Annotated in this window: 57 protein-coding genes, 2 tRNA genes and 2 pseudogenes (2 of these 61 only partly in view); 24 read left to right on the top strand and 37 right to left on the bottom strand. The window is 44.4% G+C overall.

The genetic code is table 11. The features are described 5' to 3' along the window. The 4 genes from PTW35_RS08605 to PTW35_RS08590 form a co-directional block, all read right to left on the bottom strand. Window positions 1-2,277: the 5' portion of an EAL domain-containing protein gene (locus tag PTW35_RS08605; RefSeq protein ID WP_281027329.1), read on the bottom strand. It extends 27 nt beyond the left edge of the window; only the first 2,277 of its 2,304 coding nucleotides appear in the window; it begins with the start codon at window positions 2,275-2,277; its stop codon lies off the left edge, out of view. After that, window positions 2,274-3,212: a transporter substrate-binding domain-containing protein gene (locus PTW35_RS08600; protein WP_281027328.1), complete on the bottom strand. Its 939-nt coding sequence runs from the start codon at window positions 3,210-3,212 to the stop codon at window positions 2,274-2,276. Before PTW35_RS08600 ends, PTW35_RS08605 begins: the two co-directional genes overlap by 4 nt. Before the next feature lie 61 nt (window positions 3,213-3,273). Next, on the bottom strand, window positions 3,274-4,689 hold the full coding sequence (locus PTW35_RS08595; RefSeq protein ID WP_281027327.1) for an aminotransferase class V-fold PLP-dependent enzyme: 1,416 nt from the start codon (window positions 4,687-4,689) through the stop codon (window positions 3,274-3,276). A 345-nt stretch (window positions 4,690-5,034) separates the two neighbouring features. After that, the gene (locus tag PTW35_RS08590; RefSeq protein WP_281027326.1) at window positions 5,035-5,295 is read right to left on the bottom strand and encodes a serine protease; all 261 of its coding nucleotides are present in this window, start codon (window positions 5,293-5,295) and stop codon (window positions 5,035-5,037) included. 339 nt (window positions 5,296-5,634) lie between these two features. On the opposite strand from PTW35_RS08590, the gene PTW35_RS08585 reads away from it, so the two are divergent. The 5 genes from PTW35_RS08585 to PTW35_RS08565 all read left to right on the top strand — a co-directional run bounded on the left by PTW35_RS08585 (window position 5,635) and on the right by PTW35_RS08565 (window position 10,604). After that, a tRNA-Gly gene (locus PTW35_RS08585) sits at window positions 5,635-5,708 on the top strand. Window positions 5,709-5,740: 32 nt separating this feature from the next. Continuing rightward, window positions 5,741-5,827: transfer RNA gene (locus tag PTW35_RS08580), tRNA-Leu, on the top strand. Between the two features lie 178 nt (window positions 5,828-6,005). Beyond that, a complete protein-coding gene (locus tag PTW35_RS08575; protein WP_281027325.1) occupies window positions 6,006-7,523 on the top strand; it encodes a DUF2235 domain-containing protein in 1,518 nt (505 codons plus the stop codon). A 517-nt stretch (window positions 7,524-8,040) separates the two neighbouring features. Further along, window positions 8,041-9,294: a magnesium transporter gene (locus PTW35_RS08570; RefSeq protein ID WP_281027324.1), complete on the top strand. Its 1,254-nt coding sequence runs from the start codon at window positions 8,041-8,043 to the stop codon at window positions 9,292-9,294. A 23-nt stretch (window positions 9,295-9,317) separates the two neighbouring features. Then, window positions 9,318-10,604, top strand: coding sequence for a hypothetical protein (locus PTW35_RS08565; protein ID WP_281027323.1), 1,287 nt, complete (start codon window positions 9,318-9,320; stop codon window positions 10,602-10,604). Between the two features lie 88 nt (window positions 10,605-10,692). Here the strand turns inward: PTW35_RS08565 and PTW35_RS08560 are convergent, their stop codons facing one another. Both PTW35_RS08560 and PTW35_RS08555 read right to left on the bottom strand, forming a co-directional pair. After that, entirely contained in the window at window positions 10,693-11,322 is a 630-nt protein-coding gene (locus PTW35_RS08560; RefSeq protein WP_281027322.1) for a LysE family translocator, read from the bottom strand. Between the two features lie 62 nt (window positions 11,323-11,384). Continuing rightward, a pseudogene (locus PTW35_RS08555) lies at window positions 11,385-11,799 on the bottom strand (GNAT family N-acetyltransferase). Window positions 11,800-12,027: 228 nt separating this feature from the next. Between PTW35_RS08555 and PTW35_RS08550 the strand changes: the two are divergent. The 6 genes from PTW35_RS08550 to PTW35_RS08525 all read left to right on the top strand — a co-directional run bounded on the left by PTW35_RS08550 (window position 12,028) and on the right by PTW35_RS08525 (window position 18,184). Further along, entirely contained in the window at window positions 12,028-12,984 is a 957-nt protein-coding gene (locus PTW35_RS08550; RefSeq protein ID WP_281027321.1) for a DUF2860 family protein, read from the top strand. A 118-nt stretch (window positions 12,985-13,102) separates the two neighbouring features. Further along, a complete protein-coding gene (locus tag PTW35_RS08545) occupies window positions 13,103-14,194 on the top strand; it encodes a calcium:proton antiporter (protein WP_281027320.1) in 1,092 nt (363 codons plus the stop codon). A 37-nt stretch (window positions 14,195-14,231) separates the two neighbouring features. Further along, on the top strand, window positions 14,232-14,906 hold the full coding sequence (locus PTW35_RS08540; RefSeq protein WP_281027319.1) for a VTT domain-containing protein: 675 nt from the start codon (window positions 14,232-14,234) through the stop codon (window positions 14,904-14,906). 3 nt (window positions 14,907-14,909) lie between these two features. Next, on the top strand, window positions 14,910-16,301 hold the full coding sequence (locus PTW35_RS08535) for a magnesium transporter (protein ID WP_281027318.1): 1,392 nt from the start codon (window positions 14,910-14,912) through the stop codon (window positions 16,299-16,301). Window positions 16,302-16,325: 24 nt separating this feature from the next. Further along, window positions 16,326-16,976 carry a MarC family NAAT transporter gene (locus tag PTW35_RS08530; protein WP_281027317.1) on the top strand — a complete coding sequence of 217 codons (651 nt, stop codon included), beginning with the start codon at window positions 16,326-16,328 and terminating at the stop codon, window positions 16,974-16,976. Window positions 16,977-17,239: 263 nt separating this feature from the next. Further along, complete coding sequence (locus tag PTW35_RS08525) at window positions 17,240-18,184, top strand: LysR family transcriptional regulator (RefSeq protein ID WP_281027316.1); 945 nt, start codon at window positions 17,240-17,242, stop codon at window positions 18,182-18,184. An 84-nt stretch (window positions 18,185-18,268) separates the two neighbouring features. On the opposite strand, the gene PTW35_RS08520 is transcribed toward PTW35_RS08525, so the two are convergent. The 9 genes from PTW35_RS08520 to PTW35_RS08480 form a co-directional block, all read right to left on the bottom strand. Next, the gene (locus PTW35_RS08520) at window positions 18,269-20,065 is read right to left on the bottom strand and encodes a mechanosensitive ion channel domain-containing protein (protein WP_281027315.1); all 1,797 of its coding nucleotides are present in this window, start codon (window positions 20,063-20,065) and stop codon (window positions 18,269-18,271) included. A 66-nt stretch (window positions 20,066-20,131) separates the two neighbouring features. Then, complete coding sequence (locus tag PTW35_RS08515; protein WP_281027314.1) at window positions 20,132-21,172, bottom strand: alpha/beta hydrolase fold domain-containing protein; 1,041 nt, start codon at window positions 21,170-21,172, stop codon at window positions 20,132-20,134. 112 nt (window positions 21,173-21,284) lie between these two features. Beyond that, entirely contained in the window at window positions 21,285-21,620 is a 336-nt protein-coding gene (locus PTW35_RS08510; RefSeq protein ID WP_281027313.1) for a zinc ribbon domain-containing protein YjdM, read from the bottom strand. Between the two features lie 120 nt (window positions 21,621-21,740). Beyond that, window positions 21,741-22,550: an aminoglycoside phosphotransferase family protein gene (locus PTW35_RS08505; RefSeq protein ID WP_281027312.1), complete on the bottom strand. Its 810-nt coding sequence runs from the start codon at window positions 22,548-22,550 to the stop codon at window positions 21,741-21,743. 90 nt (window positions 22,551-22,640) lie between these two features. Next, entirely contained in the window at window positions 22,641-23,108 is a 468-nt protein-coding gene (locus tag PTW35_RS08500; protein ID WP_281027311.1) for a GNAT family N-acetyltransferase, read from the bottom strand. Between the two features lie 131 nt (window positions 23,109-23,239). Then, a complete protein-coding gene (locus tag PTW35_RS08495) occupies window positions 23,240-23,716 on the bottom strand; it encodes a pyridoxamine 5'-phosphate oxidase family protein (RefSeq protein WP_281027310.1) in 477 nt (158 codons plus the stop codon). 47 nt (window positions 23,717-23,763) lie between these two features. Then, entirely contained in the window at window positions 23,764-24,198 is a 435-nt protein-coding gene (locus tag PTW35_RS08490; RefSeq protein WP_281027309.1) for a GNAT family N-acetyltransferase, read from the bottom strand. Between the two features lie 70 nt (window positions 24,199-24,268). Next, a complete protein-coding gene (locus PTW35_RS08485; protein ID WP_281027308.1) occupies window positions 24,269-24,514 on the bottom strand; it encodes a hypothetical protein in 246 nt (81 codons plus the stop codon). A gap of 141 nt (window positions 24,515-24,655) precedes the next feature. Next, window positions 24,656-25,333 (bottom strand): M23 family metallopeptidase, encoded by a 678-nt coding sequence (locus PTW35_RS08480; protein WP_281027307.1) that lies wholly within the window; start codon window positions 25,331-25,333, stop codon window positions 24,656-24,658. Window positions 25,334-25,508: 175 nt separating this feature from the next. On the opposite strand from PTW35_RS08480, the gene PTW35_RS08475 reads away from it, so the two are divergent. Further along, window positions 25,509-25,850: a thiamine-binding protein gene (locus PTW35_RS08475; RefSeq protein WP_281027306.1), complete on the top strand. Its 342-nt coding sequence runs from the start codon at window positions 25,509-25,511 to the stop codon at window positions 25,848-25,850. A 128-nt stretch (window positions 25,851-25,978) separates the two neighbouring features. On the opposite strand, the gene PTW35_RS08470 is transcribed toward PTW35_RS08475, so the two are convergent. From PTW35_RS08470 to PTW35_RS08425, 10 genes are all read right to left on the bottom strand, one after another. After that, a complete protein-coding gene (locus PTW35_RS08470) occupies window positions 25,979-26,557 on the bottom strand; it encodes a DJ-1/PfpI family protein (protein WP_281027305.1) in 579 nt (192 codons plus the stop codon). A 218-nt stretch (window positions 26,558-26,775) separates the two neighbouring features. After that, window positions 26,776-27,123 (bottom strand): SH3 domain-containing protein, encoded by a 348-nt coding sequence (locus PTW35_RS08465; RefSeq protein WP_281027304.1) that lies wholly within the window; start codon window positions 27,121-27,123, stop codon window positions 26,776-26,778. A 206-nt stretch (window positions 27,124-27,329) separates the two neighbouring features. Next, window positions 27,330-27,620: a hypothetical protein gene (locus PTW35_RS08460; protein ID WP_281027303.1), complete on the bottom strand. Its 291-nt coding sequence runs from the start codon at window positions 27,618-27,620 to the stop codon at window positions 27,330-27,332. Between the two features lie 181 nt (window positions 27,621-27,801). Next, the gene (locus PTW35_RS08455; RefSeq protein ID WP_281027302.1) at window positions 27,802-28,311 is read right to left on the bottom strand and encodes an AAA family ATPase; all 510 of its coding nucleotides are present in this window, start codon (window positions 28,309-28,311) and stop codon (window positions 27,802-27,804) included. Between the two features lie 26 nt (window positions 28,312-28,337). Next, the gene (locus tag PTW35_RS08450) at window positions 28,338-28,661 is read right to left on the bottom strand and encodes a GNAT family N-acetyltransferase (protein ID WP_281027469.1); all 324 of its coding nucleotides are present in this window, start codon (window positions 28,659-28,661) and stop codon (window positions 28,338-28,340) included. Window positions 28,662-29,196: 535 nt separating this feature from the next. Continuing rightward, the gene (locus PTW35_RS08445) at window positions 29,197-29,739 is read right to left on the bottom strand and encodes a hypothetical protein (RefSeq protein WP_281027301.1); all 543 of its coding nucleotides are present in this window, start codon (window positions 29,737-29,739) and stop codon (window positions 29,197-29,199) included. A gap of 125 nt (window positions 29,740-29,864) precedes the next feature. Further along, complete coding sequence (locus PTW35_RS08440; protein ID WP_281027300.1) at window positions 29,865-30,260, bottom strand: VOC family protein; 396 nt, start codon at window positions 30,258-30,260, stop codon at window positions 29,865-29,867. Window positions 30,261-30,426: 166 nt separating this feature from the next. After that, a complete protein-coding gene (locus PTW35_RS08435; protein ID WP_281027299.1) occupies window positions 30,427-30,819 on the bottom strand; it encodes a hypothetical protein in 393 nt (130 codons plus the stop codon). A 156-nt stretch (window positions 30,820-30,975) separates the two neighbouring features. Next, window positions 30,976-31,236: a hypothetical protein gene (locus PTW35_RS08430; RefSeq protein WP_281027298.1), complete on the bottom strand. Its 261-nt coding sequence runs from the start codon at window positions 31,234-31,236 to the stop codon at window positions 30,976-30,978. A 123-nt stretch (window positions 31,237-31,359) separates the two neighbouring features. Further along, window positions 31,360-31,860 carry a GNAT family N-acetyltransferase gene (locus PTW35_RS08425; RefSeq protein ID WP_281027297.1) on the bottom strand — a complete coding sequence of 167 codons (501 nt, stop codon included), beginning with the start codon at window positions 31,858-31,860 and terminating at the stop codon, window positions 31,360-31,362. Window positions 31,861-31,963: 103 nt separating this feature from the next. Between PTW35_RS08425 and PTW35_RS08420 the strand changes: the two are divergent. Beyond that, window positions 31,964-32,976: pseudogene (locus tag PTW35_RS08420) on the top strand (IS110 family transposase). Between the two features lie 386 nt (window positions 32,977-33,362). Here PTW35_RS08420 and PTW35_RS08415 read toward each other — a convergent pair. The 4 genes from PTW35_RS08415 to PTW35_RS08400 all read right to left on the bottom strand — a co-directional run bounded on the left by PTW35_RS08415 (window position 33,363) and on the right by PTW35_RS08400 (window position 35,913). Next, on the bottom strand, window positions 33,363-34,058 hold the full coding sequence (locus PTW35_RS08415) for an SDR family NAD(P)-dependent oxidoreductase (RefSeq protein WP_281027296.1): 696 nt from the start codon (window positions 34,056-34,058) through the stop codon (window positions 33,363-33,365). Window positions 34,059-34,191: 133 nt separating this feature from the next. Continuing rightward, entirely contained in the window at window positions 34,192-34,533 is a 342-nt protein-coding gene (locus tag PTW35_RS08410; RefSeq protein WP_281027295.1) for a hypothetical protein, read from the bottom strand. A 148-nt stretch (window positions 34,534-34,681) separates the two neighbouring features. Further along, a complete protein-coding gene (locus PTW35_RS08405; RefSeq protein WP_281027294.1) occupies window positions 34,682-35,074 on the bottom strand; it encodes a hypothetical protein in 393 nt (130 codons plus the stop codon). A gap of 137 nt (window positions 35,075-35,211) precedes the next feature. Then, window positions 35,212-35,913: a hypothetical protein gene (locus PTW35_RS08400; RefSeq protein WP_281027293.1), complete on the bottom strand. Its 702-nt coding sequence runs from the start codon at window positions 35,911-35,913 to the stop codon at window positions 35,212-35,214. Between the two features lie 777 nt (window positions 35,914-36,690). On the opposite strand from PTW35_RS08400, the gene PTW35_RS08395 reads away from it, so the two are divergent. The 4 genes from PTW35_RS08395 (at window position 36,691) to PTW35_RS08380 (ending at window position 40,114) form a co-directional block, all read left to right on the top strand. Continuing rightward, window positions 36,691-37,332: a phage integrase N-terminal SAM-like domain-containing protein gene (locus tag PTW35_RS08395; RefSeq protein WP_281027292.1), complete on the top strand. Its 642-nt coding sequence runs from the start codon at window positions 36,691-36,693 to the stop codon at window positions 37,330-37,332. Beyond that, window positions 37,332-37,583, top strand: a complete 252-nt coding sequence (locus PTW35_RS08390; protein WP_281027291.1) for a tyrosine-type recombinase/integrase — start codon at window positions 37,332-37,334, stop codon at window positions 37,581-37,583. Before PTW35_RS08395 ends, PTW35_RS08390 begins: the two co-directional genes overlap by 1 nt. A 426-nt stretch (window positions 37,584-38,009) precedes the next feature. Next, window positions 38,010-38,480, top strand: a complete 471-nt coding sequence (locus PTW35_RS08385; protein ID WP_281027290.1) for a SulA-like leucine-rich domain-containing protein — start codon at window positions 38,010-38,012, stop codon at window positions 38,478-38,480. Between the two features lie 227 nt (window positions 38,481-38,707). Further along, complete coding sequence (locus PTW35_RS08380) at window positions 38,708-40,114, top strand: basic amino acid/polyamine antiporter (protein WP_281027289.1); 1,407 nt, start codon at window positions 38,708-38,710, stop codon at window positions 40,112-40,114. A gap of 53 nt (window positions 40,115-40,167) precedes the next feature. On the opposite strand, the gene PTW35_RS08375 is transcribed toward PTW35_RS08380, so the two are convergent. The 5 genes from PTW35_RS08375 to phnW form a co-directional block, all read right to left on the bottom strand. Further along, on the bottom strand, window positions 40,168-40,566 hold the full coding sequence (locus PTW35_RS08375; protein WP_044623249.1) for a hypothetical protein: 399 nt from the start codon (window positions 40,564-40,566) through the stop codon (window positions 40,168-40,170). Window positions 40,567-40,937: 371 nt separating this feature from the next. After that, the gene (glgC, locus tag PTW35_RS08370; RefSeq protein ID WP_044623248.1) at window positions 40,938-42,155 is read right to left on the bottom strand and encodes a glucose-1-phosphate adenylyltransferase; all 1,218 of its coding nucleotides are present in this window, start codon (window positions 42,153-42,155) and stop codon (window positions 40,938-40,940) included. Between the two features lie 294 nt (window positions 42,156-42,449). Continuing rightward, entirely contained in the window at window positions 42,450-43,262 is an 813-nt protein-coding gene (gene phnX, locus PTW35_RS08365) for a phosphonoacetaldehyde hydrolase (RefSeq protein ID WP_281027288.1), read from the bottom strand. A 95-nt stretch (window positions 43,263-43,357) separates the two neighbouring features. Continuing rightward, complete coding sequence (locus PTW35_RS08360; protein WP_281027287.1) at window positions 43,358-44,749, bottom strand: aspartate aminotransferase family protein; 1,392 nt, start codon at window positions 44,747-44,749, stop codon at window positions 43,358-43,360. 10 nt (window positions 44,750-44,759) lie between these two features. Beyond that, a complete protein-coding gene (gene phnW / locus PTW35_RS08355; RefSeq protein ID WP_281027468.1) occupies window positions 44,760-45,857 on the bottom strand; it encodes a 2-aminoethylphosphonate--pyruvate transaminase in 1,098 nt (365 codons plus the stop codon). A 320-nt stretch (window positions 45,858-46,177) separates the two neighbouring features. Between phnW and PTW35_RS08350 the strand changes: the two genes are divergently transcribed. Then, window positions 46,178-47,191: a putative 2-aminoethylphosphonate ABC transporter substrate-binding protein gene (locus PTW35_RS08350; RefSeq protein ID WP_281027286.1), complete on the top strand. Its 1,014-nt coding sequence runs from the start codon at window positions 46,178-46,180 to the stop codon at window positions 47,189-47,191. Window positions 47,192-47,316: 125 nt separating this feature from the next. Here the strand turns inward: PTW35_RS08350 and PTW35_RS08345 are convergent, their stop codons facing one another. Continuing rightward, entirely contained in the window at window positions 47,317-47,475 is a 159-nt protein-coding gene (locus PTW35_RS08345) for a hypothetical protein (protein ID WP_156149939.1), read from the bottom strand. A 529-nt stretch (window positions 47,476-48,004) separates the two neighbouring features. On the opposite strand from PTW35_RS08345, the gene PTW35_RS08340 reads away from it, so the two are divergent. The 3 genes from PTW35_RS08340 to phnR all read left to right on the top strand — a co-directional run bounded on the left by PTW35_RS08340 (window position 48,005) and on the right by phnR (window position 51,744). Continuing rightward, window positions 48,005-49,078, top strand: a complete 1,074-nt coding sequence (locus PTW35_RS08340) for a putative 2-aminoethylphosphonate ABC transporter ATP-binding protein (protein ID WP_281027285.1) — start codon at window positions 48,005-48,007, stop codon at window positions 49,076-49,078. 68 nt (window positions 49,079-49,146) lie between these two features. Further along, window positions 49,147-50,856 (top strand): putative 2-aminoethylphosphonate ABC transporter permease subunit, encoded by a 1,710-nt coding sequence (locus PTW35_RS08335; RefSeq protein ID WP_281027467.1) that lies wholly within the window; start codon window positions 49,147-49,149, stop codon window positions 50,854-50,856. Window positions 50,857-51,039: 183 nt separating this feature from the next. Continuing rightward, window positions 51,040-51,744 (top strand): phosphonate utilization transcriptional regulator PhnR, encoded by a 705-nt coding sequence (gene phnR / locus PTW35_RS08330; RefSeq protein WP_281027284.1) that lies wholly within the window; start codon window positions 51,040-51,042, stop codon window positions 51,742-51,744. A 66-nt stretch (window positions 51,745-51,810) separates the two neighbouring features. On the opposite strand, the gene PTW35_RS08325 is transcribed toward phnR, so the two are convergent. Beyond that, window positions 51,811-53,286, bottom strand: coding sequence for a Na+/H+ antiporter NhaC family protein (locus PTW35_RS08325; RefSeq protein WP_281027283.1), 1,476 nt, complete (start codon window positions 53,284-53,286; stop codon window positions 51,811-51,813). Window positions 53,287-53,303: 17 nt separating this feature from the next. Further along, entirely contained in the window at window positions 53,304-54,647 is a 1,344-nt protein-coding gene (locus tag PTW35_RS08320) for a glutamine synthetase family protein (protein ID WP_281027282.1), read from the bottom strand. A gap of 345 nt (window positions 54,648-54,992) precedes the next feature. Between PTW35_RS08320 and PTW35_RS08315 the strand changes: the two genes are divergently transcribed. The 3 genes in view from PTW35_RS08315 to PTW35_RS08305 are tightly spaced (at most 26 nt apart) and all read left to right on the top strand, a layout consistent with a single transcriptional unit that may run on beyond the window. Beyond that, window positions 54,993-55,757, top strand: a complete 765-nt coding sequence (locus PTW35_RS08315; protein WP_281027281.1) for a gamma-glutamyl-gamma-aminobutyrate hydrolase family protein — start codon at window positions 54,993-54,995, stop codon at window positions 55,755-55,757. Next, on the top strand, window positions 55,735-56,292 hold the full coding sequence (gene puuR / locus PTW35_RS08310) for an HTH-type transcriptional regulator PuuR (RefSeq protein ID WP_281027280.1): 558 nt from the start codon (window positions 55,735-55,737) through the stop codon (window positions 56,290-56,292). Before PTW35_RS08315 ends, puuR begins: the two co-directional genes overlap by 23 nt. Before the next feature lie 26 nt (window positions 56,293-56,318). Next, window positions 56,319-57,671, top strand: the 5' portion of a protein-coding gene (locus PTW35_RS08305) for an aldehyde dehydrogenase (protein WP_281027279.1). Its footprint extends 126 nt past the window's final position; 1,353 of the gene's 1,479 nt are visible here — the first part of the coding sequence; its start codon is at window positions 56,319-56,321; the stop codon falls past the right edge of the window.

The raw sequence follows: 57,671 nt of genomic DNA, 5'->3' as shown, positions 1-57,671 counted from the left end.
CTTATAAAGAAGACGTTCGAAGACGTCTGCAGGCAAAGGCTTGCTGTAGTAATAGCCCTGACCGTAGTCACACCCGTTCTGAATTAAAAAGTCGGTATGCCACTTTGTTTCAACCCCTTCCGCAACCACTTGAATATTTAACGCTTTGGCCATTGCAATGATGGCACTTACCAGTTCGCGGTTCGGCTCGTTCTGATCAATGTCGATCAAAAAAGATCGATCTATCTTGAGCTTGTCGAATGGAAACTTTTGCAAGTAACTCAATGCAGAATATCCTGTACCAAAGTCATCAATCGTTAGCTCGACCCCTTCTTCCCGTAACGCATTAAGCAAGGTGACAACCTCTTGGGTATGATTGAAGAGCAGGCTCTCCGTCACTTCGATATCCAACCGATTGGCAGGCAACCCCGAAGCAATTAACCCCTGCTTGAGTTGAGAAAACAGCTTGTCGCAGTACCTGAACTGTATGCTAGAAAAGTTAATCGATATCTTCATTGGCATAATACTCTGCCAACGAGCCGCTTGTTGACAAGCCTGGGAGATCGCAATCTCACCCAGCCGGTGGATCAGGCCATTCTTTTCTGCCAATGGAATGAATTCTTCCGGCGAGATAAAGCCAAGTTTTTCGTCATGCCAGCGCATGAGGGCTTCCGCCCCAATGATCCGATTCGTTACCAAATCAAAGATGGGCTGATAATACATGACGATATCGTCGTTGTTGATAGCCTGGCGAAGCCGCCCGTCCAGATCCAACGTCCGCAGGGCATCTGTCATCATACTGGTTTCGTAAAACCGATAGGCATTACGGCCATCCTGCTTCACCCAATACATCGCCGTATCTGCAGCGGCCAGCAATTGGTGGGTATTGGCACCGTCTTGCGGGTAAATTGACATGCCGATACTGGCTGTGATGAAGAACTCTTGATTCTTCCAGGTGAAAGGATGATCAAACAACGACAGAATTATCGATGATAATGCTTGAGCATAGTTCTCGTCGCTAAGATTAGGAATAATCAGTAGGAACTCATCTCCTCCCAAACGGGCCAAGACACTTGAATCTTCAATCGCCGACAGCAGACGCTGGCTGCTCTCTATCAAAATAGAGTCACCGGCCAAGTGCCCCAATGTATCATTGATTTGTTTGAAATTATCGAGGTCAATGAACATGACGAGCACCTTGCTGTCATTCTCGATTGCATCTGCAATAATCCGCTCTAGTTGCTCATTGCCATACTTGCGGTTGGGAAGCCCCGTGAGTGCATCATGAGTCGCTTGGTAAGCTAATTTCTGTTCGGACGCCTTTCTCAGGTCAATTTCTTCTACTAATCTCTCGTTCTTCACAGCAAGCACCCGCTGCTGTTTATGGGATTCTTCAAACTTTGTTCTTAAAATCACATTCGCGTTATTTATATTAAACGTGTAAAACAACCCCACGATAACAGGTACAGCAAGGAAAGAAATGCCTGCAACAAACCATCCGGACGTAAAAATATCTTTATCATTGACCGGGGAAAACCACCCTTTTAGTTGGTAAGGTGTGTTTTCGATAGGTAACTCGAAAAAAATAATATTCGACTGCTCAATATTTTCTTCGCTAATTGAGTTCCACACCAAAATATCATCAGACGCAGAAGAAAGCAGCATACGGCTTTGGCTTCCTTCATATTCTTGCGCAGTAAGTTGCTCAATAATAACTGAAATATTAATATCGGCAATCAGGTAGGCAACAGGCCTGCCTGAATAGTACACAGGTTGGTATACTTCAATGCGGGGGTTATTTTGTTCCTTGCGGCTATGTATTACATGCGTTCCTTCTGCTGAGTTTTGAAGCCTGTCAACATCAACCTGCAATTGAATATTTTCAGCCGTATCGACAATCACGTCCCCATCGTACCCAGCCAATATAAAGCGCTCATATACTGGTATCTTATTGACCAACTTGGTTTTGATCAATTTATTTAGTTCATAATCAAGTTTCATCAAACTTGCGCCAAGCCCATACTCCATCGACATTCCCGATGCCAAGTTAGCAAAGAAGGTCGTCATGGCTCGGTCTGTCGTTAAATCAGACACTTCCTCACTGGTAACGCTGAAAAAATACTCAAGTATGCTGGCATAGCTTTGTACTTTAAGCGTCAATTCACGGTGCTGAGACTCATTGAGCCTTGTTTGACCGAGGTTGGTAACCGCCAAAATCAACATCAAATATGCCGCTAGCAAGACTGCAGCGATAATGATCAGATTACTACTTGACAGTTTTTGTATCCGTTTATTCATAAATCAGCTTCATTGCTTTTACTAAAATAGTCGCCATAAAAATAAAACACTGATGGATAATGCTTTTCTATAAGCTTATGAAAAGTACCATCATTTCTAATCTTAGTTAAATATTCATTAAATGCATGGCGTAATTCAGGGCTATTTTTCCTAAATGCTGCAGCCATTCTTTGCTCTTGTGATATTGGTCCAATAACTTTGATATCCCCAGGCCACTTTTCAAGCGCAATTAACGTATCAGCGACATCCAATAGTGTCGTTTCGGCATCATTATTTAAAATGGCCGGGACCATTTCATTTAACTTTCGACCAGGTTCAGGAAGAATGATATTTGCCCCTGTCTCGTACAAATTATATAAATTCGGGTCTAAACAAGAATGTTCCATCGCCAGCACATCTTTCTCGTCAATCAAGTCCTTAACGATATTAATATCTTTGTTTATATCGCCGGTTGGCTTGATGGGCGTTAATGTCGAATCCGCCCTAGCCACCAGCCAAACCGCTGAAGGAAAGTAATCAACAGAAAAATCCACCAACTCTTCGCGCCAGTCTAATACTGTCGCCCCGTTAGCAATAATATCGCCTTGAATGGATACCTTTTCGCCAAGCTCTATCCTGTTATTCAAATAAAGGGCATCTTGGCCGGTCAACTTTCCGACCACATCATTCCATTGTGCGGGCACATACTCATATTTGACCCCAAGGAAGTCAGCAAACCCTTTTACGATCTCGACATCTAAGCCGCTAAGTGATTCAAAATCATCCGTTTTAATATAAGAAACGAAGTTTGCATACGGAACGCCAATGTGTCGTATTACGCCCCGCTCTTTGATTTCAGCCAGATCACCGGCCAAAGCCAATGAGCTCAGCATCGCTCCCATCGCTGTAGCTGTTGCTACAAGCAAGCAGCGTAAATAGTGCTTCGCCTTTGTCATTAAACCCCATCCTTTCATCCGTGAAGTACAAAAAAACGCCCAGCGAACTGGGCGTTTGAGCTTAAGCCTGAATCATATCTTTGTATAAGTGCTTAATCGCCTTGACCAGCCCCTTTACGTCTTTCTCGTCATGGAATAAGTGGGTCGAAATCCGCAACGCCTGGGTCGCCTCATCATCCTCTAGATACAGCTTGAAGTTGGTCGTCCTGATAATGTAACCATACTCTTCGCGCAGCCTGTCCCGGAACAAAGTCAAGCGATCACCGTTATTCACATCTAACGGAAACGGATTAAAAGTCGTTAAGCCACTGTCTAGCCCTTCAACATCCGGAGAGAAAATAAGAGCCTGGGGTAAGGCATCGGAGAGTTGGCTTTTGCATAGCTTACTCAAGTACAACACACGAGACTCAATGCGGCGACGACCAATTTCGTCCCACATTTTGCAGCTGTCCGCCAACGCTTGTTTGGCCGGATAATTATCATTACCGATATACTGCATCTGCAATTGAGTACCGAGGTAGCCGGCATGGGAAAGCGAGGAATTAACATACCAAAGTGGATTGTCACAGTCTGGCCAATATTCATCCAGCCTTGTCGCATTATCCCTCACATACAAAATTCCCGTTGCTCCGGGACCACACTGCCACTTATGGCCTGAGCCCGCATAAAAGTCACAATCAATATCATGGAAGTCGAGATCCAGCATCCCAATGGTATGTGCACCATCCACCAGCGTCGGCACCGCATATTTTTTCGCCAGCTTGCAAATTTTCTTGGCCGGAAGGCGTGTACCGGTCTTGTAAGTGATATGAGAGAAAACAATCAGCCTTACATTGCTGTACGCATTAAGTGCTTTTCTGAACGCCCTAACATAATCCTGCTCTGAAACGGTTTCAGTGCCTGTGTATGCCGGCAACTCAACCTCAACCACCTCTACGCCATAACGCTGCTTGACAACATTCAACGGAGACGTGGCTGCAACGTGTTCATGATGGGTTGTCAGAATCACATCACCCGGCTCAAAATGAAGGCCGTTGATAATCGAGCACATGCCGTCTGTGGTGTTACGACTTAAGATTATCTCGTGCGGATCAGCACCGAAACCTGCGGCGATACTTTCCACCATTTCTGAAACATACGGCCAACCACCAAACTTACCGTCCATATCCCAGGGGTGTTTAGCCACAGTCCTGTTATTCTTATCATAGGCCTGCAGCACCGGCTTAGGCATCGACCCCGTTGTCCCTATATTCATGTAGGTCGAGTTATCGTCAAGGATAAACTGACGCTTCACTTCCCGCCAAAAATCAGCCTCGTTACCACCAGAGTGAAACGAAGACCAGTCAGTGGTTTCTTCAGTAGCGCTTGCCTGTCCGCTAAAAAGCGTACTGCCAACCCCTGCAACGGCAAGCCCGGTGGTGGTTTTCAAAAATTGTCTGCGCTTGTAATTTGTCAGATCAGTATCTGAATGACTCATTAATATCTCCCTGTGCCACGCACAATTTTGTCGAGAACAATTTACAATCCTGTCAATAAAATCACAAAATATTGCCAATTGTAATTATTCTTTTCTGAAATACCGAGCAATATCAAACTATCCCTGTGCAAATACAATCCGTCATTTTACAAAAAAGCCATACCATGAAGGCTGTGTTCAATTTTCTGCACAGCTGTATAAATAATTAGACCATAAAAACCTGAGAGACATAATTTATGTAGTATAAAGCTATGTACCGGGCCTTTCTGATCAGCATCCAGTGCATAAAACGCCCTCTCTTTCGGGCGTTTCTAAAGGATATAAACTATGTAGCGGGAGAAAAAACTAGTTTTCATCGTCAATGGCGCAATAAGCTTCAAAGGCCTCTTCTGTGCTGTCTATCCCTTCGCGTTCAGCCAATTCCCACGGTCTTTCGCACTGAGCGGTTTTTGCACACCAGACATATCCTGCAGAGCTCTTACAACCATGCTCATCCTCATCAGCCCCCATAACCGACTCGGAAGAATCATTGCAGCCAGCAAATAGAACACTGCCAAACAACAACACTATCCCCACTCGCGAACGAGTTAAAAAACGATACGTCATACACAAGCTCCAAGAGATCATTATGATTATCCCCAAGCAAGTTCAAGATCCAGAGACCTTCGGGAGGGTGTCAGCCCTCTGAATCCTACACCTTGAGGTAACTTGGCTATAAGTATATACCGAGAGGAATCCCGACAAGTTAGGCCGCACAAATCAGACGGTGAAGAACGCAATATTTGCTTATTAAACAAGCAATTAATCCTGCATCCCGACTTAAAATGTGACAAAGCCAGCAAAAATGTTCATTTAGCATTGCGAGAAAAGCTGCGCGGGCTTATCGTTGCTTTGTAATCAGTGACTTAGTTGACTAGACTTTTATAGTAACTATAAAAACACTAGGCGAGCATCGTATAATGGTATTACCTCAGCTTCCCAAGCTGATGACACGGGTTCGATTCCCGTTGTTCGCTCCAAATCACTTTGACACTGTGAAGTAAGATGACATGCGGTGGTGGCGGAATTGGTAGACGCGCTAGCTTCAGGTGCTAGTGTCCGCAAGGACGTGAGGGTTCAAGTCCCTCCCTCCGCACCAATCTTACTTATCGGTAAATCCCTCTTTTTTGCTCTCAGCTTTAACATCACCCTCTACTTTGCTGCCTTTTGATTTTTATCAATCCTTGCTGGAAATATCTTGGAGCAATATCACACAGGTTGCACATCCTGACCACTAAGCTTTTTGTACACTCAACAACCTATACAAGGAGGGTGTGATGGCTTATTTAATTGTCTGCTGTGATGGAACCTGGAACGATCCAGACAACAGGGACGGTGACGTGCTGTCTCCAACTAACGTAAAGCAATTTTTCGACTTTATCCCGGAGATACCCGATACCCAATATACGCGCTACCAAGCAGGTGTGGGCACCGATGGCGGCCTCGATAAAATTACCGGCGGAATCTTCGGTTTTGGTATTTCCGAAGACATTCGTGACTGTTACCAATGGATTGCTGACAAATATAAGCCCGGAGATAAAATCGTATTAACCGGGTTTAGCCGAGGTGCATATACCGCTCGAAGTCTTGCAGGAATAATCTGCCAGCTCGGCATCGTAGACCTGCACCGCCACAGCGAGTCCGATTGGGATGAAATCATTAAAACCATATACAAGGAGGGATACAGAAACAAAGAGTCCGCGATTTTTTTAAGAGCTCATCACGACATTGAATTTCTGCCCCACTCAGATAAGGTCTTCTTCCTGGGCGTTTGGGATACCGTTGGCGCACTGGGGATCCCGGACGACAAAGCAATTGCAAATCTTTTTGATAACCCCAAAAAATATCAATTCCATGATGTCAAACTCAGCCACAATGTTGCACACGCCCGCCATGCTGTTGCGATCGATGAGCAACGTGGTAGCTTCACCCCAACGTTATGGAAAGATGATGTAGCTGATCCTCACCCTTCCATGAGCCAGCTATGGTTCCCTGGCGTACACAGCGATATTGGTGGTGGGTATAAAGAAGACGGGCTATCTAATATCGCTCTGATATGGATGATCGATGAGCTGCAAAAAGTCGCAACCGATCTGCAATGGCACAGCAATATGATCGCGCAAGTGATACCTAATCCCGCCGATGAACTACACAATTCCCATGTCGGCATGATGAAGGTCCTGGTCACAGCGCCTAGAAACATTCCGTGTTTTGCTCAACAAGCAGCCAGCTTCCATGAATCAGCACTATCAAGGCGTGAAAACCCTCCGCGCAAGCAGGGATCTTACCGCACCACCCGCCCGATTTCGCCCGGCAGCCCGGTAACACTGGATATCTACGCCAAACATCCGTGGTCATGGACAGGCATCTACCTTGAGGAGGGCAAATCCTATCGCTTTACTGCCCGGGGACAGTGGGTGGATAAAAATATCTCTTGCGGTCCAGCCGGAACCAATGACGGGAAGTTTTACTTTGGCGAACTGGCCCATCTAGCCAGCGAAGCATTAGGCGTACTAGAAAAAGCCTACAAAAGGTTACTGGACAAACCTGATGCAAACTTCATGTTAACCAAACGAAATGAAGATGCCCCCTACTTCTGTTTGATGGGAGCAATTGCCAATGGTGGTAACCCAAATACCGATGGTACACATAGCCCACTCAGAGAGTTTTCGATAGGGGCAGGTACCACTATCACTGTGAAAAAATCGGGATACCTGTATTGCTTCCCAAATGACGCATGGGGATTCTATGGTAACAATCGCGGATACGTAACACTGAAAGTGGAAGAGTATTAGTAATAAAACAGGGCAAAAGCAATTGAATGGGATTGCTTTTGCTCATATTTTATTTTGCCATTAGGTTAACTCCGGCAGCCTTTCCATTCACTCAAAAAATACAACGCAAACAACACAACCATTATGGTTATAAATTAACTATCACGCTAAAATTGATAAAAATACAAAAAGGTACAGTCCATATATTTTGTAACACATGGTTCAATAAAATAAAAAACACTGTATTGACTATTAAGAAATTGAAACCTAACATGCCCCTACACATTAGATAGGAGATTAATTATGGATAACGACAGTAGACGGTGGGTTATTAACGAAATCGGGAATGTAAAGCTGGAATGAATTGATAACAGTATTTAAAATACATCCCCCGCGCAATCAGTAATTTTGAACTCTGGTCATCAGCATAGCGAAATTACCTGCCCTTCCCCTCGTTAGTAACTCACACAGATTATATTCTCAGTTATTGCCTTAACCGGCAAGCTATCCCAATACAATAATATAATGGTGTGTTACAATGACATTCAACAACCTTATTCTAAATCAAAACATTAAGCACTCGACTACAGAAGACAAGCTAGACATTTTTCATAATGATTTAATGTCGTTTAAAAAATACATTTCAGACAGTAATCATGATGCGCTCAACCAGTGTTTTTCTGCGCAATTTATTCAGCAAAGTATTACTTTTCTACGTCAAGTTTCAAAAAAGCAATATAAAGATCTTTCTACACTCAGTGGGTTTCACTATCAACAAGATATTGAACTATTCAGTAACTCAATTGATCCTGTTTTAAGCTCGATAAACGCATCGGCAGCAACGATTGTTAGCCACAACACCTCTGTTGCAGAGCTTAAGAATGAATTAAAGACATCATTGTTAAACTCTTTATATATCATTACAACCGATGACCATGGAAGATATTCCGGCATTGTAACCCTTAACAAATTATTCTATGCCCCCCCACGGCTGAAGCTAAAAAGCATCCAAAGCTATGCAGAAACTTGTCACTTCAGTCTGGACCAAGAGGATGCTGTCAAACTGCTTCAAAAAAGCCAGTTTGATGTATTGCCCGTCCTTACCAGCACAGGAGAGCCTTTGGGCCTTCTAGAGGCAAAGGCAGCCATCGATATTGTCATGGATGAGCAAACCGAAGACATGGAAAGGTTTATGGGGATCCAACAAGAAAAAAACGAATTGGATTACATCAACCTCTCGGTCTTGGGCCATGTAAAGAAGCGCATAGTATGGATACTCGGACTTGCTGTAATGGGGCTGTTTTCAGGAATGATCATTCATAGCTACGAGGATGCCATTGCTGCCTTCACCATTTTGGCGCTATACATGCCGATGATCGCCGATACCGGTGGCAATGCCGGCAGTCAGTCAGCTACGCTTATCGTTCGAGCACTGGCACTTGGCAACATCAATATCCGAGATTGGCTCAAAGTCGTTTGGAAAGAAACACGTATCGCGATCATTATCGGGTCAGCATTAGCCGCAGTAAGTATTGCCAAAGTTATATTCCTCTCGAGAGGACTTGAGCTGCCTGCTAATCAAACTCTCAGCATGCTGGCTGCTGCGATTGGCCTCGCGTTGTTCTTCCAAGTGATTTCATCCACCCTTATCGGGGCACTATTACCGCTTCTTAGCAAGCGGATGAACCTAGACCCTGCCGTTGTTGCCAGCCCAGCAATTACAACTATTGTGGATATTTCGGGCTTAATCATCTATTTCTTCTGTACAACTAAACTACTGGGATTAGTTTAATAAATAGAAAAGACGGAATAACCATGCACATTGAATTAAGAAACAATGATACATTGGTAATTTCTCAAGCTCTCTTTGCTCATCAGTCTACAGAAGTAAATATTAGGTTCGAATGTCAGAATACTAATTATGAGCTTGAACAGCTAACAGAAGAACAAAAAAAGAGCCTGATATCTAGGCTCTTTATTTGCAACGATAGTATTAGCTTGTTAGAAATTGAAAACCAATTAAGTCATATTTCGATAGAATACCATCAATGGAATCTTGCTAAACACCAGTTATTGGCTTGGCTCTCCGAATACCATGGCAGTCTTCGAAAATCTTGTTTGGAAACAATATGTGATAGCTCAACCACAAAGCTATCTCTTGTTTGCTGGCAGGTTGAGAAAATTTGTAACAAATTTGAGCAACTCAATATTCACAACCCTCAGGTATCTGCTATTTACAAGCAACTGATCGTCGTGACATATCAAGAGTTATTAAAACTGTACGAGAGGCTGAAACTAAACGATGACACTCAGAACTGTCTCCAGGTTTATAAGACAATCATCAGTTTGATAAATAAAAGGGACCAAGTGTCAATATGGCGCTATCCGAGAGCTTTCTCAGAAGAGATGATAGATAACGAAATTATTGAATTTGCTCCCAACTGGGTGCCATACCGAAATCAAGTGCTCTCAAGTCAACGGCATAATCCATGGATGAAGTATAGCGGTATTGCGCTAAGCAGTATGTGTGTGATGAGCCTGGTTACCATTGCGACATATCAATTACATTATTCCGCACCGAGTTTGTCTGCTGGGTTGGTGTTTGCCATATGTATCACATATGGCATAAGAGATGTAATCAAAGACATACTCAAGGAAAACTTGTACAAGCTTTTCTCTGCGATTCGGCCGGAACAACGATATAAAATCTACGGTGGCCGACAACACGTTAAACGAGGAGAGTACCGTACCCTCTTCGCATTCTTCGGACAGAATAGGAGCACGGGACAATACAGTGACATAGAACAAAATATGAAGGTAAGTGGATTTGAAGTGAAAGATGATCTGGTCGCCAGCAACTTGAAGTTACGGCATTCTACTCTATATACAGAAACTCATATTCATTTAGATGTTTTGAACATCTTCAAGAGGACTTCGCATTTCAGGGTTATTGACGATCAAGGAAACAGCTACAAAGCTAGGCTAGATAATAGCTGCCAAATTAAGATCACAATTTCTAGCAGGGCCTCAACTAGAAGTCCAGCTAAGCACACATACCTATGTGTTCTTGGGAGTACCATCGCTGTTAGGAAACTTGCTTGACCGTTATTGCCAATCACCATCACGGCTAGTTATCCTCGAAGGGTCGCAAACTGCGCCCCTTCACCCCACATCTGCCACATTACAACTTCTAGGCACGGCTTGCCGTCGATAGCCAGGCACCGGCCCCGATAAAGACACCACCAGTTAACCGGTTAAATAACCTAGCCCTGCCAGAGGCAAATATCCAACTAGATGATTTCGCCCCCAAATAGGCATAGAACAGAAGCCAAGAAAGCTCCAAAACAACAAATGTCGAAGCAAAGACGGCATATTGCAAAAACAGATCTTCTGATGGATTGATGAACTGAGGAAAAAGAGCGGTAAAGAATAAAATCGCTTTGGGATTACTGGCACCGACAATAAAGCCACTAGCAAAGTGATGAGGGAATCTGCGACTTGAGACGGTGCCCGCCTCCAGCTCTGAGTAACTGTCTTGCTTGGATACTAGCGCCTTTATACCGAGATAAACTAAGTAGCCCGCGCCTACCCATTTGATGAGACTAAAGATAACTTCTGAAGACGCGATAATCACACCTAACCCAGTAAACGACAGGGTCAATATTAAAGTTATCGCCGTAAGGCTGCCAAGCGCGGTATAAGCACCGACCATCCAGCCACTTGTGACTCCTCTCGTCATGCATAATAACGAACTCGGTCCTGGTGAGGCAGTAAGCACCAACACGGCCAGCACATAATATACCCAGACTTCACCTACCATATGGAAACTCCTTTTCCCGTGTCGCAATTACCCGCTATGACGGCTTAGGGTAATTCCCGTTGCTACCGGTTCTCTTGACACAATAATGATTCGTAAAAACAGACTTCTCGTTCCCGGCCCTGTATATGAATGGTCCTATTTTCAATATAGCTCAGGCCCAATTTCATAATCACAGACTTCGACACCCAACCAGTACCCTAACAGCCCTACGCTATCTTCAAAATTAGGAAAACTGACAGCGCCAATGATATCGTCATTGCCCTTTTCCGTGATTGCATAAACAATCCCTTTTTTTTCAATAAATTGTGTTTCATGAGACTGAATCCAGCTAACGGCCATTTCTAACTCGTAAGGATGAGGAATATTGGCGGTCATTTCAGCAATCAGTTTATTTCCTGCGAGGGCGGCCACTCGCTTGCAGTCTCCAATCCGAAACGGTCTTAATATCAACCTTTCCGTTTCAATATTATCTTGCATCCCATACCGCCTATTTAACCATCACAGCCAATTTATGCTTCTCGTAAAACGTCCACCACTATTAACATAAAATAACCTAGCGACAAATATGAATTTCTCTAACCCATGGTTTTGGCACATACATAAACCTATTCTACCGCCATCAAAAGGATAACTGATTCAGGAAAGAAGCCCTTTATACCTGCGTGACTCCAAGTCAGTTGGGTAAATATACTGAGCGGAATTTAAATGAGAAACCTAAATATCTTTGTCATTGCATTGTTTGCTGGCTTTACGACATCTGCCTACGCGCTTGACAACTCACGCATCAACGGCGACATCTCAATCAATACGGGTTATGCGACCTCAAACTCAAACTTGAATCCAAACGGCGATAAAACGCTAAGCAGCCTAGATGATCGGGTATCTCATACCAATAACTATTTCGCAGCACCACTGGGGAATATTCGTTATGCCTTAGATAGCAACCATACTCATGCTGTTTATCTTGGTACATCTCGCGATGACCTCGCCGTCGGTACCCTGGCATTCGAGCTTGGCTATCAATATAACTTCACCAACGGCACACAGCTAGATATTGCTTACCTTCCAACCGTACTGCCAGACGAGGTATGGGCTAACCCGTACTTAACCGGTGAAGAAAGGCAAACTACGGATATCGACGGCAATGCATACCGTTTGAAGTTATCGAACCTGCTTAACACCGGCGTATCGCTTGATATGGCATACGCCACTGCAACAATTGATGATGAGCAAATCACAGAAAGCACCTTATTCCGTGACAGTGCAACTTTCTATCTAAAAGGCCAGCACCTTTCCATGCTCGATCAACGTTCAGGATTAATTACAGCGTTCAGCTACACCGATCATAACGCAGAGGGTAAAGCCGCTTCATACAACAAGTATAAGGTTGAGATGACTTACTTCCTTCATTCGTCCGCTTACTCTTTAGCGCTAACGGGAAGTTATGCTTACCGTCAATTTGATGCAGTAAACCCTCTTTTTGACACACAGCGTAATGATGATGTAATGCGTTTGTTTTTGGCTTACGAGTACAAAGACATTCCAGGCTGGGACAACTGGAGCGTTACCTCACTCGCTGGCAGCACGGTAACAAGCTCGAATATCGACTTTTATAAAAGCAATAATTTTCTAATGACTGTGGGCCTCAATTACCAATTTTAATTAAAAGCAGTTGCTCACTACCATCAGTACTACCACAAAGGAACAGGTAGAATTTCAGTGACCAAATCCTCGTTAAAGGACCATAACGAGCCATTAGGAATAATTCAAACGTCTCAATATGTTCAAGCTTCTCAAGCAGGAATACACCATGCCTGTTGGTATTCTTGCCATTATTTTTTTCCAGCTCATCGGTGATGAGCTGCTAAGTAATGGGTTATCCCCAGCGCCATATATGCTCACAACAGGTATTTTATTTTATGTGGCCATGACAACGATCTTTGCCGTTGTCCGCCACTCAGATGTGCTTGCAATTAAGCTCGGGGACCCCTTTGGCACCCTGATACTAACCTTGTCAGTCATCTTGCTTGAAGTGATTATGATCTCCTCGGTCATGCTTACTGGCGAATCAAACCCGGTACTGGCTAGAGATACCATGTTTGCTGTTGTCATGGCCGTTCTAAATGGCTTTGTCGGTATTACGCTTCTGATTGGTGGGATGAAGTACCATACCCAAACATACAATCTCGAGGGGTTAAAAGCTTACCTGGTTGCGATAATTCCACTGGCAATGCTGAGCTTGGTCCTACCGAATTTCACCAGCATGGACGCATTTGGCAACATGTCGGCAATTCTAACCTGGACTCTGGTTCTTGCCTCAATTGCCTTATACGCATTATTCCTATTTATTCAAACGCGAAGCCATACCCACTTTTTCATCGATGCCGATCGCAATGATAATCGTGATAGCCAGTGCCCACCGCAAAGCGGTACCTACCATACCATCATGCTGGTAGGCTACCTGGTTGTCGTTATTTTGCTGGCTAAAAGCTTAGCCATTCCGATTAATGACGGAATAACCGAGCTTGGTGCGCCAGCTGCACTGGGCGGCTTGGTCGTTGCCTTGATCATCTTGGCTCCAGAAGCTGTAGGGGCAATTAAGGCGGCAGTTAGCAACCACCTCCAACGTGCCATGAACCTATTCTTTGGCTCGGTGTTGGCCAGCATTGCCCTGACCGTCCCGGCAGTACTATTGATTTCAACCATAATCAATGAGCCGATACGTCTAGGGTTGGAGCCGGCTGAAATGGTTCTGCTGGTAGCCACCCTATTGATGACCAGTGTCAGTTTCAGCAGCGGAAGAACTAACTCACTCAACGGCGCAACTCACCTCATCCTCTTCTTCGCTTATCTCATCTTGATGTTTGATTGAGCGACCTCGTTCACCAGCGCGAGCTCAGGACTCTATTATGCAACAAATAATCACAGCTATCTGGCTACAAGATTTTGATTCTCTGCAGGTAGTCAACCCAATAAACATCTTGTTATTACTACTTGGAATGGTGTTATTTATAGAGTCCAGTTTTGTGCTTTTACCGCTCCCAGGAGTCGGCTTGGGACTCTTCGTTGGTGGTCTGGTTAGCACAGGAGCGGTTGACTTTTACAGTGCGGTGGCCCTTTTAACAACTGCCAGCTCTCTAGGTACCTTATTCGCTTATCTTCAAGGATATTGGCTGCTTAACAGCATGCTAATAAGCCGGGCCCCAAAGCCCCTGCCAGAGAATGCCCTAGCAAGAGTAAAAAAGTACCTGGATAAATATGGATTTCTCCTTCTTTTCGTCTCCCTCTTTATGCCGTACATGCGGGTAATAACCCCGCTGTTAATGGGGGCGACCCAATTGAGTTTTACTCGCACGGTATTAATTAGCGTTACCAGCTCAATAATATGGTCCATGACCCTGCTCAAAATTGGCGGTTGGTTTATGCAAAAGCCTCACCTAATTGTCTATCAAGAGTCAATCACCCGGTGGTTCTTAATCAGCAGTTTTCTCCTGATGGTTACGGCATTGATTACCCTGTTGTTACGCAGGATAACGCTCAACGACTCTCGAAGAACACCAAACTCTGTTAATCACAAGGGATAAATTATGGCACTTATTTCAACGCCACTGCATTCAGCGGCGGCCGAGAAGCTATACGATCAATTTCTTCATTGTATTGCGACAAATGACACTGACAGACTGCTTGATAGCATTCAAAACGCGGATCCTACTGTCCTGCCGTCTGTGTTCAGGAAACTGACGGACAAGGAACGCGTCGTAACGTGGGTTCTACTTAACCAAGGCGCCTCCCAAGTTGCGGCTAATTTGCTCGATCTTTTTACGGAAGATGAACAGCGCCTTCTTGTCAGCCTTCTTCCCACCCACGTCATTGTGAGCATGTTTCGATATTTGCGCTCAGCAGACAGACGCCGGCTCATCAATGAACTTCCGTCGGAGATAAAGCTTCAATTAAAGCAGGCTGTGCCGGACAGCTGGCGCAATGAAGAAAATGCCGCATTATTTTATTCACCCGACACTGTTGGCGGGATCTGTAAAAGCGAAATATTAAAGCTCAGCGAGGACGCTAGTGTCGCTGACTTGGCCAATATGCTCCATACAGAAGAGCAGGATTCTGAGCTATTGGAGTGGCGCTATGTCTATTTGCATGATGCCCAGGGCTGCTACCTTGGCGCCGTGAAAATTAGAGATGTACTGCTTCTTACTTATGATGAAAAACTCATCAATCATCTTGACCGAACTATTCCGGCTGCATTGCCAGAGCAAGATATTCATTCATTGAAAAGTATCCTCGATACCACCTTGCACCCCGTTATCCCGGTTGTTAGCGAACAAGGGTTTCAAATCGGGGTCATCGGGACCACTCAATTAAACAAGGCGCTATATGATTACTCCAATCAGCAACTGCTAGAGCAGTCTGGCGTATTCGGGGGAGAGGAATTTCGCAATATGTCAATTCTCTCACGCAATCTGCGCCGGCTGGCCTTCCTGCTCCCCTCGGTAGTATTGAGCTACGCCGCAGTTTCGATTATTGCCGCTTTTGAACCAATCATTGAGCAAATCGCCGTGCTGGCGGCTGTCTTGCCTTTGGTTGCCAACCTATCCGGAGCCGCAGGTAACCAGGCCGTTGCTGTATCTATTCGCGAACTCACCGTCGGCCACATTTCATCGAAGGACAGCTTGTATGTCATTGCAAAAGAGCTCCCTATTGGCGCCCTCAATGGCCTGTTGATAGGCGGAGTGATCACATTGCTGACCTTGTTCAATCATGGCAGTGAATACATCGGCCTGCCTTTGCTTATCGGCGCGGCCTACACAGTTTCATCAATGCTGGCCGTTATGATTGGCGGGGCATTACCTTTACTGCTGAAGCGCATTAGTCTCGACCCTGCGATGCTCTCAAGCCCGGTATTAACCACCTTAACCGATGCCATCTCTTTTTTTAGCGTGCTGTATCTAGCGCAAACATTCTTGCTTTAAATTAATCGCTTGAGGATGACAACCATGCATTATGAAACTCTTTTAACCTACTTGACTCTGACCGTTATCGGCCTGCTTCCAATGATGAACCCACCCGCTGCCGCAACCGTCTTGCTTGGATTAAGCAAAGGCAAAGACAAGAAATATATCGTCACACAGGCAAAATCAGTCGGTATTAACCTGTTCGTTGCCCTGTGTACTACCTTCTTTATCGGTTCATCCGTTTTAGAGCTTTTCAATATCTCAATTCCCAGCCTGCGCTTAGGCGGCGGTATCATCATCGTTGCAATTGGCTTCAATATGCTCTTCCCCCGCCCTGAAACTAACAACAATGACCCGGGCCAGGAATCTATCGCACTGGTGCCATTAACCATTCCGTCATTATGTGGGCCAGGTACAATGGCACTGATCATTAGCCTGGCTGCACAGATCGCCTCCTATGAAAATCATGTCAGTATGACGAGCGTCTACAGCGGGGTGGTGATAGGCTTTATGATTGTTTCGCTCATTGCGGCTTTTACACTAAGCATGGCATACCCTCTTCTGAAAGCTCTCGGGCAAAATGGCATCAATGCTTTTACGCGAATTATGGGCTTCCTGCTGATATGTATGGGCGTCCAGTTCTTTACTCTTGGCATTGAAGAAACCGTTCAAGTAATCCATCAACTGTTATAGGCCTACCGTACCTAGCAATAATTGCAACCTCTCGATGTAGAGCATAGTTTCTAGAAAATCAATCAACACCTGTCGCCCCAACATGACTGCTGGAGCGACAGGTAAGTCGTCTCTAGCACTTCGAGATAGGCAAATTCATCTCCATCCCTTTTCCCGCTACAGCCATTCCTTTCTGCCAGCATTGGAATCTCCGTTTTTTTCCAATATTCTTATAGCTAAGAGTAGAAGGACGTTCTCATGCCAATCAGATACAGGAGTGTGCAGTGAAAGAGTTTCGTGACTTAGATTTAAACTTGCTCAAGCTACTGCAAGCGGTTGTGAAAACGCGCAATACTCACGCAGCTGCGGATATGCTTGGTATTTCGCAAACCAGTGTGAGCCGTGGGATGGCAAAACTAAAAGAGGCTTTCGGCGAGCAGCTTTTTATCAGAAAGGCCCATGGGGTTGAACCTTCGGAGTTGGCAGAAAAACTTGATGAAGCCATCAATGAGATGTTCACCCCCTTGGTTAAAGTAGTGGAGTCATATCAAGATTTCGATCCGGAAAAGTTTGATGGCAATATCAGCATCGCCATGAATATCTTCTTCCTTGAACTTCTCGGGGATGGAATTTATCAGGCGCTCAAAACGGTACTGCCCAAGGCCAACTTCAAGCTTATTTATTGGCAGGATGACACTTTGGCCGAAATGCTCAACGGTAATGTCGATTATATGATCCATTTTGGGGCGTTTCCGCTACCGCAAGAAGTGTATCTGCATAAATTACAAGAATTCACACTATGCTTGGTGGCGCGCAAAGATCACCCGGTATTAACAAAGACCAGCGATTGGGAGGCAATCCACCACTTACCCATTACTCGTTTGGTTATCGATGGGGTGAATTCAAAGCGATCTCCAGTTGAAGATCTCTATATCTCCAAGGGGTATCAGGCAAACTGCACCTTAGTCACCCACAGCGTCAGGGTTCTGCTGAGCAAGGTTCAGAACTCCGACACAATCATGTTCGGTAGCAACCTTATGACCACCATTAATCCCGATATTGGCACTTACCCACTCCCTCCGATCCCCAAAGAAATGCGTTCGGTAAGTATCAACGGCGGTTATTTGCAGACCAAACGTGGTTATCCGCTCTATCAGCTCCTGCACCAAACCATGCAAAGCTTTTTCGACAGTGTTGCTCAACCAGAGATCAGCTTTGATACGAAGTAACTTTATGGGTCCCTAACGTGCTAGGGACCCTTCCTCCAACTGCGGTTATTGTTAACGCCTCAACCATACGGGTAATCAATATAGTTAACTCACAAAATTCAGTCGTGTGGCCGATGTTTTGGCGGGATACATAATCGAATCTTTTATCTCATATTTATATTCAGAGCCAAAATCAGGAAACGGATAATTATTTGTGTCATGCCATTTCTGAACTGTTTGGGCCGCTTTCTTTTTCAGCTCGTCATCAACTGTGCTCAGTTTTCCGGCAAATTGATACTGGGTGGAAAAGGCCAACTGTACGCCGACTTTCTCTATCTGCTGCATCACCATAAACAGCACGTCTTCTTGGATAGCCATGAATTCGTCGTGATCACGACACTTAATATAGGCAAGCACATTGACCAAAATAGCATACTCTCCCACCCCCATGAACCGAGCTCGGAGTGGCTCTTCCTCTAGTTGGGGATGTTGTAGTAACACCCTCCGGATATTGACCACCAGCAGTTTTAGCTGCTCTCCGGTTAGCTCGGCTCTTACCCGAAAAGTGTGCTCCATTCGACGCTTATCACGACGCTCGAGATTATCAATTTCCATATTCGCAAATTCTGAATTAGGAATGGTAATCAATGAACGCTCCAGTGTTCTGATCCGGGTCGAGCGCAAGCCGATACTCTCTATCGTACCGAGCTTATCGCCGTAACGGCACAGCTCGCCAATTTTTATTCCTCCGTCAGCGTAGAGCGTTAACCCATTAATCACATTCTCCAATACAGGCCGTATCGCCAGGGCTACGGCCAAACCACCCACACCGAGACCAGCCAAAATAGGAGAAATTGAGAACCCCATAAACTCAACAACATATATTGCCAGTGTCGCAATCGTAAGGCCGCCAAAAATACGCGCAAGCACTCTGATTAACGATGAGTCAACATGCTTCCCATCATGTTTATTGCTGGCGTATACCGTAGCAAAATAATTAAACAGCGCCATAATGAACCAGGCAACAAAGATAAACTGCCAAATAAGGAATGCGGTCGAGAGGAACTGATAGACCCCTCCGGTTATCCAAATACCATCATCAATAACCCGTCGGGTAACCAAGACAATTAAACCCGCCACAACTAACGATAGCAGCGTACCAACCTGCCAACGCTGCCCCCGCCCCTCCCAACGGTTGTTCCAGCACTGTCCCGCGATAAAGCTCAACTTGATAAGTATCTTGCACAGCAAAAATACTAATAGCAGAGCGATCCATTGCCAAAGAGGTAGAGAGCCATAAAGCTTGGTCAGCTCAGGCGGACCGGAATAAATCAGATTCTTGGAAAACAATGGACCAGGACCTATCAGAAAGTCATGGTAATAGTCTTTTCGAGCCTCATTTCTATAGGGGATAGGCTGCATCTTTCGATACCAACGATGCAGTTGCTGTACCGATGTCGCGGCAAAAACAAATTGCCCCTGCTTGTCACCATTTTCTATCCGTGTGATAGCAATGTCCGACTGGCCAAAACGCCAAAACAGACGGTCACCGATCTGATGGTTATCGGGTGTACTCTCTAAAACAGACAACTCAAACCGTTCCAAAATTTCGCGCAATAGTAAAATACGCTCCATCACAACGACGGTACGATTCCGATTGGTAACCAATGACATATCCATCGTTCTTATTGCTTGTGCAATGGCATGCTGAGCTTCTTGGGTCTCAAGTGTTTCACCTTGCCAGTGGGCGATAACGATATCTGATGCCAGCAAAAAGCTATCGAGCGTTGCTCTAGGGCTTGATGTATCAGACAGGGTAAAGGTGGTAGATGCGGAGACATGCAAACCAAAAGTCATCAAATAGAAAACAAATAGATGCTTTAATTTAGTGCTGATTTTCATATCCAATACTGTATAAAGGTAAACATTAAAAAAGCGCTCATCTGAGCGCTTTAATAGCGAGGGTTATTAATTCAAATGCTTGTCAAAAAACATCCGGATTTCCCTCAAAGCATCATCAGATTCTGGAAAATCATAATTTAAGCCCCGCACGTAATCACCGTGCGACTGTCCATCATATATATGAAGATCGGTTTCAATATTAGCGGTTCTCAATACCCTGTGCATGCGAACGGTATCACTGAGCAATAAGTCACGAGTGCCTGAAATAAAAATCGTTGGCGGAAAATCCTTAATTTCAGCATAAACTGGCGACATCAGTGGGTGTGCCAAATCAGCGCCATTTGAATAGAGCGCAAATGTTCCATCAATTACCCCTTCTCGAGCACCGAGTGGATCAAGCCCTTGTAACGTATGCCAAGTATCAGAGGTATATTTTAGATCCGTTGCCGGTGTGCCGGCAAACAATACGCCAGGTGTTGGCAAACCTTGTTGCTGTAGTTTCAGCGTAGTGGTAAGCGTTAAGTTACCACCCGCAGAAGAGCCAAAAAGAGCCGTTGCATTAGGGGATTGCGTTTTGATCAGCTCTTTCCATACTGCGACGGTATCTTCCAGTGCGGCAGGGTACGGATGCAAGGGTGGCTGGCGGTAATCGATTGAAATCACTTCAACACCAAGACCATTTGCAATCCATGCAGCTTCGCCTAGACCAGCTTCGCCACCACCGAAAACAAAGGCTCCACCATGGATATGAACAAAGCGCACTCCTTCGAATTCGGGTGAAACGTTCTTAGGCATTACAAGAAAAGTGTCTACCCCGCCGATGCTTTTCTTTTCAAACGTTACCCCGTGTTTCTTCATACCCAATCGAGTAACCTCGCTCATCGCGGCATCAAATTGCGTCTGCAGTGCAATCCACTCCTCCGTCGTTTGAGGCGATGAAACCGATTTGGCGGGCTGTTTGCTTTCAACAAACTTCGCAAACTCTTCAGACACGCCTACCGGGTTCGGTATTAAGCGCTCCGAAAGGGCTGTATTGGCTGATGCAATAGATGCTGAAATACTCAGGGCCAATGCAGTAATAAATGTTCCTACAGCTTTTGCTTTCATAAAGACTCCAAAGTTTATATGCAATAAAAGCCATCCTTGGCGCTTTGAAGTCATTATTTAGTACATTGCTAAAGCCATCTACGAATTAGAGAAATTCAATTGTGAACAGTATTTAAGCTTTCTTCACAAACTTCGCAGTCACCATCATCTCACCGGCACCGTCGACTTTGCAGTCCAGTTGATGATCTTTCCCTTCGACTATTCGTCGGATAACGGCTTTTGTTCCTATTTTAAGCACCAGAGAACTACCTTTCACCTTCAGATCTTTGGCTAACGTGACCTTGTCACCTTCTGCCAATAAAGTTCCGTTGGCATCCTTGATGGACAAGGTATCTTGATCTGCTGCTTCCGAAGGATTCCATTCATAGGCACATTCCGGACAAACGAGATGGTTTTGATCTGGATAAACAAACTCAGATCCACATTGAGGGCAAGGAGGAAGAGACATACAACACTACTTATTTCAATTGGTTTGCTGTGTATGGTAATAGGTATCTTATAACTTAGCGAGTATATTCCGACCACTAACTCGCCGTTGAGGTCGGTATTAACGCCCTTTTCTGGCGGTTTACCTGTGTGTGGAATGGTCTGCGGACAAGATTAAATAATCCGTTATTGGTTTTTTATGACACCTCAAGTACTCAATATCCGCAATGTACGCCACATCATGACCATCCTTAAGATTGGCAATAAACCCTTCATGACCTTTAGCCGCTTGCTCGTGCATGAACTCAACCAATGTTTGTATCCTAGATATCATGGTCTCAACCAAACAAACTCGATCTTCATGTAATAAACCATAAGCATCGCAAAATAGTCTTGCGCGCATTGTTTGCTCCGCTAAGTCACCCAACGAATCACTGGAATTAGTTTTGAAAGGTGCCCAGCAGTATACAGCATAAGCAACATCCCAAACTCTTGGAGCGGGGTGCGCGGTGTCGAAATCAAAGACACCCACCACCTTACTGCCATTCAGTGCCACATTATAAGGTGCATAATCTCCATGGCAGACAACTTCGCGGGGCTCACGGTTCGGCAACAGCCATCTCAAAGTTCCGAATTGATCACTTTGCACAAATGATGCTGTCGCATCGTGATAATCACGTAACAGTTCTGCGGCGGAGCAAAGCGCTTCCGTGGTGGCGATAGCACCGACCAATGGGTAGTTATACACATCACCCGTAACATAGGACAGGATCTCATTGCCTTCAGTATCAAATCCCAATGCCCTGGGAGCCGAGTCGAACTTCTCTCTTTTTAAATGCATAAGTAGCTGGTGAACAGAATAGGACCAGTATCCGCTTGGCCGATAGACCTTATCCTCTAGCCGATGTACCATCGAGTGCAACGCATCGCCTTTATTCCCTTGTTCGGTCATTTATTACGTTCTCATTTTTGACACTGTCATCTGATCCCTTCACGATGCAGCTGACGTGTGTAAATCGTCACCTTTATTTGCTTGTCCTGTTCAGGAGTCCAAATGCATGTGAATCAAAGCTACGGTTTCACCGTTGGGAGATGTCCTCTCTTCAATTGCATAGGGCACAAAGCCCAATCTGGTATAGAGCAAAAGTGCACGGGTATTGAAGCCGAAAACAGATATATGAGGTATAGCGTCGTATGACTCCTCACACAATTCTGACAAATATTGGATGAGCTTTTTCCCTATACCTTGTCCTTTGTAGTTATCACCAACGATAATATTGCCAATAAACGCACTTTCACCCGGTACAACATTGTAAATGTTGCCAAAGGCTGCCACACAACCTTCTACACTACATATGGTTAAATTGAGCCTAGTCTCTGCTATTTCTGAAAGCTGCTCCTCATCCCAAGGGTACGAACCACTTGGACATATAGTGTAAAGCTCTTCGGCTGAGTTAACTAAACGTCCGATCTGTTGATAATGCTCTTTTTCTGCATTCAATAACTCCATTTACTGCTCCTCGAATAAACAGTCCTGATAGATGACTTGATACGGATTACTTTGTTACTTTACCAACAGGTTGCTTTTTTATACGACAATTAATATTTCCAGATTGGTTGTAATTGACATGCTCAAACAATTTAGTGCACAACTCTATTTACGAAATCAATCTCGTACTTCAATTCACCATACTTTCTCTCGTTGTCAATAATTGTCCCCCTTGTCGGTGTGATGCGCAATACAATTGAATTGGGGTTTTCTTCATCACCATGCTCAGTGAACCAATCAAACACCGTCTTAAACTTTGATCTTATTCCTGCGTTGTGTTCGTCTTTGACCCAGCCTAAGTTCTCTGCCTTACCTTGAAGAGAATACCAATCTAACCCTCCTATAGAGACCTCATTGTTCTTCTCAATTTGCCTCATCTTATCTGTTGTCGCATCTGTAGACACATAAAACACCCCGTCTTCATAATAAGCACACACCATTCGCACCGCAGGCGTTGGACTGCCAACAGCATTACCCGATAGTGAGATAGTCGCGAGCGCCATAATTACCTCTTTACCATTACCACAACGCTCTTCCATCAGTTTTATTGCATCGTCATATTTACTCATTTCAAATCCCTAAATTGATAGTACACATTGTTTTTTTATAAAACGAACTAGACATCTAGATTTTTAGATGAATTGAACGAAAACATTCTAACTTCATCTCGGGGAAGCCACCCCATATTTAGATAAAACTGTTGTGCATTTACATTGCCACTATGAACAAACAGATGGGTTTTCGATATTCCGATACAACTCAAAGCAGACACAACATTCTCAACTAATTGACGTCCTATGCCTTGAGATTGATGACTCGGTGAAACGGTAAGGTGCTGTAAATAGCCTCTTCGACCATCGGTCCCGACAAGAACAGCACCGACAATTTTATCATTATCGCAAGCAACAAAGCTCAACCCCTGATTACGTTTTAAGTACGCTGTAATATTTTCCTCTGAATCTGCGTCACGGAGAGTCATGCCTTCTGATTGAGTCCACAGGTTGAGGACATCTCGATAATCAGAGATGTCCATTTCTCGAATTATTACCACTTATCTCTCCATATTTTCAATCTTATTAATAAAACCGATTTGCCTAAGTCATCTTTCAGAATACCCATGATTAAGATGCACTTGTGTTGTAAATTCCTATAGCCAGCAAAATACAAAAAATGATAACAAGCCCCAAAATGCTAATTTTGAACCTGGTGTCTTCGCTAATAGGTGAACGAGGGTAATGCCCAAAAGTAACTCCAGCTATGATTACTCGCCCTGTTTGAAAGCAGGATGCTTCAACAAACCATTGATCTAACATGAATCTCACAAACGAAAGAAGAAGCCTTAATATCCCAGAAATAAACTCTTCCATTATTTTCCCTTGTACCTGCAATACTTATTGTTGCATTAGCTTGTAGCGCATTGCCACCCAACGTTATATTGCTCCCCAAACACGAGGGCTAAACGGTGAGATAAGCTCACCAAGCGCTAGGAGCAGTTGTTAAGTAATTTGTTAATCATTATAGCGGATCGTTTGATCACTTGTGGGAATACCATTAGTCACAGAACACCAATTACCATCAGATAAAACTTCATAGTCAGTGAAGCAACATGGCACTCCTTTAGCTGTTCTGATATCCACTCGCTCCATCAGTTGAAAATGTAAATGCGGAGCTGTTGAATTTCCGGAATGCCCTAGCTTTGCAACGACTTCCCCTGCTTTTACAATGTCACCCACTTGAGGAGAAATAGAGCCCGTTTTAGCATGTGCTATCCATGCACAGCACTCCGAGCCTTCAATGATTAAGTAGTTGCCACCAATTTTATGAATTTCATCCTTTTCAAAGGAATAAAATAATCCATTGTAAATGGCGAGTCCTAAATCGCTTACCAAATGTAGTCGCTCTCGCTCTTTGACAGAATTGACCACTTCACGCACAACACCATCTATAGGTGAATAGATTGACGCGCCCCAACCGTGACAATCCGATACCTTCACTTGAGCCATCAAATAGCTAAAATGTGACCGTGTATGAAAGCTACCTTTGTGCTTTAAAGATTTAAATCTGACAAAATCATATGCGAAGGTCTGTCCAAACTCGTGGGTTCCATGACTTGGGATACGATCGCCAGGGGTATTTACCGCCTTCCAAACTCCACGTAATGGAGGCAATACTGATATCGCTTTCACTGAACTCTCCTTGATGCCTAACGCCGCCATAAACCAAGCGTTAAAACAAAATCGACAAGTCTTGCGTCCCTCTTAAACACTTTGTTAGCTGGCATTCTCAAGGCCCGTATCGAAGCTCAAAAACCATGCTACTATACGCCATTCTATACCGACAAAATTTTATGAGAGATTATTGATGTCAGCTCAAAAACCACTGCTTGATGAAGTCATGCTTGCCTTTCAGGTTATCCCTAGATTGAAGGCAGGAAACAACTTTGAAGTCGTAGACAAGGCTATTGAAGTTGTTAAATCTTCTGGCGTCCCTTTCCAGGTCAGTGCGATGGAAACGACGATGAAAGGCGAACTAAACAAACTGCTAGAGATTGTGAAAGATGCTCAACAGGCTTGTTATGACGCTGGAGCTGTAGAAGTTATTACCAACATCAAGATTCACAGCAAAACTGAAGCTGCGACTGACACTTTTTGTACTTATGACCGCGGTGTAACCAAAGCTAACCACATGTTCGTAAACAACTAAATTTTATGCCGTTACTGCTTTTTTCGCAGTGACGGCTAACACCGCACTAAGGTATGCACCACTAAACAATGTGCACCAAACTCCATCCCAGAAATGCCACGCGTGCTGAATCTCTCTTGAACAGTTTGTTATGTACTTCTAAGCCAGTTGTACTCCATTTGGCGTGCTACTGCCTTAGCAAATTCTAAACCGTAATGTTCTGATACCAAATGCAAACTCATATCTATACCTGCAGAAATGCCCCCGGAAGTTATAAACTTCTCAGATGCAACCCACCTTTTATCACTCACTACATTTAAATCTGGAAACTGAGAAATTAATTCAGGAATATCTTCCCAATGAGTGGTGACCATTAATCCTCTTATTAAACCTGCTTGTGCTAACAAAAACGCACCTGTGCAAACCGACGCAACTTGTTGTGCTGAGTGTGCAACTGATGCTAGCCAAGCAAGTATATTAGGTTTACTCATCTCATCAGCATGAACACCACCAGCAACGACTAGCAGATCTATTTCCGGGTGATTTTGTATCGAGTAATCAGGCAAAACCTTGAAATCCCCGCGAGCTAAAATAGGGGCCGTATTTTCGGCAACCAAAAACACATTCAAACCCTCAGCACCTAATCGCTTCGCCGTGCTGAACACTTCGAAAGGACCGGAAAAATCCAAAACTTCCGCCTGATGATAGATATAGATACCAATGTTCATTGTGCCTCCATGCACATAACGCCTGCAATACACTTAATCACATAAGCCAACGCACAGTAAATAACCACGCGTTGTGAGCCGCTCTTGAACAGTTTGTTAGGCGCGTAATCAAGTTTTATAGCTTGATCTCTACGTTGTTTCGAACATAAACGCCAAACTCGACCATAACCTAAAATGCCACGTGTTGGCAGTCCGTCTTGAACGCTTATTATATGAATTCAAATGGCGCTTAGATGGTTTAAAGGTGCCCAAGCTAATTCTTCTGAACTACCTAACTTCTTGCACCAGATCCAACCATTTAGCTCATGTTCTTTTACTAAAATCTCGCCAACCACCAAATTATGTTCTTTGGCAAAATAGTCTTCAAGCACTGTTACTTCAATGCTATCAATCGCTAATATCTGTTTAGGAACCCAACCTTCTTTGTTTTCACCTCGGCAGAAAATCCAGTTGGCCCAATCTCCTGCTGGGTTGGACTCTTCCACAAACTGTAATTTTTCACCTGTTACTATTTGAATAGGTGATTCAGGAGCATCTTGATATTCTCTAACGACTTTGTATTCCATAGCTTATATTTACTCCATTTACATAACGCCAGCTAAAACGGAGCGCAACCCGCCAAAACTCATTTTTACCAAGAACAGAGCTAGTTGCGAATCCGTTCTAAGCGTTTGTTAGGCGCATTGTTATGACATATCCTCGTAACCGTTAATTGCGGCTATGCTGTTAATCTGCCAAGCGTTGCGAACCAGCTTGAATGCTTGCTAGGTGTTTACCCTATGGGCTTGCATGTTCCTAAAAACGTGCTTTCATACTTATAAGATGTGATCACACCTTGTTCGTCCGTGATGAAAATGTACGTACAACTTTCGCTGAAAATTCTATATTCAGCTTCAATAACACCGCCTTCTTTAGACTTCATTTGATTGGGTTCGCCCCATTGTTCTACAAGTTCGTCTATGTGATGCCCAGTCCAACTTTCACCAAAGTAGCTTTCGCTCACGAACAACGAACAACCACTTAGGAAGAGTGCATAAACAAAACTCAAAAGCCTGATTTTCATAGCTATTACCTAATCATTCATACAGGAGCGAGGTTAACAACTAAAAGATTCACTGAAAAGATAAAACTCAACTGGAGACGAAAACACCTAACGCAACGAAACTCAAACTAGGCCACCGTATACACCGCTGCTAACCAGATCCCCAAATGCCACAGATTAGCAGTCCGACTTTAATTGATTGTTAGCATGTTGTTTCCGCAACAAATGCGTTGACTTGTGAGCGTGTAGCAAAACGTATTTTCTTACCGTGAAAATCATTGAACAACTGCTGATGAAACTGCCATGAGCTTTTTGACTCTCGTTCCGAGTACTTAGAAGCCCACTGCAATAGCTCGCTAAAATTTTTCTCCGCCAACTCCTCATCAAGTTGCTTCGAACTCTCTGAACCCCGCTCTCGAAGGGAGCTCTCACACACAGACCACTCTAAATCCAAGAACAACAACGTATCAGCAGAAGGTATAAGCTGCTCAGCTAAGGCAGCAAATACCCCTTCAATCACCCAACTATGTTGAGTTCGCAAACTAGCAATTTCATTTTCAATTGCTTCAGAGGATCGTTTCCGGTTATAGCCACCGGGCTCCCATACAATCGAGTCCAAGTTAACCTCTTGCAACTGGAGCTTTCGTGACAACTGCTCTGACAACCAGCTCTTTCCTGCTCCCGAATTGCCAATGATGAGAATTTTCTTCATGCTGCTCCTACATGCCAACGCCATTGCTAATGGTCATCTCCAGAATACATCCACATGGGTTCAGTTTTCCCAGCTCTTTCAAAGCCCATAGCTTTATAAAAGTCTACCGCTTCACCATCCGCAGTTAACATTTGCTGATGAAAACCAGAGTATCTAGACAGCATAATATCCATCATCATTCTGCCGACACCTAAACCTTGAAAAACAGGATGAACTAACATATGAGGGTAGTAGACAACTAGATGACCGTCAGAGATAGCATTACCTAGACCGACTAACTGACTACCTATACGAGCTAATACATTTCCTCTAGCTACATAACGCCTGACTAAGTTGCAGCTAACTACCACCACACTCAAACAAAGCCAACTTATACACAAAACTCAACCAAACCGAAGTGCCAAGCGTTAGCTGTAGATTTGAGCAATTTATTATGTTGGCAATTTTCACGACATGATCGCTTTACTTTTGAACAAAGTTTTTTTGCATGATAAGCAAATATGCTTATATCTTGGATCTTCATGACTGGTCAATGGTTGGAAAATAACCTTGTCTGAGCCACAACTATAACACTTTGCATTTTCGGGATCTTCTGTCTTACACTCGGGATGCTTCGCTAGATACTCAGAAAGCGATGGTAGTTTGTGCCAATCATCATCTTGTGGCTTTGAATATAAAACAAAATAGTAAAATGCACCTGCTCCAATTATAGATAACGTTGATAGTAGAAAATCTATTTCTAAACTCCCAATTTAATTTAACAATAAAACGCGCGTTAAGGGGCAGCAACGCGCTAACACCCAACTTCAATTGACTGCCGTAAACACCAATACCAAAATTTGAGCTAAATTCGCCACGTGGTGGCTGTCCCTCTTGAACGCCTTGTTAGGTATATTTATTTGCCTCACTGTACGCTTCTTTTTCCATTGGCGCATTTTCGTACCCGTAGATAAATAGTTGCAATAGGTATTGTTTAGTCTGCTCTTTTAACCCCATTTGCTCTGCTTGTCTTACATGTATCAGCTCGTGCGATAAAAGAACTTGATTGGTAAACTCTGCTCGTTTTATCCAGACGCCATAACCATATGTATACGCGCCCATAAATGGGGAGCTATACCCATGCTCTTTAGCTAATTTAGCTAGTTCTGGTTCTTCTGGGAATGGCAATCTATCAACATAATACAACCTAACTTTCTCTGGATGTTTTAGGCCAACCTTCCGTGCGATATCCACCTGATTAGCATTAAGCTTGATACCATTCTCCAATGCTTTTCGCTCATTTTCGTAAACGAACTGCTCTGCCGCAGGAAGTACTCCATTTACGTATTCAATGAGTTCAACCGGAGGATTAGCGTAGACTTCATCTCGATTTACACACCCACTAATTAGAAAAGCCACTAACATTAAACTGAAAATTCTCTTTAACATTCCTTATTCCCAAAGTTATTTTATGCATAGCACCTAACATAAGGTGCGCCCCACTTAACTCACCAACCGCGCCGAACTCCATACCAAAACCGCCGAGTGTAACCAGCGTCACCTTGATGGCCTTGTTAGCCGCTGAAGTATTGCTTGAACTCTCCGTTTGGCTCTCGTTCTGAGTAAATATAAACAGAGTTTCCTATTGGGTCTATGACAGAAAAACCTCGGTCACCCCATGGATGGTCTTCAAGCGGCATGGCAATTTGCAGTCCTGCTTTACTAAGACGAGAATATTCAGCATCTACATCATCAACCTTGAAATTAAGCATCACTCCTTTGCCGTCAAAAACAGGCATTTGTTCTTGTGGTTGAATAAAGCATATTTCAGGGCCGTCCTGATCAATTTTCAGCATGACATACCAACCACAATCAAAAACCGCTTTTGCGGCAAAATACTTTATGTAGTATTCACGGCACGAATCCACTTCGGTTGTACAAAAACACGTAGATAATTCCTTCGTTTTCATATGATTTCCTTATTCAATGAACACTAGATTGAGCCCCAAACGCCCACTTAAGTTGTGAGTGACGCACCACTGAACTTAAATTGAACACCGTAAACACAAAAGCCAACATTTACACCCAAAGTGCCAAGCGTTACGAATCGACTTGAAGCGTTTGTTAGCCGCTTATTTATGAGTAGCAGTCATTTCTTAATTTAACCCTGAAACCCACTTCATTGATGCCATTTGGACAGGTTAATTCAAGGTCAGTACTCTCATCTTTCGGTGTAGTTTCGAAAAATGATAAAACCTGAGCTTTGTCTTTATCTGCAACACGATAGAATGCTTGCTGATGATGAACTCGAATAGAGCCATCGGCATGGCGTAAGAAAACTTGGTTATCTGAACCAACCTCTCCATCACCTTCTCTAATTTGAAGACAATAACCAACAGCATTTGCAAAGCCGTCACCACAGCTACTATAAGCAGCTAGCAACAAGTCATATTGCTCAATACCTTTTAATGAAAAATCAATTCGCTCTCGATTTTTCATCGCGGATAAATAAACTTCCTTTTCATTCATTTTTTACCTCCACTGTCATAAGTTACATATGAGCGGCTAACACCGCGTTAAGGGGTGAACAACGCCATATCACCAAACTCGAAAATTGTGCCGTAAACACCAAAAAAGATTTGAGTGAAAGTGGCCAAGTGTTAGGGGTCCCTGCTAAGCGACTTGCTATGTTTGTAGACGTACATCAAAAGAGTGACTGGGTTTGCCATATCTCAAGCAATCGCCACTAAAATTCTGGAAAGATGAAGAAATAAAACCCACCATAAAAGAATAGGAAAAGAAGAAATGCGGTAAAGCCTGCCCAAAAATATGACCTATTTTCATAATAATCAATCCATCCGCCAGCAAGAAAATAGATTTATATACAATGGCATGAAGAAGATTTAAAAAAGATATTATTGCTGCAATTAGGAAAATTACTTCCATTTTAAATCCTTACATTCATATTAAACATAACGCCAGCCATAAGGTATGCCATACTGAACTAGCAAAGCACACTGAACTTCATATCAAAACCGCAGAGTGTAATGGGTCACCTTGATTGCCTTGTTATGTGCGAGCTTGAATTAACATGGTGATTAAATCATCACTATCGTAAAGCCGTACATCTGTCTCATGCATGCCTAATTTTCTAAGCAACTTAACCGATGGCAAATTGTCTACCACCGCAACGCCATAGATTGCATCCAAAGCCCCTGCTGAAAATACAAAATCTATCGCTGCCTGTGCCGCTTCAGATGCGTAACCTAGTCCTTGATACTCGCTTGAAATGGCATAACGAATGTCACTTAGATTTACATCAGGGATTACTTCAACACCAGCATAACCAATTTTCACCGCAGGATTGCCCCGGAGAGAAACGATGAACATACCAAAGCCTTTAGCCCAATGCTCAACTTTTTTTGGAACATACTGCTCAATATACTCAGGACTAAAAGGCTTACCGCCAGGTAGATACTTTGTTATTTCTTTACTAGTAAGTAACTCAGTATAAATATCCATGTCTTCGTGAGTAACTGGAGTTAGTATTAGCCTATCTGTTTTTATCATTAAAAGTTCCATTTCTTCCTGAGCACATAACGAATGACATGGACTCCCCCTCATCAGGCTCTGCCACACTTGGTAAGTCTGACTACAGTCCTTGGAGGCCACCATGTCACCATCAATTTATGGCATTGATTTAGCCAAACATTCGTTCAGTATCCACGGCGAAGATGAACAAGGCAAGATACTGATTCATAAAACAATAACTCGCTCAAAAGTCCTTGTTATGTTTGCCAACATTCCACCGGCGATTATCGGGATGGAAGCCTGCGGGGCTTCCCATTACTGGGGTCGAGAACTGGCAAAACTCGGCCATACTCCCAAGATAATGGCATCAAAATATGTGGCACCTTTCAGGACGGGTGCCAGAACGATCTCAACGATGCTGTGGCTATTTGTGTGGCTGTCACCCGCCCTTCAACGCGCTTCGTTAAAATCAAATCACCAGAGCAACAAGCCATCCTTTTCCTCCACCGGGCACGTGATAACTGGGTGCATGAGCGAACAGCATTACTCAATCAAATTAGAGCTATGCTGGCAGAATTTGGCATCATCGCACCCAAAGGCCGACACGCCTTACAAGCAGCCATCCCTGAAGCACTTGAAGGTGGAGAAAACCAGCTGCCCGATTTAGCCAGAGCTATTATCTCCGACAGTTATGAGCACTTACTGAGTATAAACCAGTGTATTGCTGACCAAGAACACTGCTTCAATATGCTTGTTTCACGCAGCCATAATGCACAGAAAATCATGAAAGTTGCAGGTATCGGCCCAATTACCGCCACTGCCATTATCGCCAGTATTGGTAAAGGCGAACAATTTGATAAAGGCCGAGACTTTGCCGCTTGGCTCGGGTTGGTACCGTCACAATATTCAAACGGTGGAAAACCCAGACTTGGCCGAATAACCAAAAAAGGAGACAAGTACCTCAGGACATTATTGGTTCACGGTGCCAGGGCTGTTATCTCAGCCATTGGCAATAAAACCGATCGGCTTAGCCTATGGTGCAAAAACCTGGTCGAGCGACGAGGCTTCAAGCGGGCCATTGTTGCCCTTGCAGCCAAGAACGCGAGAATTATCTGGTCGTTATTGAGTAACGACACCGAATACCAACCAATGTAAAAGCCAAACCAATTTCTAAAGGAATAAATAGCTTCACCGGGTCATTGCAATAGCCAATGATGATGTAAGGTTCAGACCTTTTGCGGGAAAACCTGATAATGCGGCGGGCACTGTAGATGCCTTCTAACGAATGAGGAACCGCAACCGCGTAGTGTCATCAGGGTCATGGCATCGAAAGCCAGTAAACAGACCGAATGTAGAGCGGCAGTCCCAACCTTCCAGCACCTGACGCTATTGTTGACAACCGGGGGAGTCCATGTAGCCGCGTTAAGTGGTGAACAACGCCAACCACCAAACTTAAACCATTGTACCTTAAACACTAAATTCAACTTAAACTGAGAGCGCAAAGCGTTGTGAGTCCGCCTTAAACGCCTTGTTAAATTGCATTACCAAGGCAATAAACCAGTTTCTACACTTACATAGTCACGATTTTTTAATTGCTTACTTTCTATCAATTGAACAATTCGACTAGCTGACTCTGCTGGTGACATGTGCGCATCACTTGAACCCATTGTGGTCAATAATCTACCTGGATGTATCGCTACTACTTTGATACCTATATCTTCGAGATCATCAGCAAGACACAGGGTCAGCATGTTTTGTGCTGCTTTGCTTATACGATATGAATATGAACACCCTGAACCTTTCGCAGCTAATTCAGATTGCATCTTAAGAGACCCTCTCCGAGAGCTAATGTTAACGATTAATGCTTCTTCTGAACGTTGCAATGAATCTAAACTACCTTTCACTGTAGACAACACTGCAATACAGTTAGTCTCAAATTCTTTTCGAAGGTACTCTGGACGAGTAAGTTCTAGCGTTGGCGCTTTTGTACCTGAGCCAGCGTTATTAATAACTAAGTCTAGAGATACTAGTTCCAACCACTCACTTAACTTTGATTCATAACTATCAGATGTAACATCACTTATTAGGAATTTAGCTTTCGGGAAAACAACAGCCAGTTCAGTCTTAGCGGTATTCGAACGCACAACTAAGTATAAACAATAGTCATGTTTATCAAACTCATGAGCTAGAGCTAACCCTAAGCCACGATTAGCTCCTGTAATTAGTACGTTTTTCATATCACTCCATTGCAATTTAACGCCCAATTAAGTAGCCCGAAACGCACAGCGATAGTTTCTGCATAGCACCATAACCACTGAAATACCTGCAAACTGAAAATGCCAAGCGTTGAGGGTCTGCTTGAATTGTTTGTTATGCGCGTACTTCACCATTAAGTGATTCAAGATATTCTTCTAGTTTTTTGGATCTAGATTTTGATATAAATAGCCCTACTGGCTGCAAAAATACAATAACCAAAATGATAGAGCTTAGAATGACATTGCCGTAAACGAAGCCGACTATTACATTAATCAATAACGCTGTCATTACGACAATATAGCGCCAGTATTCAATATTTAACTCGTAGGTGTTTCGTTCAGTATTGTGAGATATTGATACTGGGTATGACAACAGCGAAAGATTAACAAATATGCTCTTATTACGTATTTTTGCTTTAAAGCCACGTTTTAGCAACTCTTCTAGTAACTTATTCATTCGATATCCTTTTTGAATGATATAGCGCATAACGCCCGCCATAAGTTGCCCGCCCCATAACCATACTGACCACCGTAAACACAAAAGCCAATTCATGCTCAAACAGCTACTTGGTAAGGGTCAACTTAATGGCCTTGTTATGTTCATTTTATTGATGATCATACTTTTTAAGCAAATAGCGACCAACTGTCGTCATAAATGCAGCTATGGCAGCCTTTAACCCTTCTTCCTTCCATTCTTCAATTGGGTTCCTTGGGCGCTTTAAACCTTTTGGGGTCAGTTTGAGTCCATGAATAGGTAAGTTGTCTAAACTAGATGATGCTGTCACAAACCCTTCTTCTTCAAGTTCAGAAAGAGCATCGAAAAATATTTGTCGTTTAGCGCAGCCATAATCACTGAGAACATCACTAATATCATACTCCGTTTCCGTTCCGGTAAACTTAGTCCTAGTTGAGTCCTTTGTACTAATTTCATCAAGATATTTTAGTATCGCTTTACGAGCTTCATAATGTAATTCTTTACCGCTTTTCTGTTTTGACACCGATGTATCCCTTTTTTAAAATTGATTAAAAACATAACGCCAGCCATAAGGTGCGCCCCACTGAACTCACCAAGCCAACTGAACTTCAAACCAAAACTGCCGAGTGTAACGCGTCACACTTGATGGCATTGTTAGGGCTAGTTGAAGAAATCGTCATAGATTCCGCGAACCACGATGCTTGTTGCTCGATGAGCAAACATGCAAAACTCCGCAACTTCGCGTTTATTATGCTCAAAACGATATTCCACAACCTTCGAAATTTTAGTTCCGGGGTTAACCGCCACTATATTCCCTCCCTGCAGCCCATCCCGTGGAATCAATATCGTTGACTCTGGTTGTTCTATGAAGAGCTCAGCTTCTTGTTTAGATATTAACGCAACTAAACGATCGTGTTTTTTTTGATTTACAATATCTTTCAACTCTTCAAACATCCCACATTCAAACAATGTATCTGAAATTCGTTTGTTATTTTTGATGTCAATTGCAAATTTTAAAAGCCTTTGATGTAAAACTGGGTTTGTATTGCGTAATTCCGCATATATCGCGTTCTTTTTTAGTTGGGACTCATAGAAAGGAAAATAAGCTTTAACCTTACCTTGACTATGATTATCCAAAATTTTCTTGTTCCTGCTCAAGGGCAGTATGTAGGTTTCGAGTATATCCTGCCCTAAATAATCGAAGCATTCTCTACTATTGCTTAAGACATCTGCAGCAGCATGAACAAGACTTTTAGGATCCCGTCCTTCCTTCTTCGCAGTAAATAACTCGGTCATCAATGCGTTAAAACGATCGCTCGCATAATCGAGTTTAGACAGAACGTCATTCTTTCTTGTTGCCACCTATTTCTCCTTTTGTAGAACCCTAACGCCTGCCATAAGTTGCCCGCCACAAAACTAGACAGACCACCGTAAACACACAAGCCAATTCATACCAAAAATGTGCCGTGAAAAGGGTCAACTTAATGGCCTTGTTATGTAGAAACTTGGTGTAAGCAACTTATGCCTAATCACTATCAATACTATCAATTGAGTCTGGATGGTTTTCTCCAGCTTTCGCTCCACACTGCGAACAAACATTAATTTCTGAGTCTGCCACACTCACCATTGGCTCACCAAAGCAGAATCTCTTAAGGTTAAGTAACTTCTGGGCTACAGGATTAACTACAACCACTCTCTTGTAATGCATGGTCGTTTTTTGGCATGTTTCACAATATAGCTTGCATTCCTTTGTACTCATTATACCCCCTACCAATGCTAGACTTAATTTCCCTTTTACCAAGATCTACAAGCATAACTGAACCATTAATCGCAGCTTAGATTATGTTCAGTATTCTATTGATTCCGCTTCTCTACATAACATTTTATTTGTCGAAACCACTTCGACTATCCCTACTACCAAAAATCAACCAGTTAAATTTTTCTTGGTTTGTTCTTGCTTATAGTGCGTAGTTAATTCGTATATCCCACCTCAACAATCAATAGTAACATACTGACAAACAACTGCTTTTCTATATGTTGTGATATCAGCGGCAAATATCCGAAATCTGTTCTGCATAACTTGGTGTCCGGTGAAAAACGTTCATAAAGTAATATACACATTTAGAAAACAGTATTTGTATGAAAGATATCCCACAGCCACTATCAAGCATTAAAAGTCCTTTTTTGGCAGAGGTAACCACCTTCATTCGTACAAGGGGGCTATCCTATTCAACCGAGAAAGCCTACATCAGTTGGATTAAACGGTTTATCCTATTCTCACGTTACCGACATCGTAATCAAATCAATGCAAGAGATATTCAACTATTCCTCGAACATTTGGTGACAACTAAAAATGTCTCACCAAACACCCAAAGGACAGCATTAAACGCACTTGTCTTTCTCTGCAGGGAGATGCTTAATCAAGATACTAGTTTGTTAAATTTCAAGCGCTCAAAACGTTCTACAAAATTACCAGAAGTGTTCAGCCACGAAGAAGCCATGTCGATAATCCGACTGCTTCAATATCCATGCAGGCTTGTGGCCCAGTTAATGTATGGCAGCGGGCTTCGTGTGAACGAAGCGCTTCGGCTCAGGATTAATGACATTAACTTTGATACCTTAAGTATTACTGTCAGAAATGGTAAAGGAAACAAAGATAGAAAGACCCTACTGTCGCCGCACATTATTGCAGATCTTAAACATCAAATAGAATCAGTCACAGCCCTGTACAAACTGGATACCAAAAATGGTTATGGTGAGGTGTATGCTCAAACAAATTGATGCGCCACCATTTAACTGACCGTAGTGTGCAACAGCAAGTAGCAACCGCAGTCAAACAGGCCAAAATAGTAAAAAAAGCAAACTGCCACACTTTTAGGCATTCTTTCGCTACCCGTTTACTTGAGTCCGGTACAGACTTGCGGAATATCCAAGAACTGCTTGGCCATAGCGATATAAAAACGACTCAAATCTACACCCATGTCGTAGGCACGCATTTCAGCGGCGTCAAAAGTCCATTAGATCAGGTTTAACGGTATGCTACCGCCTAAGATATTTAAATCCCCACGCCTACAATTTTAATTATCAGTGTCTAAATAAGAATACATTCAATCAGTTTCACAAAAAAGACTAATGCAAGTATCTGTGAGATAGCCTGTGTATATGATGAAACAATACTGTATACACAGTGGTTTTCTAGTTTATACAGTAGTTCTCCATAACTTACCCGGTTCATAACCACTTAAAACCAAAAAAACACCAATATATACTCAAAAGAAGTACAACATATAAATTACTTTACATTCATGCACTTAAAAACTTAACCTGTATAGTTTCGTATCCTTTTTGCTCATAAAACCTCAAGCAACTGTTAAAAAAGACTTGCAACAGCACCTGAATACAACTACTGTATAGACATACAGCATGTATAAATAAACACTGTTTGAGGATGATGGATTATGGCTGCTTACTTTGAACACCAAAACACTGTTTCTGCTTCACAGGTCTACAAAGCGACGTTTGCCGCTCAAACCGAAGGTACCTCTTCTCATACAGTAAGCTGTCCTATCGAGGTTTCTTTTAATGATGAGAGCCAGGCACAATTGGCCTATTTTCTACGTATCCTCAAGCAAGCCAGTCAACAAAACCGCTGGATCATGTTTATCGGCCAAAATGCACTCATTGATAAAAACCTATTGAAGAGTGCAGGTATAGACTTGAACAAGGTTTTGGTTTTGACCAACAAAAAAGGCAAAACTGATCAGGAGCTGATGGAAAAAGCGCTCCGTTGTGGTAATTGCAGTGCGGTTATTGCCACAGGTGATATCCAGCACTTTGCCAGTTATACCATGCGAGAAGCTTCAGATTCAGGTGCCAGCTATGCATTTGTCATTAACCGTAACGACAGGTCTCAAATCACATACCACTGAATACACAGTAATTTGTTTAAATTATGTGCCGAGTCCAGTAAATAATTCTTTCCTATACTAATAAAGCCATCAGCAGTGCCGATGGCTTTTTTTGATCCAGTACAATGAATGGTGTAATTAACCATTTATTACGTGATCCACATCACTTTAGCCGTGCATTACAGTAAAAAACCATCATAATACGCCTGAAAATTATAAAAATTCAGTCGTTATAACCGGATGTTAAAATGGAAAAAAAACTGGGATTAGGATCGCTTACTGCCTTGGTCATCGGCTCAATGATTGGGGCGGGGGTCTTTAGCCTTCCCCAAAATATGGCTGCCGTTGCCAGTCCCGCAGCAGTAATGATCGGTTGGACTATCACAGGTATTGGTATGATATTTCTTGCCCTTGCCTTCCAACACCTCTCGAAGCTCAAGCCTGAAATCGAAAGCGGTGTCTTTGGCTACGCCCAAGCTGGCTTTGGCGATTTTGTCGGCTTCTGCTCTGCATGGGGCTATTGGCTCAGTGCTATGCTAGCCAATGTCTCTTACTTGGTTATCGTGTTCAGTACATTGGGGATGCTCTTCGACAGCCCTGACATGGTGCTATTTGGCAATGGTAATACCTGGATCTCTATTATTGGTTCATCGGTTTTACTTTGGCTTGTCCATGCGCTTGTACTACGTGGCGTACAAACAGCAGCAATGATCAATATGATCACTACATGTGCCAAGCTGATCCCATTGTTCCTCTTCATCTTCTCTGCCCTTATTGCTTTTCACTGGGATACGTTCGTGTTCGATTTCACCGGGCTGCATTTCGGTGAACAGCACGATTTACTGTCCCAAGTAAAAAGCACTATGCTGATTACCGTATGGGTTTTCATCGGTATCGAAGGCGCAGTTGTCGTTTCAAACCGAGCGAAAGACCGTAAGGATATCGGACGTGCCACCATTCTGGGCTTGCTGACCGCCTTGACTATCTATGTTTTCGTAACTCTGCTTTCGATGGGAGTGGTAAGCACAGAGCAATTGGCAACTTACCAGAATCCATCCATGGCTAAGGTACTTACCGAGATCCTTGGGCCATGGGGTAAATACATCATTGGGTGCGGACTTTTGATTTCTGTCTGCGGGGCTTTCCTGAGCTGGACTGTACTCGCCTCCGAAGCACCATACCTCGGTGCTAGAGATAAAATGTTCCCTATCAGCTTTGCCAAGCAAAATGAGGCCGGCAGCCCGGTTAATTCATTACTACTCACCAATAGCTGTATCCAGGTAAGCCTTATTTTTGTAATGTTTGCTGGGAGTACCTATGACACACTATTGGCAATCGCATCAGAAATGATCCTTGTCCCCTACTTCTTGGTTGGCGCATATACACTGAAATTGGCGATCGAACGCAAGGACCGTGGCTCGCTGTTCATCGTGGGTCTGTGCGCGAGCCTCTACGGCCTGTGGCTGCTATACGCATCAGGTCTCAACTACTTGCTGCTCTCTGCACTACTTTACGTCCCGGGGCTGTATTTCTACGTAAAAGCCAAACGGGAACAACAGACCCGACCATTTGTTGGTAAAGAAATGACCGCTGCAAGCCTACTAACTGCGGCAGCTTGCATAGCCGTAGGAATGCTGTGGAAAGGTATGATGTAGAAATGCAAAAGCCAGCAGAAGCTGGCTTTTATTTTTTCGGAACAAGTTAGCAGTTAGATCATATGTGCCCTTAGCACCTCACCCTCATCATCTAACTTGATCACTTTACATCCTGCTTTGCTTTCAATTTCGACTAGTTGCAGTTCTTCCAATGCATATGGCAGCTTTATCATCAGCTCATCGATATGCTCTGCACGTGCAAGTCGTAACAAACGAATCAGATTGTTCGTGTCGCTAATATTGGTTGAAAGCACTTTCAGTGCCTGCAGCTGCAACTTCTCCGAGTCTGTCATTCCATGTGGCATTGAAGAAGTCCATGTAATTTCAAATGCAGGAATTAGCGCTTTTAACGCATCGACAAGTGTAACTCTCTGTTTGCATGATGCTGACAAGAATGTTGTGTAATCAAAAACAACATTGTCCGGATTTGAGAATTCAACTGATGTTTCCATATTCATCCCTTTAGAAACATAACCACTGTTGCTAATAACTCATGTGCATCTGGCTAAATATACCGTTAGCTAATAACCACTATACGGCTAACTTAACCATGAGCTATGTCTAATTTATGAAAATATGGCGTTGATCTGCTTTTTACAAGCAAAAAATCAAAGTGGAAATAACAACAAAACAATTGATTAACATCAACAAAACCTTAAGAACATAGTGATCACCATCTTGATAAATAAATTTTTTTCATCCCTGTCTATTGATGAATCACATTATTCATCCGATTAATACAAACCAACACAATTGCAACACACTGAAAACCCAAAGGCCGACAAATAATGTCGACCTTTTATTTTAGTTGTTAAGAATAATGTTAAAATTGATGATCAGAAGTAATGACAACAATCCCTTTTGGTGAAATATCAAACCGTTCTGCATCCTTTTTCCGGTTAACACCAATTTCTACACCGGGCGGAATGACAACATCTTTATCGATAATACAGTTCTCAATATGAGCCCCTTCGCCAACGACCACCCCTTCAAACACAATGCTATTAATAACAACGGCGGCATTCTCGATTTTCACTTTTGGAAATAGCACCGAGTTCTGTGCCGAGCCACCTTTTATCGCTACCCCATTGGAAATAATAGAGTTAATAAAAATACCTTCATTTCCAGCAGGTGAAGAGACGGTTCTGGCAGGTGGCAACTGTTGCTCATAGGTACGAATTGGCCACTCTTCTTGATATAAATCCATAGGTGGATAATATGACAATAAGTCCATATTAGCCTGATAATAAGAATCAATAGTCCCAACATCTCGCCAGTAGGCATCTTGGCTAACCCTACCCGCCGAGCCTCCGAACTGATAGGCATAAACCCGCTCACCATCAATTAGGCCAGGAATAATATCTTTACCGAAGTCATGGCTACTTGTTGGATTAAGTGCATCCTTTTCTAACGCCTCTTCCAATGCTTTCATTGAAAAAATATAGATTCCCATTGATGCCAGACAGGCATCAGGATTGTTAGGAAGTGATTGAGGAGCCTCTGGTTTTTCGGTAAATGAATACACGCGCTGGTATTCATCGATGGACATTACACCGAAAGCATGAGCTTCAGACTTGGGAACTTCCATACAGGCAACGGTCAAATCAGCTTCATTTTCAACATGCTGCTTTAGCATTGGCTCGTAGTCCATACGGTAAATATGATCGCCAGATAGTACCACTACATATTTTGCTTCACTGCGGGTCAACAAGTAGAGATTCTGATAAATAGCATCAGCAGTACCTTGATACCAGCTTTCACCCGTGCGCATCTGGGGTGGTACTGCAGTTATATACTCACCAAGCTCAGGGTTGAATATCGACCAACCATCACGCAGGTGTTTTTGCAGGGAATGAGACTTATATTGGGTCAACACGAGCACACGACGCAAACCAGAATGCAGGCAGTTGGTCAGTGTAAAATCAATAATTCGGTATTTTCCGCCAAATGGTACAGCTGGCTTGGCTCTATGGTCAGTTAAAGGTGACAGCCTTGAGCCTACTCCACCAGCCAAAATAACGGTGATCGCTTCCTTTTTCATATTCTCCCCCTAGCGCTAAAATCGACAGAGAGTTAAAAGCAAAATTCACGCCATAAGTGACGATAAGCAAGGCATTGAAATAAAGTGATTAAATTCATTCAATAAACACTTACATCCCTTTGCGCACCAAAATGGGGAGGCGATTCAGAGCATTGCACAAAAAATGCCCTTTTGATGTATGACCGCACCAAAAGGGCAACTTATATCCGGGATAGATCGTGCAATTTTAACATCACTAGGAGATCAGTTTATCCACCATCGTTATTATGACGTCAAGGCACTATCAATGGGCAGCTATGGCCGCTCACCCGCAGCCAAACGACGCTCGATATCTGCGACCACTTCCGGCAAATCCGCAATAGTATCGATTTGGTAATGTGCACCAGAATGGGCAAAGGCATCGATAGCTTTTGCTCGTGCACCAGCAAGTGTCGCTTCGTCAGCTTGTTCGAACTCAGCCTGGGTCAAGCCCGCCTCATTACCAGACAGCAACAATGCAACGGTCCACATGCCTGCGTTCAGGCCTTCAGTAATACCAGGCACAGAGTCATCAACCTTGATGCACGCTTTCACATCAGTTACCGCAAGCTCGATCATGTTCTGCAGTACCATGTATGGTGCAGGACGGCCTCCCGCAGCAAGGTCATCGGTTGCTACTGCGCAATCAGGGCTATAGCCTTTGTCTTTTGCCGCTGGGAGCAACTTATCAAGTACCTCTCGCGGGTAACCGGTACATGAACCAATTTTGATCCCCTCTTCACGAAGACCATCAATCACCGCTTTTGCCCCTGGGATCAAATCAGCATGCTCACCCACTTTGGCAATCTGAAGTGGCATGAAAGTTTGGTAGATTTTATCGATATCTTCTTTCTGCATTGGCTGGCCGAACTTGTCCTGCCAACGTTGGCTGACTTCAGGCATTTCACCAACCGCTTTTATGTGATCCCACTTACCCAGCCCCATTGGTACACGCGCTTCAGTCAGTGAAATATCAAAGCCGTATTCGCGCCGGAATGCTTCTACAAAAATGGTGGTTGGTGCGAACGAGCCAAAATCTACAACGGTGCCGGCCCAATCAAAAATTACTGCCTGAACTTGTTTAGTCATTTTCTCTTCCTTTTAAATCTCTTTACCTGCTGGCAACACCTTTGGCGGCCAGCAAGGTCTCAAATGGTTCAATAGATGGTGATTGCCATTAACTACTAGCTTTGAACTTCACTGATGGCCTGCTCTACCATATCCATCGCACGAGCAAGATCATCACGCTCGATAATCAATGGTGGGCTTAACTGCAGAACGTTACCCTGTGACACTTTGAAACTCATCCCTAATTCAAGACATCGATACATCACTTGTTCCGCTTGTTGAAGTGCGCGCTCTTTGGTCTCACGGCAAGTAACAAGCTCTACCCCCCAAAGCAAACCGACGCCTCGAACATCTCCTATCAGTGGATATTTCTGTTTCATTCCTTCTAGGCGATCTCGCATGTACGCTTCATCACTCTTCACTTTGGTCAACAAGTTTTGTTGTTCAATCACCTCAATCGTTGCCAGTGCAGCAGCACAACCGACCGGAGATTTTTCGTGGGTGTAGTGACCCAGTGAAACATGCGATGCCGTGTTGTACTTATCTTTAGTGATCATGGCTGCGATAGGTACGACCCCACCGCCTAATCCTTTACCGATACAAAGAATGTCCGGTTCGATGCCAAATTCCTGGTAAGTGAACCAGTTTCCACTACGTCCCATACCATTTGGAATATCGTCAATGATCAGCATGACATTGTGCTTGTCACAAATTTCACGGATGCGCTTCCAGTACGCTCTGCTCGGTACCTGCACATCGGTATTGCGAATACCCTCAGCAATAAAAGCGCCTATGCCCCCTTCTTTTTCGATCACATATTCCAAGTAATCAGCATAGTGAACATCGCTGCCGTCATTCGATGGAAATGCGCCACGATAACTTACTGCGGGTGGAATACGCTCTACGCCCGCCATCAAAGGGCCCATCCCCTCACGGAAGCATGCTTCGCCGCCAACTGAAATGGCATCAAGGGAAGCGCCATGGAATGAGTCCCACAAAGACACTACCTTGTAGTTTCCAGTCACATAACGGGCGAGTTTCAACGCCATACCAATGACCGAGGTGCCGCCCGGCGCAAACAGCACGCGATTGAGATCGCCACCGGCGATATCTGTCAGCTTTTTTGCACAATCAATGGCTGTCTGGTTGGTAAAGCGACGCGGCGAAAATGGCAACTCCGCCAGTTGTTGTTTGATACGGCCAACAACATGGGGATGTCCATAACCCAATTGATGGACATTGTTACCGTGGAAATCCATGTATTTTTTTCCGGCAGCATCTTCAATATAGATCCCATCGGCACCTACCAGGGCATCCAGGCATGGCGTCGACATAGCTTGATGCAAGAAAAACTGACTATCTTCCTTCAGCATCTGCTGCGTTTTTTGATCAGCAATACTGTTTGTCCATGCGACACGAGCTGGCGTAATATTGGTATCTCCTTCACTTCGCAATGACTGTTCCGATAGCGCCGAACCGTGTTGCTGAGATGTCGTTATCTGAGTCATTACGCTTCCCTTATGCCCAGTACATAGACGCTTCGATCGCGTCAATCAGACGATGCATATCTTCATTATGAACATCACCAATGTTACCGATACGAAAGCAATCAGCATTTGACACTTTGCCTGGGTAGATAACAAACCCTTTTTCTTTCAGCAGGTTGTAGAATTTTTTAAAGTCATATTCGTCTGCTTCCGGCGAATAGAAAGAAGTAATAATCGGAGAGTGCAATGACTTATCCAGCAAGCATTTGAAGCCCAGTTTTTCCATCCCGGCAACCAAGATCAGTTGGTTAGACGCATAACGCTGATAGCGTGCTTCTACCCCGCCTTCGTCTTGCAGTTCTTGCAGGGCCTGATGGAAAGCGCGTACTGTATGGGTTGGAGAAGTGAAACGCCACTTGCCATGGTTCTTCTCCATACACAGCCATTGATCATAAAGATCCAGAGACAATGAACGGGCACGGCCTGCGCACTTTTCCAGCTCAGTTTGTTTTGCAATGACAAAGCCAAAGCCAGGCACACCCTGAATACACTTGTTGGCTGAGCTGATCATAAAGTCGATCCCCAGTTTACCGATATCCAATGGGATACCGCCAAAACTCGACATGGCATCTAAGATCATGATCTTATTGCGAGATTTCACCACATCGCACACAGCTTCCACTGGGTTTAACATCCCTGTTGTCGTTTCGCAGTGCACCATAGCAACATGGGTAATACTCGCATCGCTATCTAGGATTTCTACCACTTGCTCAGCAGATGGCTGCGCCACTTCACCAAGCTCAATAATGGTGTGTGCAATGTTTAGGTAGTGTGCAATCTGACCAATACGCTCACCGTACGCACCATTGTTAACCACCAGCAGTTTTGCGTTTGCAGGAACAACGGTACCGATTGTGGCTTCAACCGATGCTGTGCCGCTGCCCTGCATCAACACACTTGTATAACCTTCAACACCCGTGGCCAACTCAACTAACTGCTCACGGATCACTTCTACAATACCTTTATTGTATTCATCATCCCAAGTACACCAGTCTTTCAGCATGGCTTCGCGAACAGTACGGCTCGTTGACAGCGGCCCCGGGGTCAGTAGCAAATATTGATTATCCAAGTTTTCCATTATCTTGATTCCAATTGGACTATACCAGTTACGACGAACTATAACGATCTTGCCAAATTGCTGTAAATCCCCAGACCCAACAATTAACAAAAGCTTCATGTTTTGTCGTTTTTCGCTTCTCTCCTTTATTTACCTCTGAGTTATTGCTGTCAAAAATAACCAATAAAATTGTTAGTAAACTGAAATATCGCAATCATTGAAGTGTCATATTTCCTGCCTAGCATCTTCCATGTCGAAACAATCTGGTACAGACCAAGCAATACAATTAAACCCTCTGGCTCGGTCAGCCAAAAATTCATGGAGATGAAAAAATGAAAAACCGTTGGATGATTACCCCTCTTACTGCAATAGCAGCTCTTTCCGCTTCTTCTGCATTTGCTGCCGAGGAACTAACGGTGTATACCGCTTTCGAGACAGACATGTTGGCTAAATTCAAAAATGGTTTTGAGCAAGCTAACCCAGATATCAAAATTAACTGGGTACGTGATTCAACCGGGATCATGACTGCAAAACTGTTGGCCGAAAAAAATAACCCCCACGCTGACGTGGTATGGGGCCTAGCCGGCTCTTCCATGGCGCTTCTTAAAGAAGAAGGTGTACTGAAGCCATACACACCGGAAGGTCTTGATCAAATCCGTGCAAATCTAGTTGACCCGCAACAAAACAAAGCTTGGTTCGGTAACGATGCATTTTTTAATGCCGTATGTTTCAACGAGATTGTTGCCGAGCAAAAAGGTCTGTCCAAGCCAGACAGCTGGGAAGATCTGCTAAAGCCTGAATACAAAGGCCATATTGCGATGCCAAACCCAGCCTCTTCTGGCACGGGCTACATGCAGGTATCCGCGTGGATCCAGTCTATGGGAGAGAAACCAGCATGGCAGTATATGGAACAACTGGACGGTAACATCGCCCACTACACCCACTCGGGCTCAAAACCGTGTGTGCAGGCTGCTATGGGAGAAGTGGCTATTGGTATTTCAATGGCAATCCGCGGTGCCACCCTGAAAACACAAGGTGCGCCCATCGACATTATCATGCCCAAAGGAGGCGTGGGCTGGGAAGCTGAAGCCGTTGGTCTGGTAAATACCGAATCCGATGCTGCCAAGCGTCTTGTAGACTGGTCCATCTCTGAAGAAGCGAACAAGCTTTACAATGCGTTCTATCCGGTTGTTGGCCATAAGGCGATCAACGCAGCAGTTAACAACTATCCTGATGTAGAAAACGCAATGGTTGATATGGACTTTGGCAAGATGGCGGCTAGCAGAGAAGATGTGCTGAAGACTTGGTCTGACCGATTTGATGCTAAGTCTGAGCCACGTTCATAATCTACTTTGTATTATCACGAGCAGATAACAATGAATACGCTGAGCGTGACGGTAATGCTGTCACGCTATTTTTGTTTTATACCTATTAAATATGTAATGTATCAATATATTTAAATCAATGGTATTTAAAGCTGGAAATAAGGTTGGCGAGCCACCATTCCCTCATGGCTTTCCAGCCCTTCTTGTTGCTCGTTTTGAGCATCCAGTTTAGCCAGTTCTTTTTTCATTTCCGACAGCTCACGTTCCATATAAGAAATATTACGGATCAACATTTTTCTTTCCATGATGCTTTGCCTCAATCAAAAAAACACAAGAATAGAATAAAAGGTCTAGAACTATACCCAAGTTACCTCAAGAAGCAGAATTCAGAGGGTTGCCAGCGGATTCAATCCAAGGCGAAGCTTTGCAGGAATGGCATTCCCTTTCAAATAGCTTCAACGAGGGAGTGAATGCGCTGACACCCTCCCGAAGAACGAATTTTCTAAGCTTCTATACCGCGTTATTGTTTTTCGATTTAGAGCCACTAGATCTTCAAAACAATGCCTTGTCTATAAGATTAGAAATTCTCGCTGAAACTGCATCTTGAGGTAGCTTGGGTATAAGAATATCAATTTGACAAGATGAAAACGAGGCACCCTAATCAAATTCTTTTTTAGCATGGCAAAAGAATGCGATATTCAGTAATCGTTAAGTATGAACCAACAGAAATTTTTTTCCAGAAAACAATATTCTTTTTTTCGTAAAATCCATGTCATTTAACTGTAACTGACTGCAATTAATTTTGGTATATACCAAATAAAGTGAGTTAGAACCATGGAAACGTATCTGAAGATTGAAAATGTCAGCAAGCAATATGGACAGTTTACTGCGCTGAACGACATTTCCCTTGATATTCATAAAGGCGAATTTGTTTGCTTCCTAGGCCCGTCAGGGTGCGGTAAAACTACCTTGCTACGTGCCATTGCCGGATTGGATCTGGCGTCTTCAGGCAAGATCACCCAAGGCGATAAAGAAACGACTTTCCTTGCCCCTGAAAAGCGTGACTTCGGCATTGTCTTCCAGTCCTATGCCCTGTTCCCAAACCTGACTGTAGCGGATAACATCAGCCTAGGCCTGCGTAACCAAGGGAAAGACAACAAAACCGTCAACGACACCGTCAGTCATTGGTTGAATGTTATCGGCTTGCCAGACTCCGGGGGAAAATATCCTAACCAACTCTCTGGAGGCCAACAGCAGCGAGTTGCCCTCGCCCGCGCACTATCATTATCGCCAGGCTTGTTACTGCTCGATGAACCTTTGTCTGCCCTGGATGCAAAAGTGCGATCTCACCTCCGAGAAGAAATACGTCGCCTGCAGCGCCAGCTGGGTATAACCACCATTATGGTGACCCACGACCAGGACGAAGCTCTCGCGATGGCCGATCGCATTGTGGTGATGAACCACGGTGTTATCGAACAGGTTGGCACGCCGCAGGAAATCTACCAAAACCCAGCTTCGCGCTTCGTTGCGGACTTTGTCGGTAACATGAACTTTATACCGGCTTCCGTAGTCAGTGATAACCAAATCAGAATCGGTGAATCATTGCTGCCCAAGCCTTGTGATGCACTAGAGCGTGGTCAGCAAGTGGAATTGGGCCTGCGCCCAGAAGATCTTCACTTTTTGGAAATCGGCAAGAAGAGCGATTCGAGCTTCCCTGTTCAGATTGAAGAATTGGAATTCCAGGGCACCTTTGTCCGTGCCGAGTGCAAACTCCAAGGTGCGTATCAAGGCAACATACTTAAAGTTGATGTGCCTATTCGCGAATTGCGCGAGCTTCAGCTCGAGCGTGGTCACTTCCATTACGTGAACATGTCCAAGAATCATACCCATATCTTTCAAGCGCAATAGAGAGCATGGAAATCGCGATGAATGCAAATACGAATGCAATTTCGAATGTGACGACTAACGAACGTACGATGGCAACACGTCAATCAAGCCTGTCGCAGCGCCTGACTGTTTTCAAGAACTCGCTAAGCCGAGATAACATCACATTAGGTGTTATCCTTATGATGTTGTTGATCATCATGGGGATCTTTGTCCTCGGCCCTATGTTCGCCATGCTGCAAAAAAGTGTGATGAACAACCAAGGTGAATTTGTCGGTCTGCAAAACTTTGCCAACTACATCTCTTCACCGGCTCTGTGGCAATCTCTGAAGAACACGATCAATATCGGTCTGATCGTCACCGTCTTTGTTGGCTTCCTTGCCTTTGGTTATGCCTATGCCCTAACCCGAAGCTGCATGCCATTCAAAGGTCTGTTCAATGTGCTCGGTGCCGCACCAATCCTGGCACCATCGCTTCTTCCGGCCATCAGTCTCATTTACCTGTTCGGTAACCAAGGTATTGCCAAAGAGTTGCTGATGGGGAACTCCGTATACGGCCCAATCGGTATTGCGATCGGCTTGATCTTCTGGACCTTCCCGCATGCGGTAATGATCCTGACTACATCGCTGAAAACATCCGATGCACGGCTTTACGAAGCTGCCAAGGCATTGAACACCTCGTCAATCAAAACCTTCTTCATTGTCACGCTACCGGCGGCAAAATATGGTTTGATCAGTGCACTGATCGTGGTTTTCACCCTTGTTGTCTGTGACTTCGGTGTACCTAAGGTCATCGGCGGCAGCTACAACGTGTTGGCTACAGATATCTTCAAGCAAGTTGTCGGGCAGCAGAACTTCTCCATGGGTGCGGTGACCAGTGTCATTCTGCTTGTTCCGGCCATCCTTGCTTTTTCGGTTGACCGCTGGGTGAAGAAGAAACAACAAGGGCTGTTTGACTCACGCTCTGTTGCATACACGCCTGAGCCAAGCAAGCTACGCGATGGTTTGTGTTTCTTATTCTGTAGCTTGATTTCGCTGTGTATCTTGGCGGTTATCGGTATGGCTTTCTACGGCTCGCTGGTTACCTTCTGGCCTTGGAACCTGACACTAAGCCTGAACAATTATAACTTTGCCCAATTCAGCACTTATGGCTGGGCACCCTACTTCAACTCAATCCAGCTTGCCAGCAATGTGGCAGTGTTCGGTACCGTTGTCATCTTCATTGGTGCGTATTGTGTAGAAAAAGGCCGCGCCTTTGCACCTATCCGTAACCTACTGCAGATGATAGCCATCATTCCAATGGCCGTACCGGGTATGGTGTTGGGCCTTGGGTATATTTTCTTCTTCAACAACCAAGCAAACCCAATGTCGGTATTGTACGGAACGATGGCTATCCTGGTGATCAACAGCGTGATCCACTACTACACCGTCGGCCACATGACGGCACTGACAGCACTCAAGCAGTTGCCTGCAGAAGTCGAAGCGATTTCTGCCTCAATCAAAATGCCGCAGTACAAGGTCTTCTTCAAAGTGACCCTGCCTGTTTGCTTACCAGCGGTGCTCGAAATCGCGGTTTACATGTTCGTCAATGCCATGACCACGACGTCTGCAATTGTTTTTCTTTACGCCACCGACACCATGCCAGCATCTGTTTCGGTGTTGAACATGGACGACGCTGGCCAGACTGGTCCCGCTGCAGCCATGGCGGTAATGATTTTGCTCACCGCGGCACTGGTTAAGCTTACCCATGTCGGTACTATTCAGCTTATCGAACGTTACACCCAGGCATGGCGTAAACGTTAAAGGCAGCGCTCATTCACTTTTCGCAATGTGGCACCTTTCACGCACGGTAATAGAAGCCGTAATAGTCTATTACCGTGACCTTTTAATAAAGCGCTTAAGTAATGATAAGGATATAATGTCAATCCGATTAACTTCCCCCCAACTTAGGGATTAATCGAATTTGCATTTTACATAGGGTCAATTGTGCAATATTTGAAAATCATGGAAGCCATCAACGAACAGATTGATGCAGGCCTTCTTGCAGCTGGTAACAAATTACCTGCCGAGCGTAAGCTCGCAGAATCATTCAACACGACAAGGGTCACCTTGCGTGAGTCACTGGCTCTGCTGGAAGCGGAAGGGAAACTATACCGTGAAGACCGCCGAGGTTGGTTCGTCTCACCCGCACCGCTAAGCTATGACCCGACATACACCACCAACTTCCCGCAAATGGCGAAAGAGCAAGGTCGACTCGCTCGCACCGAGCTGATCGATGCCAAGCTGATGCCGGCCAGCCGCCGAGCCGCGTCATTACTTAAAGTGCCCCCCCTATCGGAAGTCTACCGAATCGACCGCCTGCGTTTTCTGGATGAACGCCCGGTGGTGGTGGTCACCAACTTCATCTTGCCAAAATACTTTCCGAACTTACTGGAAAAATCTTTTACTTCGTCACTGACTACCCTGTACCGGGAAGAATATGGCGTGATCTATTCGAAAACCCGTTATCGTGTCAGTACCACATCCCTATTGGGTGAAACCGCGCAACACCTGAGGGCAACCGCAGGTAGCCCTGCGATGTTGGTCGAACGCCTTAACTATGATCAGCATGACAATGTCATTGACTGTGACTTGGAATACTGGCGCCACGATGCGATTTGCATCGAATCGGTCGCTGAACTGTCCAAGTAAACCCCAAAAAAGCCAGAGTCATTGTGACTCTGGCTTTTTCATTTCAGCTGCATTGCACAAGCTAAATTAGGCAATCACGACGAAGAAGATTGCAGTCGAAATAATACCAATGAGTGCATACGGCATTTGCGTCAAGGCATGCTGCATCGCTGTACAACCTGAGCCCTGGGCAGACAACACGGTCGAATCGCTGAAGAAGCATGAGTGGCTGCCTGCTGCAGAGGCTGACAGAAGCGCACCAACAGTGATATGAACAGGCACTCCCAGATGCGCACCAAGAGGGAAAACAATCGGCATTGCTACCGCAAATAGTCCCCATGACGATGCCGTTGCAAATACCAACGCTGTCATTACCAAGAAAATGATCACCGGGAACAGGGTCGGCGATAGCCAAGGAGATACTGCTTCGATGACATATTCCGTTAGCCCTAGCTGATCATTAACATTCTTCAGCATAAAGCCACCGACCACTGTTGCCAGCGGCACCATCATCACTTTGATCCCATCATAGATAGCATCAAACATAGAGCTGAGGGACAACAGGCGCTGCATGCCGTAGAAGAAGATAGTAAACATGATGGCTACGAAAACACCCGCCAATAGGTCAATATCGAAATACCAGCTTGCGGCGACCAACACCACCATCGGGAGCACAAAGTTAAGTACACCCAGCGTGGTATTTGAATGTGGCTTGATATTTTCACCAAAATTGATTTCGGTCGCACCTTCTGGTTTTACCTGGCCCTGCTGCGCTCGCTGCTCGGCTTTTTTCATCGCGCCGAAATTAGGCAGCTTGTCCATGGCAACAAGGAATACGACAGCCAGCGTCACCCAACCATAAGCCATATATGGTATGGCCTGGATGTACACACTCAGCCCCTCGCCGGAGGCAGCAACGTCGTTGTCTTCCAGTAGAGAGCTGAAGAAGATTGCCCAGGTTGAAATCGGGATGATGATACAGATAGGTGCAGCCGTTGAATCCACAAGGTAAGCCAACTTTTCACGAGATATTTTGTAGCTATCCGTGATCCTTTTCATTGATGATGAAATGGCAATGGCGTTCAGATAATCATCAATGAAGACCAAGATACCTAACAAAAAAGTCAACAGCATAGATTGCTTGCGGCTTTTCACCTTGTTCACCAGTACCTGGCTCAGGCTAAGGATACTCCCCCCTTTTTCCAGGATAGCAATTAAGCCGCCCATCAAGCCACAAACCAGAATAACCCAGGCAATGGTTTCATCCATCATGACGGTCATCGACACATCTACCACACCACCGACGAACTCAGTAGGGTCAATCATCAGTAAGCCCATGATTGCCCCGCTAAACAGCGCCTCGACGGTGCGGTGAGTTAACAGTGCAAACGCCAAGACGAATATCGTCGGTAAAAGGCTGAGCCAACCATATGCTTGCCCCTCTTCGTGGAGGCTACCGATGGTTGCAAATCCGATAATGGCACCAAATACAGCAAACAGATAGAGCCAGTAACTACTATTGAATTTAACCGGTGTTTCAAGCACCGTGTTTTGGGTGGTCATACAAGTTCCCTCTTCTTTTAGGCGGTATGCAGCATCCATTCAACTTCTAATGGAGTTACAGCACTTTCGAACTCAGCAAGCTCACTTTGCTTGCAAGCATGATAAATGTGTAAAAACTCATTCGGTAGGTAATCCCCAAACTCCCCCCTTTCCAGCTCAGCGAGCGCATCGGACATACGAGTAGGCATTGACGGCGCGGACTCACTCAACGGCTCGGGGCATTGTTCTGGGGTGAACTTTTCGGCGGCAAGGACATTGGCCAACACAACAGAAGCCAAGATATAGGGATTGACATCAGCACCAGCAATACGATGTTCAATCCTGCGATTATTGCTATCGCTCATTGGTATCCGGAGGGCTACGCCTCTATGATTGTGCCCCCAATCCGCTTTTGTTGGTGTATATGAGCCCGCAGAAAATCGACGGTACGAGTTCACATTGGGGCAAAGCAGCGCAATCGAACTCGGTACTGAGTGGATCATCGCGGCTAGGGTTTGATAGAAAAAGGGGCTGGCGGCACCATTTTGATCCGAAAACAGATTGGAACCTGCTTCGTCGACCACACTCAAGTGAATGTGCTGCCCGTTGCCAGCCTCATGGGCGAATGGCTTAGCCATAAAAGTCACATCGAAGTTATGCTGGTGAGCAACCTGTCGAATTAACCTCTTGGCAAGTAGCACCTGATCACAGGCATTGAGCACATCTTTTTGGTGATTAAAATTAATCTCAAACTGGCCTGGGGCCGATTCAGAAAGCGCTCCTGATGTATTCAATTCCTGCTCGGCGGCGGCAACATTAAGATCTGAAAGGAAGTCTGCATAGTCATCTAAATTTTCTAGATCATAAACTGCGGTGTCTTTTTCCTGCATCCTTTTCTTTGGATTAAAGGCAGGCTTGACCAAGCCATTCTCCATCCTGGACTTATCAACCAGGTAAAATTCCAATTCCAGGGCAACTACCGGGTATTGTCCTTTACAGTGAAGCTGATTTAGTAAATCTTCCAAAACGTTACGAATAAATAATGGTGTTGGTTTTTCTCCCGATGCATCCATCATTGTTAGCATTAGCTGAGCTACATTCGGATTAACTGTCCTCGTCAATGTGTTCGGTATCGGATAGCAAAGGTGATCAGGCTCACCCAGCTCTTCGCCCAGTCCGGCCGCTTCCACCACGCTTCCAACCATGTTCAAACTAATTGTCGAGACGGGAAGCGGTACCCCTTTTTTCACTTTTGCCAATGCCTTGACTGGAATTCGCTTTCCTCTGGGACACGCATTGATATCCGTAAAAACCAAATCTACAAATTCTATCTCGGGCCATTTTTGTAAAAAATTTCTGACCTCAGAATCAAATGCATCCATACATTATTCTCCGAAAACATTTCTTGATATCAGTTGTTGTGAATCGTCGGCGACCATCAATTATTTAGAACACAAAATTCAACTCACAACCCATGAAAGTGAAAATTATTTCTTTTAAATTAGGTATTTAACCACATAAAAACAAAACAACCACACACCATCTACGCAACAAATTATTAACATATAATTCCTTTTGCTCAATATTTCGAACACTAAAAATCGACAAAAATGCGATTTCGGTGACACGCCTCACAAAAAACACATTCACAACGGCAATCACTCTTGCGATATGGGAATTCGGTTTGTAACTTAAGTGTTAAATATTTCGAACAGGAAATGTGAGTAATGAATGAATCGCCAGTCATCGCGATTGCCTGCTGTGAAAAAAAATTGAGTGGCTATGCAATCCAATCTGTTAACCAATTTTATATTGATGCAGTCACTGACTTTGGCGGCATCCCAGTGCTATTGCCAGCAACAGCCAAAGGCAATCAACTGACACAACTGTTAAATAATGTTGATGGGATTTTATTGCCAGGGAGCCATTCAAATGTTGCCCCTCACCGATACGGTGCAGAACACGATGAAGCAATGACCGATGAAGGCCGTGATGAATTAGTGTTTCAATTAATAGAGCAAGCCGTAGAAAAAAATATTCCAACACTGGGCATCTGCCGTGGGTTCCAAGAAATAAATGTCGCATTGGGCGGTTCACTTTACCCTTTTGTCCATCATGCAGGGTTCAATGATCACCGCGAAGATAAAACCGATGACTTCAACAAGAAATACGCCGCAAGGCATTCTGTCATGGTTGAGCATGGCGGCCACTTTTCTCAGTGGCTCAATGAACAAAGAGAAATACCTGTCAACACGTTACATAACCAAGGCATTAATCTACTCGCACCGGGCCTTCGTGTGGAAGCTTGTGCCACAGACGGTTTGATTGAGGCTATTAGTCTTGATGGCCACCCCTACTTTATTGGTGTGCAATGGCACCCAGAATGGCAAGCAAGACAAAATCAGTTCTCACAATTTTTATTCAAACACTTTATTATGGCTTCATCACAACGAAATGGAGTCAGGCTAAGTGGACAACGAAGCGATAGGTAAAAAAATCGCCAACTTACGCAAACAAAAAGGTTTATCGCAGCGTGAGTTAGCTGAAAAAGCACAAATGACCAATAGTGCTATTTCATCGATTGAAAACGGAAAGGTCAGCCCTTCCGTCAGCTCTTTGCAAAAAATCGTGAATGTTTTTTCTCTTTCTTTGTCCGAGTTCTTCACCTTCGAACAAGACAGAGAAGAAAAAATAAAAGTCGTCATTCCTGAAAATGAATTAGTTGAAATAGGCAACGAGGCTGTTTCGATGAAATTAGTCAGTAATGGCACGACAGAACGAAAAATGGGCTTTCTTATCGAGGAGTATAGCCCGCACTCAAGCACGGGAGCTTCAGAAATTTGTCACGAAGGCGAAGAAGCCGGCACAGTGCTCGAAGGTGAAATCGAACTGGAATACAACGGAGAGGTATACCTCATTCGTCAAGGCGAGTCGTATTTAATCGATACGACCATCGCCCATAAATTTTCAAATAAAACCGACAGGGTTTGCAGAATAATTAGTGCGCACACACCGGCGACTTTCTAGCACCCTGTCCTTCAAGGAGAGAGTGTATGAAATCGCAATCGGATTGGATTGAATTACAGAATCAAACAAAACTTGAAACCCGCGCTTTTATTAATGGCGAATACTGCCAAGCCGCAGATAATTCAACGTTTGAAACTGTCAATCCAGCTACAGGGAAAAAACTTGCTGATATTGCCCGCTGCAAACAACAAGATGTCGACATTGCGGTTTCACACGCTCGCCAAGCCTTCAGTGCAGGCGACTGGCAACACCAAAGCCCTGCTAGCCGCAAAGCCGTACTCCAACGCTTTGCCGATTTAATTTCGTCACACCAAGAGACCTTGGCTTTGCTGGAATCACTCGATACCGGCAAGCCAATCTCACATGCCCACAGCACAGATATTCCCGGCGCGGCAGCATCGCTACGCTGGTATGCCGAAGCATTAGACAAAGTGTACGGTGAAGTCGCCCCAACAGAAAAGGACGTACATGCCTTTATCAGCCACCAGCCAATCGGTGTAGTAGCGGCCATTGTACCGTGGAACTTCCCGCTATGGCTGGCCTGCTGGAAGCTAGGCCCTGCACTGGCTGCGGGCAACAGTGTCATCCTTAAGCCTTCCGAGAAATCATCCCTCACCGCTATCTATCTTGGACAGCTCGCCAATGAGGCAGGCTTTCCTGCTGGCGTGTTCCAAGTAGTTACCGGTTTTGGTTACGAGGCAGGGGAAGCCCTCGCCCGCCACCAAGATGTCAACTGCATTACCTTCACAGGATCGACCAAGGTGGCAGGCCAGTTGATGGTGAGCGCAGGTGAAACCAACCTCAAGCGAGTATGGGCCGAGGCCGGCGGCAAGAATGCCAACATTGTTTTCGCTAACTACAACAACCTTGATCATGCGGCAGCAGAGGCGGCGGGAGGCTGTTTCTATAACCAAGGCGAAGTGTGTGTGGCGGCAACAAGGCTGTTGGTTGAGGAAAGCATTAAAGATGCGTTCATCGACAAAGTCGTTTCGGCCTCTCAGCGTTTTGCCCCTAAGGATCCGCTTGATCCAAGCAGCTGTATGGGCGCGCTCATTGATCATGAGCATAAGCAAAAAGTCCTTGATTACGTCAGCCTAGCCCAGCAAGAAGGCGCCACTGTAATTTGTGGTGGTGACATCGAGGGTGACGGTGCCTTTGTAGCGCCGGTGATCTTGGATAACGTCAACAACCAAATGCGAGTCGCCCAAGAGGAAATTTTCGGCCCGGTATTATGTGTTATCCCATTCAAGGACGAAGCCGACGCTATCCGCATTGCCAACGACTCTCGATATGGTCTGGGTGCCGCCGTATGGACCTCGGATCTGAGCCAGGCACACCGAGTCGCCAAACAGCTCGAAGCCGGTTCTGTCTGGGTAAAT

Source organism: Photobacterium sp. DA100 (assembly GCF_029223585.1).
Lineage (GTDB): Bacteria > Pseudomonadota > Gammaproteobacteria > Enterobacterales > Vibrionaceae > Photobacterium.
The sequence above is the reverse complement of the archived record's forward strand: the minus strand, read 5'-3'. Positions and strand labels throughout refer to the sequence as shown.

Bases quoted from the DNA above. Each gene is read 5' to 3' on its own strand.
- PTW35_RS08600 (WP_281027328.1), bottom strand. From the start codon at position 3,212: ATGACAAAGGCGAAGCACTATTTACGCTGCTTGCTTGTAGCAACAGCT.
- PTW35_RS08595 (WP_281027327.1), bottom strand. From the start codon at position 4,689: ATGAGTCATTCAGATACTGATCTGACAAATTACAAGCGCAGACAATTT.
- PTW35_RS08590 (WP_281027326.1), bottom strand. From the start codon at position 5,295: ATGACGTATCGTTTTTTAACTCGTTCGCGAGTGGGGATAGTGTTGTTG.
- PTW35_RS08575 (WP_281027325.1), top strand. From the start codon at position 6,006: ATGGCTTATTTAATTGTCTGCTGTGATGGAACCTGGAACGATCCAGAC.
- PTW35_RS08570 (WP_281027324.1), top strand. From the start codon at position 8,041: ATGACATTCAACAACCTTATTCTAAATCAAAACATTAAGCACTCGACT.
- PTW35_RS08565 (WP_281027323.1), top strand. From the start codon at position 9,318: ATGCACATTGAATTAAGAAACAATGATACATTGGTAATTTCTCAAGCT.
- PTW35_RS08560 (WP_281027322.1), bottom strand. From the start codon at position 11,322: ATGGTAGGTGAAGTCTGGGTATATTATGTGCTGGCCGTGTTGGTGCTT.
- PTW35_RS08550 (WP_281027321.1), top strand. From the start codon at position 12,028: ATGAGAAACCTAAATATCTTTGTCATTGCATTGTTTGCTGGCTTTACG.
- PTW35_RS08545 (WP_281027320.1), top strand. From the start codon at position 13,103: ATGTTCAAGCTTCTCAAGCAGGAATACACCATGCCTGTTGGTATTCTT.
- PTW35_RS08540 (WP_281027319.1), top strand. From the start codon at position 14,232: ATGCAACAAATAATCACAGCTATCTGGCTACAAGATTTTGATTCTCTG.
- PTW35_RS08535 (WP_281027318.1), top strand. From the start codon at position 14,910: ATGGCACTTATTTCAACGCCACTGCATTCAGCGGCGGCCGAGAAGCTA.
- PTW35_RS08530 (WP_281027317.1), top strand. From the start codon at position 16,326: ATGCATTATGAAACTCTTTTAACCTACTTGACTCTGACCGTTATCGGC.
- PTW35_RS08520 (WP_281027315.1), bottom strand. From the start codon at position 20,065: ATGAAAATCAGCACTAAATTAAAGCATCTATTTGTTTTCTATTTGATG.
- PTW35_RS08515 (WP_281027314.1), bottom strand. From the start codon at position 21,172: ATGAAAGCAAAAGCTGTAGGAACATTTATTACTGCATTGGCCCTGAGT.
- PTW35_RS08510 (WP_281027313.1), bottom strand. From the start codon at position 21,620: ATGTCTCTTCCTCCTTGCCCTCAATGTGGATCTGAGTTTGTTTATCCA.
- PTW35_RS08505 (WP_281027312.1), bottom strand. From the start codon at position 22,550: ATGACCGAACAAGGGAATAAAGGCGATGCGTTGCACTCGATGGTACAT.
- PTW35_RS08500 (WP_281027311.1), bottom strand. From the start codon at position 23,108: ATGGAGTTATTGAATGCAGAAAAAGAGCATTATCAACAGATCGGACGT.
- PTW35_RS08495 (WP_281027310.1), bottom strand. From the start codon at position 23,716: ATGAGTAAATATGACGATGCAATAAAACTGATGGAAGAGCGTTGTGGT.
- PTW35_RS08485 (WP_281027308.1), bottom strand. From the start codon at position 24,514: ATGGAAGAGTTTATTTCTGGGATATTAAGGCTTCTTCTTTCGTTTGTG.
- PTW35_RS08475 (WP_281027306.1), top strand. From the start codon at position 25,509: ATGTCAGCTCAAAAACCACTGCTTGATGAAGTCATGCTTGCCTTTCAG.
- PTW35_RS08470 (WP_281027305.1), bottom strand. From the start codon at position 26,557: ATGAACATTGGTATCTATATCTATCATCAGGCGGAAGTTTTGGATTTT.
- PTW35_RS08465 (WP_281027304.1), bottom strand. From the start codon at position 27,123: ATGGAATACAAAGTCGTTAGAGAATATCAAGATGCTCCTGAATCACCT.
- PTW35_RS08460 (WP_281027303.1), bottom strand. From the start codon at position 27,620: ATGAAAATCAGGCTTTTGAGTTTTGTTTATGCACTCTTCCTAAGTGGT.
- PTW35_RS08455 (WP_281027302.1), bottom strand. From the start codon at position 28,311: ATGAAGAAAATTCTCATCATTGGCAATTCGGGAGCAGGAAAGAGCTGG.
- PTW35_RS08445 (WP_281027301.1), bottom strand. From the start codon at position 29,739: ATGTTAAAGAGAATTTTCAGTTTAATGTTAGTGGCTTTTCTAATTAGT.
- PTW35_RS08440 (WP_281027300.1), bottom strand. From the start codon at position 30,260: ATGAAAACGAAGGAATTATCTACGTGTTTTTGTACAACCGAAGTGGAT.
- PTW35_RS08435 (WP_281027299.1), bottom strand. From the start codon at position 30,819: ATGAATGAAAAGGAAGTTTATTTATCCGCGATGAAAAATCGAGAGCGA.
- PTW35_RS08430 (WP_281027298.1), bottom strand. From the start codon at position 31,236: ATGGAAGTAATTTTCCTAATTGCAGCAATAATATCTTTTTTAAATCTT.
- PTW35_RS08425 (WP_281027297.1), bottom strand. From the start codon at position 31,860: ATGATAAAAACAGATAGGCTAATACTAACTCCAGTTACTCACGAAGAC.
- PTW35_RS08415 (WP_281027296.1), bottom strand. From the start codon at position 34,058: ATGAAAAACGTACTAATTACAGGAGCTAATCGTGGCTTAGGGTTAGCT.
- PTW35_RS08410 (WP_281027295.1), bottom strand. From the start codon at position 34,533: ATGAATAAGTTACTAGAAGAGTTGCTAAAACGTGGCTTTAAAGCAAAA.
- PTW35_RS08395 (WP_281027292.1), top strand. From the start codon at position 36,691: ATGAAAGATATCCCACAGCCACTATCAAGCATTAAAAGTCCTTTTTTG.
- PTW35_RS08390 (WP_281027291.1), top strand. From the start codon at position 37,332: ATGCGCCACCATTTAACTGACCGTAGTGTGCAACAGCAAGTAGCAACC.
- PTW35_RS08385 (WP_281027290.1), top strand. From the start codon at position 38,010: ATGGCTGCTTACTTTGAACACCAAAACACTGTTTCTGCTTCACAGGTC.
- PTW35_RS08380 (WP_281027289.1), top strand. From the start codon at position 38,708: ATGGAAAAAAAACTGGGATTAGGATCGCTTACTGCCTTGGTCATCGGC.
- PTW35_RS08375 (WP_044623249.1), bottom strand. From the start codon at position 40,566: ATGGAAACATCAGTTGAATTCTCAAATCCGGACAATGTTGTTTTTGAT.
- glgC (WP_044623248.1), bottom strand. From the start codon at position 42,155: ATGAAAAAGGAAGCGATCACCGTTATTTTGGCTGGTGGAGTAGGCTCA.
- phnX (WP_281027288.1), bottom strand. From the start codon at position 43,262: ATGACTAAACAAGTTCAGGCAGTAATTTTTGATTGGGCCGGCACCGTT.
- PTW35_RS08360 (WP_281027287.1), bottom strand. From the start codon at position 44,749: ATGACTCAGATAACGACATCTCAGCAACACGGTTCGGCGCTATCGGAA.
- PTW35_RS08350 (WP_281027286.1), top strand. From the start codon at position 46,178: ATGAAAAACCGTTGGATGATTACCCCTCTTACTGCAATAGCAGCTCTT.
- PTW35_RS08345 (WP_156149939.1), bottom strand. From the start codon at position 47,475: ATGGAAAGAAAAATGTTGATCCGTAATATTTCTTATATGGAACGTGAG.
- PTW35_RS08340 (WP_281027285.1), top strand. From the start codon at position 48,005: ATGGAAACGTATCTGAAGATTGAAAATGTCAGCAAGCAATATGGACAG.
- PTW35_RS08335 (WP_281027467.1), top strand. From the start codon at position 49,147: ATGGCAACACGTCAATCAAGCCTGTCGCAGCGCCTGACTGTTTTCAAG.
- PTW35_RS08325 (WP_281027283.1), bottom strand. From the start codon at position 53,286: ATGACCACCCAAAACACGGTGCTTGAAACACCGGTTAAATTCAATAGT.
- PTW35_RS08320 (WP_281027282.1), bottom strand. From the start codon at position 54,647: ATGGATGCATTTGATTCTGAGGTCAGAAATTTTTTACAAAAATGGCCC.
- PTW35_RS08315 (WP_281027281.1), top strand. From the start codon at position 54,993: ATGAATGAATCGCCAGTCATCGCGATTGCCTGCTGTGAAAAAAAATTG.